Source organism: Streptomyces sp. NPDC038135 (assembly GCF_055601245.1).
On the sequence record NZ_JBVJXS010000009.1, the window covers coordinates 224,186 to 279,268 of the forward strand.

54 protein-coding genes (1 of these 54 running past the window's edge) are annotated in these 55,083 nt (G+C 74.4%); 16 read left to right on the forward strand and 38 right to left on the reverse strand.

Going from position 1 to position 55,083, the window contains the following annotated elements:
- Positions 1-171 precede the first annotated feature (171 nt).
- Both ACZ7JA_RS26140 and ACZ7JA_RS26145 read left to right on the forward strand, forming a co-directional pair.
- On the forward strand, positions 172-594 hold the full coding sequence (locus ACZ7JA_RS26140) for a carboxymuconolactone decarboxylase family protein (protein ID WP_351664026.1): 423 nt from the start codon (positions 172-174) through the stop codon (positions 592-594).
- A gap of 69 nt (positions 595-663) precedes the next feature.
- Entirely contained in the window at positions 664-1,107 is a 444-nt protein-coding gene (locus tag ACZ7JA_RS26145) for a DUF6314 family protein (RefSeq protein ID WP_389304820.1), read from the forward strand.
- Here the strand turns inward: ACZ7JA_RS26145 and ACZ7JA_RS26150 are convergent.
- From ACZ7JA_RS26150 to ACZ7JA_RS26160, 3 genes are all read right to left on the reverse strand, one after another.
- A complete protein-coding gene (locus ACZ7JA_RS26150; RefSeq protein ID WP_470810688.1) occupies positions 1,089-1,682 on the reverse strand; it encodes a histidine phosphatase family protein in 594 nt (197 codons plus the stop codon). The genes ACZ7JA_RS26145 and ACZ7JA_RS26150 overlap by 19 nt on opposite strands.
- Before the next feature lie 73 nt (positions 1,683-1,755).
- Complete coding sequence (locus ACZ7JA_RS26155) at positions 1,756-2,193, reverse strand: GNAT family N-acetyltransferase (protein ID WP_470810690.1); 438 nt, start codon at positions 2,191-2,193, stop codon at positions 1,756-1,758.
- Positions 2,194-2,275: 82 nt separating this feature from the next.
- Positions 2,276-3,751, reverse strand: coding sequence for an aminotransferase-like domain-containing protein (locus tag ACZ7JA_RS26160; protein ID WP_389448478.1), 1,476 nt, complete (start codon positions 3,749-3,751; stop codon positions 2,276-2,278).
- On the opposite strand from ACZ7JA_RS26160, the gene ACZ7JA_RS26165 reads away from it, so the two are divergent.
- Both ACZ7JA_RS26165 and ACZ7JA_RS26170 read left to right on the forward strand, forming a co-directional pair.
- Positions 3,750-4,664: a DMT family transporter gene (locus ACZ7JA_RS26165; RefSeq protein ID WP_351664030.1), complete on the forward strand. Its 915-nt coding sequence runs from the start codon at positions 3,750-3,752 to the stop codon at positions 4,662-4,664. The two genes, ACZ7JA_RS26160 and ACZ7JA_RS26165, sit on opposite strands and share 2 nt — an antisense overlap.
- Positions 4,665-4,682: 18 nt before the next feature.
- A complete protein-coding gene (locus ACZ7JA_RS26170; protein WP_351664031.1) occupies positions 4,683-4,883 on the forward strand; it encodes a DUF1918 domain-containing protein in 201 nt (66 codons plus the stop codon).
- A gap of 1 nt (position 4,884) precedes the next feature.
- Here the strand turns inward: ACZ7JA_RS26170 and ACZ7JA_RS26175 are convergent, their stop codons facing one another.
- The gene (locus ACZ7JA_RS26175) at positions 4,885-6,159 is read right to left on the reverse strand and encodes a glycoside hydrolase family 10-like protein (protein WP_351664032.1); all 1,275 of its coding nucleotides are present in this window, start codon (positions 6,157-6,159) and stop codon (positions 4,885-4,887) included.
- 179 nt (positions 6,160-6,338) lie between these two features.
- Between ACZ7JA_RS26175 and ACZ7JA_RS26180 the strand changes: the two genes are divergently transcribed.
- Together ACZ7JA_RS26180 and ACZ7JA_RS26185 are read left to right on the forward strand one after the other, a co-directional pair.
- Positions 6,339-7,196: a 3-hydroxybutyryl-CoA dehydrogenase gene (locus ACZ7JA_RS26180; protein ID WP_351664033.1), complete on the forward strand. Its 858-nt coding sequence runs from the start codon at positions 6,339-6,341 to the stop codon at positions 7,194-7,196.
- Between the two features lie 194 nt (positions 7,197-7,390).
- Positions 7,391-7,648 (forward strand): hypothetical protein, encoded by a 258-nt coding sequence (locus ACZ7JA_RS26185; RefSeq protein WP_351664034.1) that lies wholly within the window; start codon positions 7,391-7,393, stop codon positions 7,646-7,648.
- Here the strand turns inward: ACZ7JA_RS26185 and ACZ7JA_RS26190 are convergent.
- From ACZ7JA_RS26190 to infC, 9 genes are all read right to left on the reverse strand, one after another.
- The gene (locus ACZ7JA_RS26190) at positions 7,645-8,190 is read right to left on the reverse strand and encodes an NUDIX hydrolase (protein ID WP_351664035.1); all 546 of its coding nucleotides are present in this window, start codon (positions 8,188-8,190) and stop codon (positions 7,645-7,647) included. The two genes, ACZ7JA_RS26185 and ACZ7JA_RS26190, sit on opposite strands and share 4 nt — an antisense overlap.
- 65 nt (positions 8,191-8,255) lie before the next feature.
- Complete coding sequence (locus tag ACZ7JA_RS26195) at positions 8,256-9,596, reverse strand: transcriptional regulator (RefSeq protein WP_351664036.1); 1,341 nt, start codon at positions 9,594-9,596, stop codon at positions 8,256-8,258.
- Between the two features lie 294 nt (positions 9,597-9,890).
- Positions 9,891-12,413, reverse strand: coding sequence for a phenylalanine--tRNA ligase subunit beta (gene pheT, locus ACZ7JA_RS26200; RefSeq protein ID WP_351664037.1), 2,523 nt, complete (start codon positions 12,411-12,413; stop codon positions 9,891-9,893).
- A complete protein-coding gene (gene pheS / locus ACZ7JA_RS26205) occupies positions 12,413-13,534 on the reverse strand; it encodes a phenylalanine--tRNA ligase subunit alpha (RefSeq protein ID WP_351664038.1) in 1,122 nt (373 codons plus the stop codon). Before pheS ends, pheT begins: the two co-directional genes overlap by 1 nt.
- Before the next feature lie 146 nt (positions 13,535-13,680).
- Positions 13,681-14,826, reverse strand: a complete 1,146-nt coding sequence (locus ACZ7JA_RS26210) for a sensor histidine kinase (RefSeq protein WP_351664039.1) — start codon at positions 14,824-14,826, stop codon at positions 13,681-13,683.
- Positions 14,827-14,876: 50 nt separating this feature from the next.
- Complete coding sequence (locus tag ACZ7JA_RS26215; RefSeq protein ID WP_351664040.1) at positions 14,877-15,737, reverse strand: TrmH family RNA methyltransferase; 861 nt, start codon at positions 15,735-15,737, stop codon at positions 14,877-14,879.
- A gap of 204 nt (positions 15,738-15,941) precedes the next feature.
- Positions 15,942-16,325 carry a 50S ribosomal protein L20 gene (gene rplT, locus ACZ7JA_RS26220; protein WP_030381833.1) on the reverse strand — a complete coding sequence of 128 codons (384 nt, stop codon included), beginning with the start codon at positions 16,323-16,325 and terminating at the stop codon, positions 15,942-15,944.
- A gap of 100 nt (positions 16,326-16,425) precedes the next feature.
- Positions 16,426-16,620: a 50S ribosomal protein L35 gene (rpmI, locus tag ACZ7JA_RS26225; RefSeq protein ID WP_003977225.1), complete on the reverse strand. Its 195-nt coding sequence runs from the start codon at positions 16,618-16,620 to the stop codon at positions 16,426-16,428.
- Positions 16,621-16,732: 112 nt separating this feature from the next.
- Positions 16,733-17,383, reverse strand: coding sequence for a translation initiation factor IF-3 (infC, locus tag ACZ7JA_RS26230; protein ID WP_351664179.1), 651 nt, complete (start codon positions 17,381-17,383; stop codon positions 16,733-16,735).
- Positions 17,384-17,746: 363 nt separating this feature from the next.
- On the opposite strand from infC, the gene ACZ7JA_RS26235 reads away from it, so the two are divergent.
- Positions 17,747-18,103 (forward strand): DUF1844 domain-containing protein, encoded by a 357-nt coding sequence (locus tag ACZ7JA_RS26235; protein WP_351664041.1) that lies wholly within the window; start codon positions 17,747-17,749, stop codon positions 18,101-18,103.
- Positions 18,104-18,134: 31 nt separating this feature from the next.
- Here ACZ7JA_RS26235 and ACZ7JA_RS26240 read toward each other — a convergent pair whose 3' ends face one another.
- On the reverse strand, positions 18,135-18,914 hold the full coding sequence (locus tag ACZ7JA_RS26240) for an SseB family protein (protein WP_470810702.1): 780 nt from the start codon (positions 18,912-18,914) through the stop codon (positions 18,135-18,137).
- Between the two features lie 139 nt (positions 18,915-19,053).
- Between ACZ7JA_RS26240 and ACZ7JA_RS26245 the strand changes: the two genes are divergently transcribed.
- Positions 19,054-19,323, forward strand: a complete 270-nt coding sequence (locus tag ACZ7JA_RS26245; RefSeq protein WP_470810704.1) for a hypothetical protein — start codon at positions 19,054-19,056, stop codon at positions 19,321-19,323.
- A 6-nt stretch (positions 19,324-19,329) separates the two neighbouring features.
- Here ACZ7JA_RS26245 and ACZ7JA_RS26250 read toward each other — a convergent pair whose 3' ends face one another.
- From ACZ7JA_RS26250 to ACZ7JA_RS26280, 7 genes are read right to left on the reverse strand one after another with little or no spacing between them, the layout of a single operon-like run.
- Complete coding sequence (locus ACZ7JA_RS26250; protein ID WP_351664044.1) at positions 19,330-20,211, reverse strand: hypothetical protein; 882 nt, start codon at positions 20,209-20,211, stop codon at positions 19,330-19,332.
- Positions 20,205-21,473, reverse strand: a complete 1,269-nt coding sequence (locus ACZ7JA_RS26255) for a cytochrome P450 (protein ID WP_470810706.1) — start codon at positions 21,471-21,473, stop codon at positions 20,205-20,207. Before ACZ7JA_RS26255 ends, ACZ7JA_RS26250 begins: the two co-directional genes overlap by 7 nt.
- The gene (locus tag ACZ7JA_RS26260) at positions 21,470-21,907 is read right to left on the reverse strand and encodes a nuclear transport factor 2 family protein (RefSeq protein WP_389304727.1); all 438 of its coding nucleotides are present in this window, start codon (positions 21,905-21,907) and stop codon (positions 21,470-21,472) included. Before ACZ7JA_RS26260 ends, ACZ7JA_RS26255 begins: the two co-directional genes overlap by 4 nt.
- Positions 21,904-22,989 carry a ketoacyl-ACP synthase III family protein gene (locus tag ACZ7JA_RS26265; RefSeq protein ID WP_351664047.1) on the reverse strand — a complete coding sequence of 362 codons (1,086 nt, stop codon included), beginning with the start codon at positions 22,987-22,989 and terminating at the stop codon, positions 21,904-21,906. The genes ACZ7JA_RS26260 and ACZ7JA_RS26265 overlap by 4 nt, the downstream gene beginning before the upstream one ends.
- The gene (locus ACZ7JA_RS26270) at positions 22,980-25,751 is read right to left on the reverse strand and encodes a PEP/pyruvate-binding domain-containing protein (protein ID WP_470810708.1); all 2,772 of its coding nucleotides are present in this window, start codon (positions 25,749-25,751) and stop codon (positions 22,980-22,982) included. Before ACZ7JA_RS26270 ends, ACZ7JA_RS26265 begins: the two co-directional genes overlap by 10 nt.
- 3 nt (positions 25,752-25,754) lie before the next feature.
- On the reverse strand, positions 25,755-26,396 hold the full coding sequence (locus ACZ7JA_RS26275) for a methyltransferase family protein (protein ID WP_470810711.1): 642 nt from the start codon (positions 26,394-26,396) through the stop codon (positions 25,755-25,757).
- Entirely contained in the window at positions 26,393-27,289 is an 897-nt protein-coding gene (locus ACZ7JA_RS26280; protein WP_470810713.1) for an AfsA-related hotdog domain-containing protein, read from the reverse strand. Before ACZ7JA_RS26280 ends, ACZ7JA_RS26275 begins: the two co-directional genes overlap by 4 nt.
- 374 nt (positions 27,290-27,663) lie before the next feature.
- Between ACZ7JA_RS26280 and ACZ7JA_RS26285 the strand changes: the two genes are divergently transcribed.
- Positions 27,664-28,542 carry an SDR family oxidoreductase gene (locus ACZ7JA_RS26285; protein ID WP_470810715.1) on the forward strand — a complete coding sequence of 293 codons (879 nt, stop codon included), beginning with the start codon at positions 27,664-27,666 and terminating at the stop codon, positions 28,540-28,542.
- Here the strand turns inward: ACZ7JA_RS26285 and mycP are convergent.
- Complete coding sequence (gene mycP / locus ACZ7JA_RS26290) at positions 28,539-29,738, reverse strand: type VII secretion-associated serine protease mycosin (protein WP_389304722.1); 1,200 nt, start codon at positions 29,736-29,738, stop codon at positions 28,539-28,541. The genes ACZ7JA_RS26285 and mycP overlap by 4 nt on opposite strands.
- On the reverse strand, positions 29,735-32,284 hold the full coding sequence (locus ACZ7JA_RS26295; protein WP_470810717.1) for a hypothetical protein: 2,550 nt from the start codon (positions 32,282-32,284) through the stop codon (positions 29,735-29,737). The genes mycP and ACZ7JA_RS26295 overlap by 4 nt, the downstream gene beginning before the upstream one ends.
- A 270-nt stretch (positions 32,285-32,554) precedes the next feature.
- Here ACZ7JA_RS26295 and ACZ7JA_RS26300 point away from each other — a divergent pair, with 270 nt between their 5' ends.
- Entirely contained in the window at positions 32,555-33,757 is a 1,203-nt protein-coding gene (locus ACZ7JA_RS26300) for an amino acid deaminase/aldolase (protein WP_470810719.1), read from the forward strand.
- Positions 33,758-33,796: 39 nt separating this feature from the next.
- Here ACZ7JA_RS26300 and ACZ7JA_RS26305 read toward each other — a convergent pair whose 3' ends face one another.
- Genes ACZ7JA_RS26305 through ACZ7JA_RS26320 form a run of 4 tightly spaced genes read right to left on the reverse strand, consistent with a single transcriptional unit; the run spans position 33,797 to position 38,590 of the window.
- Positions 33,797-35,026, reverse strand: coding sequence for an HAD family hydrolase (locus tag ACZ7JA_RS26305; protein ID WP_470810721.1), 1,230 nt, complete (start codon positions 35,024-35,026; stop codon positions 33,797-33,799).
- Positions 35,027-35,052: 26 nt separating this feature from the next.
- Positions 35,053-35,835: a 3-oxoacyl-ACP reductase gene (locus ACZ7JA_RS26310; RefSeq protein ID WP_450746868.1), complete on the reverse strand. Its 783-nt coding sequence runs from the start codon at positions 35,833-35,835 to the stop codon at positions 35,053-35,055.
- A complete protein-coding gene (locus tag ACZ7JA_RS26315) occupies positions 35,832-37,205 on the reverse strand; it encodes an aldehyde dehydrogenase family protein (RefSeq protein ID WP_470810723.1) in 1,374 nt (457 codons plus the stop codon). Before ACZ7JA_RS26315 ends, ACZ7JA_RS26310 begins: the two co-directional genes overlap by 4 nt.
- A 26-nt stretch (positions 37,206-37,231) precedes the next feature.
- Complete coding sequence (locus tag ACZ7JA_RS26320) at positions 37,232-38,590, reverse strand: glutamine synthetase family protein (protein WP_470810725.1); 1,359 nt, start codon at positions 38,588-38,590, stop codon at positions 37,232-37,234.
- Positions 38,591-38,687: 97 nt separating this feature from the next.
- Here ACZ7JA_RS26320 and ACZ7JA_RS26325 point away from each other — a divergent pair, with 97 nt between their 5' ends.
- On the forward strand, positions 38,688-39,440 hold the full coding sequence (locus tag ACZ7JA_RS26325) for a FadR/GntR family transcriptional regulator (protein ID WP_470810727.1): 753 nt from the start codon (positions 38,688-38,690) through the stop codon (positions 39,438-39,440).
- A gap of 67 nt (positions 39,441-39,507) precedes the next feature.
- Positions 39,508-40,200: a gamma-glutamyl-gamma-aminobutyrate hydrolase family protein gene (locus ACZ7JA_RS26330; RefSeq protein ID WP_389304819.1), complete on the forward strand. Its 693-nt coding sequence runs from the start codon at positions 39,508-39,510 to the stop codon at positions 40,198-40,200.
- A 200-nt stretch (positions 40,201-40,400) separates the two neighbouring features.
- Here ACZ7JA_RS26330 and ACZ7JA_RS26335 read toward each other — a convergent pair whose 3' ends face one another.
- Positions 40,401-41,330: a LysR family transcriptional regulator gene (locus tag ACZ7JA_RS26335; RefSeq protein WP_351664068.1), complete on the reverse strand. Its 930-nt coding sequence runs from the start codon at positions 41,328-41,330 to the stop codon at positions 40,401-40,403.
- Between the two features lie 70 nt (positions 41,331-41,400).
- Between ACZ7JA_RS26335 and ACZ7JA_RS26340 the strand changes: the two genes are divergently transcribed.
- Positions 41,401-42,558, forward strand: a complete 1,158-nt coding sequence (locus tag ACZ7JA_RS26340) for a TDT family transporter (protein WP_470810729.1) — start codon at positions 41,401-41,403, stop codon at positions 42,556-42,558.
- Here ACZ7JA_RS26340 and ACZ7JA_RS26345 read toward each other — a convergent pair.
- The 4 genes from ACZ7JA_RS26345 to ACZ7JA_RS26360 all read right to left on the reverse strand — a co-directional run bounded on the left by ACZ7JA_RS26345 (position 42,470) and on the right by ACZ7JA_RS26360 (position 47,065).
- A complete protein-coding gene (locus ACZ7JA_RS26345) occupies positions 42,470-43,189 on the reverse strand; it encodes a helical backbone metal receptor (RefSeq protein WP_470810887.1) in 720 nt (239 codons plus the stop codon). The two genes, ACZ7JA_RS26340 and ACZ7JA_RS26345, sit on opposite strands and share 89 nt — an antisense overlap.
- Positions 43,190-43,197: 8 nt before the next feature.
- A complete protein-coding gene (locus ACZ7JA_RS26350; RefSeq protein WP_143635319.1) occupies positions 43,198-43,770 on the reverse strand; it encodes a helix-turn-helix domain-containing protein in 573 nt (190 codons plus the stop codon).
- A gap of 411 nt (positions 43,771-44,181) precedes the next feature.
- A complete protein-coding gene (locus ACZ7JA_RS26355) occupies positions 44,182-45,993 on the reverse strand; it encodes an ABC transporter permease/substrate binding protein (protein ID WP_389304715.1) in 1,812 nt (603 codons plus the stop codon).
- Positions 45,986-47,065 carry a quaternary amine ABC transporter ATP-binding protein gene (locus tag ACZ7JA_RS26360; RefSeq protein WP_470810733.1) on the reverse strand — a complete coding sequence of 360 codons (1,080 nt, stop codon included), beginning with the start codon at positions 47,063-47,065 and terminating at the stop codon, positions 45,986-45,988. The genes ACZ7JA_RS26355 and ACZ7JA_RS26360 overlap by 8 nt, the downstream gene beginning before the upstream one ends.
- Before the next feature lie 123 nt (positions 47,066-47,188).
- Here ACZ7JA_RS26360 and ACZ7JA_RS26365 point away from each other — a divergent pair, with 123 nt between their 5' ends.
- From ACZ7JA_RS26365 to ACZ7JA_RS26375, 3 genes are all read left to right on the forward strand, one after another.
- Positions 47,189-48,109: a 5'-3' exonuclease gene (locus tag ACZ7JA_RS26365; protein ID WP_389304711.1), complete on the forward strand. Its 921-nt coding sequence runs from the start codon at positions 47,189-47,191 to the stop codon at positions 48,107-48,109.
- A gap of 42 nt (positions 48,110-48,151) precedes the next feature.
- Positions 48,152-49,000: a siderophore-interacting protein gene (locus ACZ7JA_RS26370; RefSeq protein ID WP_351664078.1), complete on the forward strand. Its 849-nt coding sequence runs from the start codon at positions 48,152-48,154 to the stop codon at positions 48,998-49,000.
- 94 nt (positions 49,001-49,094) lie between these two features.
- A complete protein-coding gene (locus ACZ7JA_RS26375; protein WP_470810736.1) occupies positions 49,095-50,048 on the forward strand; it encodes an RluA family pseudouridine synthase in 954 nt (317 codons plus the stop codon).
- 32 nt (positions 50,049-50,080) lie between these two features.
- Here ACZ7JA_RS26375 and ACZ7JA_RS26380 read toward each other — a convergent pair whose 3' ends face one another.
- From ACZ7JA_RS26380 to ACZ7JA_RS26405, 6 genes are all read right to left on the reverse strand, one after another.
- The gene (locus tag ACZ7JA_RS26380) at positions 50,081-51,577 is read right to left on the reverse strand and encodes a cytochrome P450 (RefSeq protein ID WP_450751435.1); all 1,497 of its coding nucleotides are present in this window, start codon (positions 51,575-51,577) and stop codon (positions 50,081-50,083) included.
- A 45-nt stretch (positions 51,578-51,622) separates the two neighbouring features.
- On the reverse strand, positions 51,623-52,243 hold the full coding sequence (locus tag ACZ7JA_RS26385) for a GTP-binding protein (protein ID WP_351664084.1): 621 nt from the start codon (positions 52,241-52,243) through the stop codon (positions 51,623-51,625).
- Positions 52,224-52,652, reverse strand: coding sequence for a DUF742 domain-containing protein (locus ACZ7JA_RS26390; protein ID WP_450745895.1), 429 nt, complete (start codon positions 52,650-52,652; stop codon positions 52,224-52,226). The genes ACZ7JA_RS26385 and ACZ7JA_RS26390 overlap by 20 nt, the downstream gene beginning before the upstream one ends.
- A complete protein-coding gene (locus ACZ7JA_RS26395; protein WP_351664088.1) occupies positions 52,649-53,053 on the reverse strand; it encodes a roadblock/LC7 domain-containing protein in 405 nt (134 codons plus the stop codon). Before ACZ7JA_RS26395 ends, ACZ7JA_RS26390 begins: the two co-directional genes overlap by 4 nt.
- Positions 53,050-54,708, reverse strand: coding sequence for a sensor histidine kinase (locus tag ACZ7JA_RS26400; RefSeq protein WP_470810740.1), 1,659 nt, complete (start codon positions 54,706-54,708; stop codon positions 53,050-53,052). Before ACZ7JA_RS26400 ends, ACZ7JA_RS26395 begins: the two co-directional genes overlap by 4 nt.
- A gap of 356 nt (positions 54,709-55,064) precedes the next feature.
- On the reverse strand, positions 55,065-55,083 hold the 3' portion of the coding sequence (locus tag ACZ7JA_RS26405; RefSeq protein ID WP_351664092.1) for a DEAD/DEAH box helicase. 2,834 nt of this gene lie beyond the right edge of the window; the window shows 19 of its 2,853 coding nt (coding positions 2,835-2,853); its start codon lies off the right edge, out of view — the gene reads right to left on this strand; it ends in the stop codon at positions 55,065-55,067.

Genomic DNA, 55,083 nt, shown 5'->3' on the forward strand with positions numbered 1-55,083 from the left:
GAAAGGTGTTTTCAAGGTGAATCGATCTCGTGGAAGGCGCGGGCGGAGCGCACTGCGGTCCGGCCTGGCCCCGGAGTGCCCCGCTTGACCTGGAGTGCGCTCCAACTCCTAGCGTTCCGGCAACGGCGGACGGCGGCCGCGTCGAGCGGCGGCCCGGAAGGGATGTACGACATGAGCGAGAGCACCACCCGTGACGAGCGTTTCGCCCACGGCCTGGAGGTCCTGCGGAAGGTCGACGGCGAGGCCGGGCAGCGGGTCGTCGACTCGCTCGCGGACGTCAGCCCCGAGCTGGGCCACCAGGTCGTCGCCTGGGCCTTCGGGGAGATCTACGACCGGCCCGGACTGGCGCCGCGCGACCGCCAGCTGGTCACGCTGGGCGTGCTCGCGGCGCTCGGCGGCTGCGAGGCCCAGCTCGACGTGCACGTGGGCGCGGCGCTGAACGTGGGCCTCACTCCGGAGGAGATCACCGAGGCGCTGCTGCACTCCGCCGTCTACTGCGGGATGCCGAGGGCGCTGAACGCCACGTTCGCCGCGAAGAAGGTGTTCGCCGAACGCGGGCTGCTGCCGGTGGGACGGCCCGGGGCCGGCTCGTAGACTCGGGGCATGCATGCGCTGACGCCGTATCCGGTCGCGGCGCCGGCCGCGTACGAGGAGGGGGCGGCGATGAGCGGGTTCCGGCCCGTGCCCGACGTGCTGGCCCATCTGGCCGGACGCTGGCGGGTGGAGCGGAGCGTGCGGGACCTGGCGGGCGGGGACGAGGGGCACTTCACCGGGGTCACCGTCTTCGGCCCGCTCGACGGCGGCGGGCTGCTGCACGAGGAGTCCGGGGAGTTCACCTGGCGGGGCGTGACACGGCCGGCCACGCGGACCCTGCGGTTCCTGCCGGGGCGGCGGCCGGGCACGGCGGACGTGCGGTTCGCGGACGGCCGGCCCTTCCACGAGCTGGACCTGACCTCGGGGCGGTACGTCGCCGGCCATCCCTGCGCGGCCGACTTCTACCGGGGCGAGTTCACCGTGACCGACGACGATCGCTGGCGCACGGTGTGGCTGGTGGGCGGGCCGGCCAAGGACCTGTTGCTCACCACGGACTACGTGCGCGAGGGCTGAGCGAGGACGCCGTCCAGACGGAGGTTCCAGCGGCCGGAGCGGCCCGTCACGGTGGTCACCGACAGCGGCCGGACGTCGATGTTCCAGTACGCGGCGGGCGGCGCCTTCAGGGCGTACACCAGGGCCGCGCGGATCACGGAGGGCTCCGCGACCGCGACGATCCGGCCGCCGTCGTCGGCGGGCCGCGTGTCGAGCCAGCCGCCGACCCGGGAGATGAAGGCGAGCAGCGACTCGCCGCCGTGCGGGGTGGAGCGCGGGTCGGCGAGCCAGGCGTCCACCGCCTCCGGCTCACGGGCCATCGCCTCGCCCAGCGTCAGTCCGCGCCAGCGGCCCATGTCGCAGTCGCGCAGGGCGAGCTGGACCAGCGGCGCGTAGCCGAGGGCGTCGCCGGTGGCACGGCTGCGCGGGGTCGGTGAGCAGTAGCGCAGTTCGGCCGCCGCCAGCGGCAGCAGGTCCCCGGCGGCGCGCTGCACCTCGTCCCAGCCGGCCTGGTCCAGCGGCCGGTCGTCCTCGAAGCGCTCCGCGAGCAGCGGGGAACTGCGCGCGGCGGCGACGAACGTCACCCTAAGTGGCATGCGGTGATGGTGGGCCTCGGGGGTACGGAGGTCAAGAGGCGCCGTCCGGCTGTTACCGACGGTAAGATCACGCTCACTCGAAGGTGTGCACCATCCACCGTTCCGGGTGGTCGACCGTCCGGAAGCCGAGCCTGGCGTACACCTCCTGCGCGTCCTCGGTGGCCAGCAGGACGCGGCGCAGCCCGTACGGCCGCAGGTACTCGCGGATCCGGCCGACGAACGCCGTGCCCACCCCCTTGCCGCGCACGGCGGGGTCGACGTACACGTCGGCGAGCCAGGCGAACAGCGCCCGGTCGGTCACCACGCGCGCGTACGCCACCTGCTCCCCCGAGGCCGCGTCGTACACCCCGAAGTTGACCGACTCCGTCATCGCGCGCTCATGCTTCTCGCGGGGCCGGCCGATCGCCCAGTAGGCGTCGGACGACAGCCAGCCGTGCACGCGGTCCACGTCCACACGGCCGGTGTCGGCGGAGAACTCGAAGCCTTCGGGGAGTTCGGGTGCGTCGCTCATGCCGGCATCCTCACAGTCCGCCGAGGCGGGCGTCGACTCCGTTTCACCGGCGGACGGCGCGTCGCGGGCCGCGGCGGGCCGGTCAGCGGCCTCCACCGCGGAACACCTCGTCGCAGGCGGCCCGGAGCCGGCGCACCCCCTCCGTGATCTCCCCCGTGCCCGCGACCGCCGCGAAGGTCAGGCGGAGGTGGCCGCCGGGGGGTTCGGCGCTGAAGTAGGGGCGGCCGGGGGCGACGGCCACGCCCGCGCGCAGGGCGGCGGCGGTGAGAGCGGACTCCGCCCCGGGGCCCGGGCCGCCGGCGGCCGCCGTGCCGTCGGGGAGGCGGACCCAGAGGTGATAGCCGCCGGACGGGATGTGGGGCAGGGCGAGTTCGGGCAGACGGCGGGCGAGCTCGGCGGTCATGGCGTCGCGGCGGGCCTTCAGCTCGGCCGACAGGGTCCGCAGATGGCGGGGCCAGGCCGGGGAGCCGACGAGTTCCAGGGCGGCCTCCTGCAGCGGCCGGGGCACGAAGAAGCTGTCCACCACCTGGATGGCGCGCAGGCGTTCCAGCACCGGCCCCCGGGCGGCCAGCGCGCTCACCCGGAAGCTGGGCGAGGTCGCCTTGGTCAGCGAGCCGACGTGGACGACGACGCCGTCGGGGTCGTCGGCGGCCAGCGGACGGGGCAGCGGTCCGGCGTCCGCGTGCACCAGGCGGCGCACGAAGTCGTCCTCGACCACGAACGCGCCCGCCGCCCGGGCGATGCCCAGCACCTCGGCGCGGCGGCCCGGGGCGAGGACGGCGCCGGTGGGGTTCTGGAAGAGCGGCTGGCAGACGAAGACCCGGGCGCCGGTGGCCCGGAAGGCGTCGGCGAGCAGGCCCGGGCGGACCCCGTCGGGGTCGACCGGCACCGGGACCGGGCGCAGTCCGGCGGCGCGGGCCAGGGCGAGCATGCCCGGGTAGGTCGGGGACTCGACGAGCACCGGAGCGCCGGGCGGGGCGAGCGCCCGCAGGGCGGTGGCGAGCGCGGACTGGCCGCCGGCGGCGACGAGCACCTCGGCGGCGGTGACGGCGCCGCCGATGCCGCGCGCGAACCACTCCCGCAGCTCCGGCAGCCCCTCGAGCGGCGGCCTGCCCCAGGCGCCCGGCCGCCGCCCGGCCCGGGCCAGGGCGGCGGCCATCGCCCGCTCGGGCTGCAGGGAGGGGTGCGGATAGCCGCCGTTGAACTCCAGGACGCCCGGCGGCGGCGCGGCGAGCGAGACGGTGACGCCGGAGGCGTCCACGGTGCGCGGGACCAGCTCGGCGCCGTCGGCGCTGAGCGCGACCTCCTGCCAGGAGGTGTCCCCGGCGGGCGCGGCCGCGGCGCGCGGCGGTCCGGCCCGGAACGCGCCGGCGCCGGGCCGGGTCACCACCAGGCCCTCGGCGGCGAGCTGCGCGAGGGCCCGGGAGACGGTCACCGGGCTCACCCGGAACCGCTCGACCAGGGCCCGGCTGGACGGCAGCTTCCCACCGTACGAGTAGCGGTCCAGCTCGCGGCGCAACCGTTCCGCCAGTTCAGCCACACTGCTACTCTGATCCATGAGAGCACAGAGTAGCGCTACTGCCGCCACCCCGATAGCAGTCACCGCCCCCGCCGCCGAGCGCCGGGGCTTCGGCACCGCGCAGGCCGCGCTCGGCGTCCTCGCCTTCTCCCTCACCTTCCCGGCCACCGCCTGGGGCCTTGAGGGCTTCGGGCCGTGGTCGCTGGTGGCCGTGCGCAGCGTGCTCGCGGCGGTCGTGGCCGGCGGCTGCCTGCTGGTCCTGCGCGTACCGCTGCCCGAGCGCCGGCACCTGGCGGGTCTCGCGGTCGTCGCCGCCGGGGTGGTGTTCGGCTTCCCGCTGCTGACCACGCTGGCCCTGCAGACCTCCACCACCGCGCACGCCGCCGTGGTCGTCGGCCTGCTGCCGCTGACCACCGCCGTCTGCTCGGCACTGCGCACGGGCCACCGCCCGGCACGGCGGTTCTGGGCCGCGGCGCTCGCGGGCGCGGCGGCCGTGGTCGCCTTCACCGTCGGCCAGAGCGGCGGCGCGCTCACGCTCGCCGACGGCTATCTGTTCGGGGCGCTGCTGGTGTGCGCGGCCGGGTACACCGAGGGCGGCAGGCTGGCCCGGGTGATGCCCGGCTGGCAGGTCATCGGCTGGGCGCTGGTGCTGTGCCTGCCGCTCAGCGTCCCGGCCACCGCGCTGGCCCTGTCGTACGAGCCGGTGCGGCTGACCGCGCACGGGGTGGCGGGTCTGCTGTGGGTGGCGCTGGGCTCGCAGTTCCTCGGACTGGTGGTCTGGTACCGGGGCATGGCGGCCATCGGCATCCCGAAGGCCAGCCAGTTGCAGTTGGCCCAGCCGCTGCTCACACTGGTGTGGTCGGCGCTGCTGCTGGGCGAGAACCTCACGGCGGCCGCTCCCCTGACCGCCGTCGCCGTGCTCGTGTGCATCGCCGTCACCCAGCGGTCGTGACGTGAGGAGGGCCTGCCGATGCATGCATCCGTGGGAGACCAGCTTGTCCAGCACGGCCGGGTTGTCGGCCAGCACGACCACGTGTCGGTAGTCGTCGAGGTGATGGGCTCGGAGGGCAGCCCGCCCTACCGCGTCCGCTTCCCGGACGGACACGAGGCCGTGATGTCCCCCGGCCCGGACTGCCAGATCAAGCACAAGGAGAAGGAACAGCAGATCTGATTCAGCGCGGGGTTCTCGCCGGCTGCCGGTAGTGGTCGGCGACCACCCGTGCCATCGCGCCGATCGGGTCCGCCGCCACCTCCTTGGCCGCGAAGAAGACGTGCCCGCGCACCTGCGGGTAGCGGGCGGCGAGCGTGAGGTGCCGGGACAGCTCGACGGGGTCCTGCCACTGCGAGGGCTGCCCCGCCGCCCCCGCCTTGTAGAGCGCCTCCCCGACGTACAGCCGGGTGCCGGTGCCGCGGGCCACCTCCGCCCACCAGTCCACCAGGGTCGCGTAGTCGGCGGCGGCGAAGCCGATGTTCCAGTAGAGCTGCGGGACGATGTAGTCGATCCAGTGGTTCCGCACCCAGGCGCGGGTGTCCGCGTGCAGGTCGTCGTACGTCTGCACGCCCGCCCGGGTGTCCGAGCCGAGCGGGTCGGTCGTGGCGTTGCGCCACACCCCGAAGGGGCTGATCCCGAACCGGGTGCCGGGCCGCACCCGCCGGATGCCGGCCGCCGTCTCCCGCACCAGCCGGTCGATGTTGTCCCGGCGCCAGTCCGCCCGGGCGGCGAAGTCGCCGCCGTACCGGTCGTAGGAGGCGTCGTCGTCGAAAGTCTGGCCGGCGACCGGGTAGGGATAGAAGTAGTCGTCGAAGTGGACGGCGTCGACCGGGTACCTGGCCACCGCGTCCAGCATGGCCCGCTGCACGAAGGCGCGGACCTCGGGCAGGCCCGGGTCGTAGTAGAGCTTGCCGCCGTACGGCACCACCCAGTCCGGGTGCAGCCGGGCCGGGTGCGACGCGGCCAGCCGGCCGAGGTCGGTGTGGTTGGCGACACGGTACGGGTTGAACCAGGCGTGCAGTTCCAGGCCGCGGGCGTGGGCCTCGCGCACGGCGGTGCCCAGCGGGTCCCAGCCGGGGTCCTGGCCCTGGGTGCCGGTGAGGTACTGGGCCCACGGCTCGTACGGCGAGGGCCACAGGGCGTCCGCCGTCGGGCGGACCTGGAGGATCACCGTGTTGAGCCGGTCCCGGACCGCCCGGTCCAGATGGGCGATCAGCTCCGCGCGCTGCTCGGCGGCGGTGAGGCCCGGCTTCGAGGGCCAGTCGCGGTTCGCCACCGTGGCGATCCACACTCCCCGCATCTCGGCGGCCGCGCCGTGTCCGCCCGCCGCGCCGCGCCCGGCGTCCGCGCCCGGCCGACCGGGCGCCGCCGACGCGCCCTGGGCCCCGGCCGTCTGGGCCGCCGCAAGCGTCGTCAGCGCCGCCGCGGCGAACGCCCGGCGTGAGATCCGCCCCATGTCCCGCACCCCCACACGCTCCGGATCCGCGCCTTCACGGATCGTTCCGCGCCCCAGGATGCCCCCACCCGCGCGATCGATCATCGATACTTGACGGTAACGTGCACGATCGGAGCAGGCCGCCGACCCGGAGTCCTGCCACACCCGGACAAAGCCGGAGAACCAGCGAAGGGGACGATGTGACCGACATCGAGCGCGTCGGAGTCGTGGGCTGCGGCCAGATGGGCGCGGGCATCGCCGAGGTGTGCGCCCGCGCGGGACTGGACGTGAAGGTCGCCGAGACCACCGGCGAGGCCCTGGAGATCGGCCGTACCCGGCTGCTCAACTCTCTGGCCAAGGCCGCCGAGCGCGGCAAGATCTCCGAGGAGGAGCGGGACGCCACGCAGGCGCGGCTGAGCTTCACCACGGACCTCGGCGAGTTCGCCGACCGCGACCTGGTGATCGAGGCCGTGGTGGAGAACGAGCAGGTGAAGACCGAGATCTTCCAGGTGCTCGACCAGGTGGTGACCCGCCCGGACGCGATCCTCGCCTCCAACACCTCCTCCATCCCGCTGGTGAAGCTGGCGGTGTCCACCTCGCGGCCCGACCACGTCGTCGGCGTCCACTTCTTCAACCCGGCCCCGGTGCAGAAGCTGGTGGAGCTGATCCCGGCGCTCACCACCTCCGAGGGCACCCTCAGCCGGGCCCAAGCCTTCGCCGAGAAGCTGCTCGGCAAGCACGCGATCCGCGCCCAGGACCGCTCGGGCTTCGTGGTCAACGCGCTGCTGGTGCCCTACCTGCTGTCCGCGATCCGGATGTTCGAGTCCGGCATCGCCAGCCGCGAGGACATCGACAACGGCATGGAGATGGGCTGCGCCCACCCGATGGGCCCGCTGAAGCTGTCGGACCTGATCGGCCTGGACACCATCGTCTCCATCGCCAACTCCATGTACGCCGAGTACAAGGAGCCGCTGTACGCCGCTCCCCCGCTGCTCCAGCGCATGGTCGAGGCGGGCCGGCTCGGCCGGAAGACGGGATCGGGCTTCTACAGCTACTGATTACCCTCCGCGACGCACGTGGGCCCGGCACCGGTCATCGGTGCCGGGCCCGTCTGTTTCACACGCCGTGTGCGCGCCGGGCCCGCATATGCCCTTCGCACACGCTCCCCACGCGCTCACCAGCCGAGTTGACTCTGCATGCGCATGCAAGAGGTGCGGAACCACCTCGTCCGACTACGGAAAGGAGTGGACCCGTGAGCGCCGAACCGGAGCATCCCGTGGTCCATGGTGAACTCGCAGAGTTACGGCGCCGCCTCGACGTGGCGTACGCCCGCGTCGAGGGAGGCCTGGCCCTGCTCAGCCATCGCGCCGAGGAGACCGCCAAGGAGGTGGACGACCTGCACACGCGCATGACCTCGCTGGAGCACGCGCGCTGGCCCCTGCCGTCGCTGGCCGTCCTCACCGCCCTCGGGGCGCTCGTCGTGACGGTCTGGCAGGCGCTGGCCCGTTAGCCGGCCCGGTCGTCGGCGAGCCTCATGTGGTGCAGCAGGAGTAACGCGGCCGCCATGTTGGCGGCCGGGACCTCCCCCCGGGCGATGAGGTCGGGGACGACCTTGAGCGGGACCCACTCCCGGCGGTCCGACTCGAAGTCGTCGACGGGGTGTCCGACGTACTCGCCTCGGTCGGACCAGTAGATGTGGTGCCGGGCGTCGGTGAGGCCGTTGGACGGCTCCACGCTCATCAGGTGGTGCAGCGGTCCCGGCCGCCAGCCGGTCTCCTCCTCCAGTTCCCTGGCGGCCGCGCTCGCGATGTCCTCGCCGTCCTCCACCACCCCGGCGGCCAGTTCCCAGCCCCAGCTGTCGGTGATGAAGCGGTGCCGCCACAGCAGCAGGACCTCGTTGGCCTCGTTGACGACCGTGGCGACGGCGACCGGCCGCAGCCGGATCAGGAAGTGGTCGAGATGCCGGCCGTCCGGCAGCTCCACATCTGCGAGGTTGACGCTGAACCAGCGGTTCTCATACACAGTTTGTTCGTTCTGTTTCGTCCACTGCACGGTTCTGCCACCTTCCACCGAGTAAGGGGCAATATCGCAGCAGGGGCTGTGCAACTGCAGTGCGCCTACAGCGGTACGCGCAGTGCTCCGTCGATGAGTTCGGCTGCCTCGGCGGTCCCGGCCGAGCCGCAGCGCGCCAGGTGCTCGCGCACCGCACGGAGTCTGTCGCGCAGTCGCTGGGACTCCATTCCGCGCGCCTGCTCGGCCATCTGCACCGCCGTGGCCACCGCCTTGTCGGCGTTGCCCTGGCGCAGCTCGATGGTGCTGAGCATGGCGAGCCGGTGCACCCGGCCGCGGTCGTGCGCGGGGTTGTCCACCGCGGCCGCCGCGTGCTCCCGGGCGGCGGCCAGTTCACCGAGGCTCAACAGCGCCTCGGCCACCTGGACGTTGACCAGGCCGGGCTGCACGTAACCGGTCTCGTCGGGCTCGTACCCGCGCCGGATGCGGTCGGCGGCCGTCTCGGCCCGGCGGATGCAGGACAGGGCGCTGCCGGAGTCGCCGAGGTGGGCGTAGGCCTTGGCCTGCATCGCGTACAGGTCGGAGGCGAGCGCCGGGGTGATGTGCTTGCCGGCAGCGCGCAGGGCGGCCTCGGCGAACGCCACCGCCTGCCGGTACTCCCGCATGAACAGCGCCTGGTTGACCAGCAGCGCGATCACGTAGGCGCCGAGTCCGCGGTCCCCGCTGGCCTTCGCGAGGCGCAGCGCCTGGTGGAAGTAGCGCTGGGCCAGGCCGTGCGCGTCGGAGTCGTAGGCGCAGATGCCGGCGATCGCCACCAACCCGCCGGTGGCCCGGTGCAGTTGGCGTCCGGTGGCGTCCGTGTAGCCGCCGCGCAGCAGCGGGGCCGCCTCGGCGTTGAGGAAGCCGACGATCCGCGCCCGGGTCGCGACGCCGCCCGCCTTCCGGTACATCTGCTCGTAGTGGGTGCGGGCCGCGCGCAGCAGTTCGAGGTCGGCCGCGGTGACCCGGTGGCGGCCGCCCCGCGAGACGTCCACGTCCTCGGGCGGGTTCTCCCACTCCCACACCGGCATGACGGCGGGGGTGCCGGTGACGGCGGGCGCGCCGAGCACGTGCGGGCGCTGCTGTTCGTCCGAGCGCCACAGCGCGGTGGCCCGCTCCACGAAGCCGGACAGCGAGCCGGTGTGCGGGGTGCTGGGCTCGCCGGGCACGCCCAGGCCGATGTCGTCCAGGGTGACCGGCCGGTGCAGCCGGCCGGCGAGCACCTCGCAGATCAGGTCGGGCACCTGGCCGCGCGGCCGCTGGCCCTTCAACCACCGTGCCACGGCGGTGTGTTCGTAACGCAGCGCGAGGCCCCGTCCACGGCCGGCCTGGTTCACATGGGCGGCGAGACCGGCGTGCGAGATCCCCGCCTCGTCCAGGATCGCGTCGAGCAGAGTGTTGGGCTGCATGGGTGCCCCCCGAATGGCCTGTGTCCGTCAGCGTAGTGGTCCGGACTTCACACGGGGTGTGAACCGAGTGCGCGCACCCGGGCTGTGCGCGCACTGTCGCGGAGCGTGGTGCTGCCGGTTGACTGGACGTCCGGCCAAGCCGCCGGCTCCCCCTCAAAAAGCGGTGGCTTGGCCGGGTCGCCCTCCGGCGGTTCGGGGCGGTGGGCGAAGCGAACGGACCGGCCCCCCGAGGGGGCCGGTCCGTTGCCCGCCGGCCGGCGGACGAGCCGGGTCGGCGGGCCGAGTCGAGGCGGATCAGCCGCGCAGCACGGCTCCGGTCCGCTCGCCCGCGAGGGCGACCGCCGCGTCGCGGGCCGCGGACGCCTCGTCCACGGTCAGCGTCCGGTCACCCGCGCGGAAACGCAGCGCGTAGGCCAGGGACTTGCGGCCCTCGCCGAGCTGGTCCTCGTTCTCGTACACGTCGAACAGCCGGATGGACTCGAGCAGTTCGCCCGCGCCCTCGCGCAGCGCGGCCTCCACCTCGGCGGCGGGGACCGGCCTGTCGACCACGAGGGCGACGTCCTGCGTGGCCACCGGGAACGTGGAGATGCTCGGCGCCTGCGGAACGCCGTCGCCGACCGCCTCCAGGGCGTCCAGGTCCAGCTCCATGGCGCAGGTGCGCTCGGGCAGGCCGAGCGCCTTGAGGACCCGCGGGTGCAGTTCGCCCGCGTGGCCCACGACCCGCTCCGTGCCGTCGGCGACGACGGCCAGCTCGGCGCAGCGGCCCGGGTGCCAGGGGCCGTACTGCCCCTTGCGCACGATCAGGTCCGCACCGGCCTCCCGGGCGACGGCGCGGCCGGCCTCGATCGCGTCGGCCCAGTCGGCCGGGCGGCCCTTGCCCCACCAGCCGGCCTGCTCGCGGGCGCCCGCGAGCACCACGGCGACGTGCCGGGGCTGCTCGGGCAGCGCGCCGTCGAGCGACGCGATCTCCTCGTCGGTCGGGCGGCGGTCCACGGACAGGTGCACGCCGGCGTGCTGCTCCTCGCGCGGCTGGAACACCAGCCCCGTCTCGAACAGGGCCAGGTCGTGCGAGCCGCGGCCGTCGTTGCGCCGCAGGGCGCCCAGCAGGCCGGGCAGGAGCGTCGTGCGGAGCGCGGGCTCCTCGTCGTTGAGCGGGTTGGCCAGCTTCACCACGCGGCGGGCCGGGTCACCGGAGTCCAGGCCGAGCTGGTCGAAGACCTGCTCGCCGACGAACGGGTAGTTCGGCGCCTCGACGTAGCCGGCGCCGGCCAGCGCGCGGCCGACCCGGCGGTGCAGCCGCTGGCGGTGGGTCAGGCCGCGGCCGGAGGGCGGCTTCGGCAGCGTGGAGGGCAGGTTCTCGTAGCCCTCGAGGCGGATGACCTCCTCGGCCAGGTCGTTGGCCTCGGTGAGGTCGGGCCGCCAGGACGGGACCGTGACGACCAGCTCGTCCTGGCCCTCGACGGCGCAGCCGATCTCCTGCAGCCGGCGCACCACGGTCTCGCGGCCGTAGTCCACGCCCGCGACCCGGTCCGGGTGGCCGGCGGGCATCGTGACGGTCCGCGGGGCGGTGGGCGCGACGACCTCGGTGACGCCGGCCTCGGCCGTGCCGCCCGCGAGCAGCACCAGCAGGTCCACGGTGCGCTGCGCGGCGGCCGCGGCGGCCTGCGGGTCGACGCCCCGCTCGAAGCGGCGGGAGGCCTCGGAGGACAGCTTGTGGCGGCGGGCCGTACGGGCGATCGAGACGGCGTCGAAGTGGGCGGCCTCGATGACCACGTCGGTCGAGGCGTTCACCCCGTTCTCGGTGTCCTCGTGGTCGGCGATCTCCGTGTTGGCGCCGCCCATGACGCCGGCCAGGCCGATCGGGCCGCGCTCGTCGGTGATGACCAGGTCCTCGGAGTGAAGCGTGCGCTCGACGCCGTCGAGGGTGACGAGCTTCTCGCCCTCCTCGGCCCGGCGCACGCCGATCGTGCCCTGGACCAGGCTGCGGTCGTAGGCGTGCAGCGGCTGGCCCAGCTCCATCATCACGTAGTTCGTGACGTCGACGGCGAGCGAGATCGGGCGCATGCCGACCTTCTGCAGCCGGCGCCGCAGCCAGATCGGGGAGCGCGCCTCCGGGCTCAGGCCGGTGACGGTGCGGGCGGTGAAGCGGTCGCAGCCGACCGGCTCCGCGACCTGCACCGGGTAGCCGAAGGCGTTCGGGGCGGGCACGTCGAGCAGGGCCGGGTCGCTGAGCGGCAGGCCGTAGGCGATGGCGGTCTCGCGGGCGACGCCGCGGATGGACAGGCAGTCGCCGCGGTTGGCGGTGACGGCGATGTCCAGCACCTCGTCGACGAGCTGGAGCAGCTCGATGGCGTCCTTGCCGACCTCGGTCTCCGGCGGCAGCACGATGATGCCGTGGGTGCCGTCGTCGCCCATGCCCAGCTCGTCGCTGGAGCAGATCATGCCGTGGGACGTCTTGCCGTACGTCTTGCGGGCGGCGATGGAGAAGCCGCCGGGCAGCGTCGCGCCGGGCAGGACCACGACGACCTTGTCGCCGACGGCGAAGTTCCGAGCGCCGCAGACGATCTCCTGGGGCTCGCCGGTGCCGTTGGCGGTGCCGACGTCGACGGTGCAGAAGCGGATCGGCTTCTTGAAGCCCTCCAGCTCCTCGATGGTCAGCACCTGGCCGACGACGAGCGGCCCCTTGAGGTCGGCGCCGAGCTGCTCGACGGTCTCCACCTCGAGGCCGGCCGAAATGAGCTTGGCCTGGACGTCACGGCCGGTTTCGGTCGCCGGCAGGTCGACGTACTCCCGCAGCCAAGAAAGCGGGACCCGCATCAGATCTCCATCCCGAACGGCCGGGTGAACCGGACGTCACCCTCGACCATGTCTCGCATGTCTTCGACGTTGTGGCGGAACATCAGCATCCGCTCGATGCCGAACCCGAAGGCGAACCCGCTGTACTTCTCCGGGTCGACGCCGCAGGCGGCCAGCACCTTGGGGTTGACCATGCCGCAGCCGCCGAGCTCGATCCATCCCTCGCTGGAACAGGTGCGGCAGGGCCGGTCGGGGTTGCCGACGGACTCGCCGCGGCAGACGTAGCACACCATGTCCATCTCGGCGGACGGCTCGGTGAACGGGAAGAAGTTCGGCCGCAGCCGGGTCTTCATGCCCTCGCCGAACAGCGACTGGACCATGTGGTCCAGGGTGCCCTTGAGGTCGGCCATGGTCAGGCCCTCGTCGACGGCGAGCAGCTCGACCTGGTGGAACACCGGGGTGTGGGTGGCGTCCAGCTCGTCGGTGCGGTACACGCGGCCGGGGCAGATCACGTAGACCGGCAGCTCACGGCTGAGCAGCGAGCGGATCTGCACGGGCGAGGTGTGGGTGCGCAGCACGACGCCGGAGTCGGCGGTGCCGTCCGGGCCGGTCACGAAGAACGTGTCCGCCTCGCCGCGGGCCGGGTGGTCCGGGCCGATGTTGAGGGCGTCGAAGTTGAACCACTCGGCCTCGACCTCGGGGCCCTCGGCGACCTCGTAGCCCATGGCGACGAAGACGTCCTCGATGCGCTCCGAGAGCGTGGTCAGCGGGTGCCGGGCGCCCGCCGGGACGCGGTCGTAGGGCAGCGTGACGTCGACGTCCTCCTCGACGAGCACGCGGGCGTCCCGCTCGGCCTCGAGCTCGGCCTGGCGGGCGGCGAGCGCCTTGTTCACGGCGCCGCGGGCCATGCCGACGCGCTTGCCCGCGTCGGCCTTGGCGTGCGGGGGCAGGGCGCCGATCTCGCGGTTGGCGAGGGCCAGCGGGGAGGCGGGGCCGGTGTGGGCGACCTTGGCCTCGTGGAGCGCGTCGAGGGAGTCCGCGGCGGCGAAGGCGGCGAGCGCCTCGTCCCGCATGCGCTCGATCTCTTCCGGTTTCAACGCCTCGACCTCGACAGGGTCGTACGACTTATTCGGTGCCGACATCTCTTCCCGTGCTTCCGATTGGCTGGCGGACGGTCCCCGTCACCGGCGTCGAGCCGGCTGTGGCTCTCTGCGGGCCGTGTGCAGGACACAAAGGTGCCAAAGGCCGATTCTAACGGGGTGGGGCTGGACGAATGGCCCGTGGGCCGCTAGGCGAGATACGCCGGCGTGCACACGGGCAACGTAAATCGGAACTCGGCGCCGCCGCCGGGGGCGCGGCCGACCGTGATGGTGCCCCCGTGGGCCTCGACGATACCCTTGACGATGTACAGCCCGAGGCCCGTGCCGCCGCGCTTGCTGCCCCGCCAGAAGCGGGTGAAGACGCGGTTCATGGACTCCTCCGGGATGCCGGGCCCCTCGTCGCTCACGGTGACCGACGTGGCCGTTTCCTCGCCCTCGCGCGGGGACGGCGCGGACGTGATGTCAATGGTGACGGTTCCCTCGCCGTGCCGCACCGCATTTTCCAGCAGGTTGCTCAGCACCTGGTCGACCTTGTCGGGGTCGGCCCACAGGGCGGGCAGCGGCTGCTCGACGCGGAGCAGGAAGCGGTCGGCCCGCTGGCCGGCGGCGACGTAGGCCTGGATGTGCCGCCCGACGGCAGCGCCGATGTCGACGGGCTGCCGGCGCACCTCGAGCCGCCCGCTGTCGATCCGGGAGATGTCCAGCAGCTCGGCGATGAGGCGGGTGACGCGGTCGGCGTCGGCGTCGACGGTCTCCAGCATCAGCCGCTTCTGGTCGTCGGTGAAGCGTTCCCACTTGGCGAGGAGCGTGGCGGTGAAGCCCTTCACGGAGGTGAGCGGGGAGCGCAGCTCATGGGCGACCGTCGCTATCAGCTCGGCGTGGCTGCGCTCGGTGCGGTGCCGGGCCTCGGTGTCCCGCAGGGAGACGACCACTGCGCGCACCGGTCCGAGGGGTTCGTCGCGCACGTACCGCGCGGAGACCAGCACCTCCCGTCCGCCGGGCAGCAGCAGGTTGCGCTCGGGCTGCCGGACCCGGATGGCGAGGCCCCCGTAGGGGTCGGTGAGCTGCCACCAGCGCCGCCCCTCCAGGTCTTCCAGGGGCAGCGCCTTCTCCAGACGGCGGCCGAGCGCGTCCTCGGCGCGCAGCGCGGTGATGCGCTCGGCGGCGGCGTTGAAACAGGTCACGCGGCCGTTCTCGTCCGCGGTCACCAGGCCGTCGGGCAGCTCGTCGGGGTCGATGCCGGGGCCGGTTCCGGCGCGGCCGGCGTGCCGGGGCGCGGAGCCGCGGCGCACGTCGCGCCCGTCCGGCGCGGTGCCGCTGCCGACCACCCTCATCCGCGTACCCCACCTCTCAGCCGGCGCAGGGCCCCGAACTGGCCACCCTACTAGCTCTGGGTGACGGAGCGGCACCCTGCGGAGGCGCGCTGGGCGCGCGCCGACGCGTAGAGACATACGGCGGCGGCGGTGGCGAGGTTCAGGCTCTCGGCCTTCCCGTGGATGGGGACGCGGACGACGGCGTCGGCCAGCGCGCGGGTCTCCTCCGGGAGCCCCCAGGCCTCGTTGCCGAACACCCAGGCGGTGGGGCCGCCCATGGTGCCCTTGTCCAGTTCCTCGTCCAGGTCGCGGTCGCCCGCTCCGTCGGCGGCGAGGATGCGCACCCCGGCGTCCTTCAGTCCCCCGACGGCCCGCTCGACGGGCACGCCGACGGCGACGGGCAGGTGGAACAGGGAGCCGACGGAGGCGCGGACGGCCTTGGGGTTGTACAGGTCGACGGAGGCGTCGGTGAGGACGACGGCCTCGGCGCCGGCGGCGTCGGCGCAGCGCAGCACGGTGCCGGCGTTGCCCGGGTCGCGCACGTGGGCGAGCACGGCGACCAGCCGGGGCCGGGCGGCCAGGACGTCCTCGAAGGGGGTGTCCAGGAAGCGGCAGACGCCGACCAGGCCCTGCGGGGTGACGGTGGTGGAGATGTCGGCGATGACGTCCTCGGAGGCGAGGTGCACCCGGGCGCCGGCCTCGCGCGCCGCCCCGACGATGTCGGCGTACCGCTCCGCGGCCTCGACGGTGGCGAACAGCTCGACGAGCGTGGGCGTCCCGTCCACCCGGTGCCCGGCGGCCTCCCGCACGGCCTGCGGCCCCTCCGCGAGGAACAGCCGGTCCTTCCCCCGGAAGTTCCGCTTGCCGAGCCGCCGGGCGGCGGCGACACGAGCGGACCGGGGCGAGATCAGCTCGGGGCTGACGGGGGGCATCTTCTTCTTCACCTTCAGGAGAACCTCGACGCACGGTTCCATCCACCGCGCCGGCAGGGAACAGCGCCCCCCAAGGGGCGCGGGGAACTGCGCGACCAGCCACGACGGGCCCGCAGTCGAACGAATCGCTCCGCCGGGCAACAGCAGGACCCGCAGGCCGTCACGGCCTGCGGGTCCATGAGCCGGCCTAGAGCCAGCGCGGCGTCACGCGGCCTTCGGCGCGTTGACGTCGCTCGGCAGAGCCTTCTGGGCGACCTCGACCAGCGCGGCGAACGCGTTGGCGTCGTTGACGGCCAGCTCGGCGAGGATCTTGCGGTCCACCTCGACGTTGGCGGCCTTCAGACCCTGGATGAAGCGGTTGTAGGTCATGCCGTTGGCGCGGGCAGCGGCGTTGATGCGCTGGATCCACAGCTGACGGAAGTCGCCCTTGCGCTTCTTGCGGTCGTTGTAGTTGTAGACCAGCGAGTGGGTGACCTGCTCCTTGGCCTTGCGGTACAGGCGCGAACGCTGACCGCGGTAGCCGGAGGCCTGCTCGAGGATCGCCCGGCGCTTCTTGTGGGCGTTGACTGCCCGCTTGACGCGTGCCACTTCTTAACTCCTTGTAGCGGGGCCGCGGGGGGTGCTCACGCGGCCCGGAAACGAATGGGTCCCGGTCCAGACGTACGGCGTCGCTGGGCGACGCCGGGCGTCACTTGCCGAGAAGCTTCTTGATCTTCGCGGCGTCGCCCGGGGCCATCTCGGCGTTGCCGGTGAGGCGACGCGTCACACGGGACGACTTGTGCTCGAGCAGGTGGCGCTTGCCGGCGCGCTCACGGAGCACCTTGCCGGAGCCGGTGATCTTGAAGCGCTTGCTGGCACCGCTGTGCGACTTGTTCTTCGGCATAGCGCCGTTCTCTCCTCGTCGGTGGCGCTCCGGTGCCCGGTCGTGAAAACCGGGCACGGTGGAGCGTCGCTCTTGTTTCGGTTACATCCTCGGGGACTCGCGTCCCCCGGGATCACGCCTCGGCAGGTTCCTCGGACGGCGCCTCGGCCTCGAGACCGGCCTCGGCGGCGTTCTGCGACTTGCCGGGGTTGGCCTTCGCGTCGGCCTTGCGGGCTTCCTGCGCCTGGCGAGCCTCGGCCATCGCCTCGGTCTTCTTCTTGTGCGGACCGAGGACCATGATCATGTTTCGGCCGTCCTGCTTCGGGTTCGACTCCACGAAACCGAGGTCCTGGACGTCTTCCGCGAGACGCTGCAGCAGTCGGTAGCCCAGCTCGGGGCGGGACTGCTCGCGGCCACGGAACATGATCGTGATCTTGACCTTGTCGCCCTGCTTGAGGAACCGGACGACGTGACCCTTCTTGGTGTCATAGTCGTGCGGGTCGATCTTCGGCCGGAGCTTCATCTCCTTGATGACCGTGTGCGCCTGGTTCTTGCGCGCCTCACGGGCCTTCATGGCCGACTCGTACTTGAACTTCCCGTAGTCCATGAGCTTGCACACGGGCGGACGGGCGTTCGCCGCGACCTCGACCAGGTCCAGGTCGTACTCCTGCGCAAGCTCCAGTGCCTTGGCCAGCGGGACGATGCCCACCTGCTCGCCACTGGGACCGACGAGTCGCACCTCGGGAACGCGAATCCGGTCGTTGATGCGGGGCTCGGCGCTGATGGATCCTCCTCGGTAGCACCACGCGACCGCCTGGCGGACAGCCGCGTATGTCTGTTTCGACAGACCTAACCGCTCCGAGGCACAAAAAATGCCCCGGCCGATCACAGGCGGGGCTCCATGGCTACCGGAGCACCGCCGCGGGGACCGCGGGGCGCGATTTCGGACGGCTCCATCGTCCGTACGGAACGATGGGGGCCGTCTGACCGGGTGACCCGCCGTCCCGGAGGGCGGTCGGGTGGGAAGTCGGAGCCTCCACTTGTGGGCCGGGCACAGCGTGTCCGGCCGGTCGACATCAAGGTTAGCAGGATCGCTTGACAAGGGCTAATTGAGGAGGCGTGCCGGGGAACGCCTATCGTGTGGGGCATGAGTGACACCCCTCCTGAGTCCCCCGACTTCGACGCGATGACCCGGGACATCGCCGAGGTCCCCGCCGTCGAGGTGATCGTGACGGTCGCCGTCAACCTGATGAGCGCCGCCGCCGTGAAGCTCGGGCTGAGCGAGGAGGGCGAGAAGTACAAGGACCTGGACGAGGCCCGGAAGCTGATCGGCGCGCTCGCCGGCCTGCTGGACGCGAGCGCCACCGAGGTCAGCTCCTTCCACGCCGCCCCGCTGCGGGACGGCCTGAAGTCGCTGCAGCTCGCGTTCCGCGAGGCCTCGATCGTGCCGGACGAGCCGGGCCAGGGCCCCGGCGAGAAGTACACCGGCCCGGTCTACGGCTGACCCTGGCCCGTCCGGTACGCGGTCCGCGTACTCAATCCCGTACGAACAAGGGCTCGCCCGGAGGCGTGGTCCCGGCCGGCAGCAGTGCCAGGTCGAGGCCGCGCACCAGGCGGGCCCTCAGCGTCTCGTCGGCGGCCAGCCGCGCGGCGACCGCGCGGGCGGCCTCGGCGGGCGGAGCGGCCGGGTCGAGGACGAGGACCAGGGTGCCGTCGGCCTGACCGGGACCGAGGTGGGCGCGCAGGACCGCCGGCTCGGCGGCCACCGCCCCGCGCACGGCGCCGAGGACGGCCGGGTCGGTGAGCGGGTCGGTGCTGGTGCGGCCCTCGGCCAGGGCCAGCAGCGCCGGGCCGGTCAGTTCGAACGGCACCGGTCCGGCCAGGTCGAGCACGACCGTGTCCGCCTTCTCGTGCGCGGCGGCCTCGAGCGCCTGGTGCAGGGGCACGGCGACGGGCCGGGCCGCCGGGTCCCAGCGGGCCAGGGACTCGGTGGAGGTGAAGGCGGGCAGCGCGGTGCGGTCGCCCGCCTTCAGCGTCGGCACCGCCATGTCGCTGGTCTTCTCGCGGCGCAGGCCGGCCTCCCGTCTCCCGCCACCACCCTTCCGAGGAGCTTCGCGCCCCTCTTGACTGTCCTCCTCGACCTCCCCGAGCACGGCGACCACGGGCACCAGCAGCCGGGCGCCCTTCAGCGCCGCGAGGACCGGGCCCACGGCCGTACGGTCTCCCGCCCAGGCGGCGAGCGCGGCGCTCAGCCGGGGGTCGGCGGAACCGTCGTCGTCGGAGTAGCCGGAGTCGGGAATGTTCTTCTTCGCCACGGTCCCGACCCTATCGGCAGGCAGGCTGCGTGCCCGTCCCGGCCCGGGAGCCGGATCCACAGGGGATCCGTTGGTTCGCTGACGTGGTTCTCAGGTGCGTCCGACGGAGCGCACAGCGGCCGCCCCGAGCATCGCGGGCATGAAGTCCTCCCCGTCCGGCCGCCGTGGCCGCCGTTCTCGCCGCCCGCTGCTGTTCGCCGTCCTGGCCGTGGTGGCGACGGGCGGGATGACGGCGGGCGGCACGGTCTGCGTGACGACCCGGGCGCACTCCGGTGCCAGGACCGGGCCGTCGGCCGCCACGCAGGCCGAGGGGATCGCGCTGGTGGAGGCGGCCGCCGAGGCGGCGGTGTCGGCCTTCGCGGCCGCCTCCCCGGGGACCGGCCCGGAGACCGCGTCCGCCGGGTCGTGAGCCGGGTCAGCCGTACGCCAGGCTCAGCGCCAGGTAGCAGGCGAAAGTGGACAGGACGTAGTAGGCGGCGGAGGCGGCCGGCCAGCGCGGGGCGCGCGCCCGGAAGAAGCGCCAGCCGGCCCGGGCGGGCAACAGCAGCGGCAGCAGGGCCAGCGGCGCCAGCAGTGCCTCCGGGCGGGCCTGCGTGACCAGCAGCAGCACCGACAGCACCGGGGCGGCGAGCGCCACGGCGACCGTGCCGCCGAGGCCGAGGGTGCTGACGTAGCTGCGCTCGCCCGGCCTGAGCCGGCGGGTGATCTTCTTGGCGAACTCCAGGTGGACGGTGACCAGCACGGTGATCACGATGGCCAGCACTCCCCCGCGGCCGGCGCCCTGCCCGGTGTCGCCGAGGTAGCGGGTGTACAGGTAGACGTGCAGCAGCAGTTGGGCGGGGAAGCTGATCAGGAGGCTGAGCAGCAGCCGGTCGCCCGGGGGCCAGGCCAGCGCCCGGTCCACGGCCAGCACCAGGGCGCAGTAGAGGAGTTGCCCGGCGAGCACCGCGAGGGCGGCCGGGCGGCCCGCGTTCAGGGCGAGGACCACGGCCGCGCCCGCGGCGCACAGCACGAGCAGGTCGCGCTCGCGCACGGCGCCGGAGGCCAGCGGCCGCCGGGGGTTGAACGCGCGGTCGTAGGCGAGGTCCCGGATGTCGTCCACGGCGCGCATCAGCAGCAGCGTGACGGTGAGTGTGAGCGCCGCGGTGAGGGTGCCGAGGCCGGGCCGCCAGGCGGGGTGCGCGGGCTGGACGACCGCGAACAGGCCGGAGACGCCGTAGGCCCACAGGAACGCGAACGCCGCGGACGGCAGCGGCGGGTAGCTGCCCGCCACGAAGCGGGCCCAGCGGCTCAGCACGGCCGTGTCCGATCCGACGCGCGGACGCGCACGGGCAGTTCCCACACGCCCCGCATGAACATCCGGTCGCGCCAGCTCAGTTCGGCCGGGTCGACGGCGAGTTCCAGTCCGTCGAGCCGTTCGAGCACGGCGGTGAGTCCCACCTGGAGCTCCACGCGCGCGTGGGCCGCGCCGAGGCACAGGTGGCGGCCGTGTCCGAAGCCGATGTGCGGGTTCGGCGAGCGGTCGGCGCGGAAGACGTCCGGGTCGGGGAAGACGTCCGGGTCGCGGTTGGCCGCGTCGGTGAGCGGGACGACCACCTGGCCGGCGGGCAGCACGCGGCCGGCCAGGCGCACCTCCTCGGTGGTGACGTGCGGCTGGCCGCCGGTGCCGGCGAACCAGACCCAGCGCACCAGTTCCTCCACGGCGGCCGGGACCGCCGAGGGGTCGCGGCGCAGCCGGTCGGCGAGGCCGGGCGTGGTGAGGACGTGCAGCACGCACATGGCGAGGTGGGAGGCGGTGGTCTCGCCGCCCGCCATCATCAGGCCGAAGCCGAAGACGGCGATCTCCTCGTCGCTGAGCCTGGTGTCCGGCGGCGCGGTCAGGAGCTGGGTGAGCAGGTCGTCGCCGGGCCGGCCGGCCTCGACGGCCGCGCGGCGCTCGGCGAGCTGCCCGAAGAAGTAGTCGTACATGACGGAGTGGGCCCGGGCGCCCTCCTCCGGAGTGAAGCGCCCGGCCGACATCATGACGGTGACCTCGGGCAGCAGCCGGTCCAGGTCGGCCACCGGCACGCCGAGCATCTCGCAGATCACCCGGTACGGGAACGGGGTGGTGAACTCGACGATCAGGTCGACGGGGCCGTCGGCGGCGCGCAGCCGGTCCAGGAGCCCGGCGGCGATCTCGGCGATGCGGGGGCGGTCCTCCTCGGCCCTGCGGTGGGTGAAGCGGGCCTGGACCCGGCTGCGGCGCCGGGTGTGGGTGGGCGCGTCGCTGGTGACCAGGGCGAGGGCGCTGGACCTGCGGGCGAACAGGGTGCCGCCGGCCCAGGCCTCGCGGCTGAAGCGGTCGTCGGACAGGACGGTCCTGACGTCCTCGTGGCGGGTCACGAGCAGCGCGTCCCGGCCGTTGCCGAGCCGTACCGGCACCAGCGGTTCCTCGCGGAACCGGGCGAGCCGGCCGGGGTCGAGGCAGATGCCGGGCAGGTCGGGGAAGGGGTAGGCGGGAGGCCGCGGGTCCGGTCCCGCCCCGGTGACGGGGCACCGCAGGGTGGGCGCACCGGTCATCGCAGCCACCCCTCGGCGGGTTCGAGCTCCTGGTCCGGGGCGCCGTGCCAGTACTCGTGGAGGGAGGCGCAGCGGCCGTCGGCGGCGAAGCGGAGCACCAGGCAGCCGGCCGCGTTGCGGGGTGCGCCGGTGGCGGGGTCGTACAGGACGCACCACCACTCCACCGCGGCCCGGCCGCCGGAGACGACGGGCTCGCCGAACCACATACGGGCGTCCCGCTGCCGGGACAGGGTGTTCCGCCAGTGCGCGGCGACGGCCTCGCGGCCGGTGTGCGGGGCGCCGTAGGGGCCCTGGTGGTAGACGGCGTCGTCGGTGAAGAGGGCGGCGACGGCGTCCGCGTCGCGGGCCCGCCAGCCCTCCTTCAGGGCGTCGATCCACCGTTCCACGGCGGTGGTGGCCCCGGGCGCCGGGGCGGCGGTCTGCGGCTGGGTCATGTCCGTTCCTTGTACGGGGAGGGCGTCCCGGTGGCCCAGGACGGGGTGGCGGTGATCTCGACGACGGCGGCGAACAGGGAGACGCCGAAGCTGTTGTTGAGCATCAGCACCCGGTCGCCGGGGCCGACTTCGCGGGTCTCCACGAGGTGGTGGAGGGCGGCGAAGTGGTCGCTGGTGGTCATGTGGCCGAGGGCGCGTCCGAAGTCGAGGACGCCGCGGGCCGGGTCGATGCCGAGGGGTTCGAGGACGGCGCGGATGTACTCGGGGCCGCCGGACAGGACGTGGGTGACGCGGGTGATGTCGCCGGGGGTGAGCCCGGCGTCCTGGATGGCGCGCAGTCCGGTCTCGGTGCGGGCCGCGTCCACGGCCTTGCGGGCCAGGGTGGCGGCGCCGGGGTCGCTGCGGGCGTAGTCGATCATCCGGGCGACCAGGTCGATGCGGCCGGTGCGGGTGCGCCGGGGCGGGAAGAGAGGGCCGCGCGGCCGGTTCATCTCCTCCAGCTCGGGCAGCGAGCCGGAGACGAGGGACAGGACGCGGGCGAAGCCGCCGCGGGTCGACAGCACCACGGCGGTGGCCGCGTCGCCGAGGACGGAGGGGCGTTTCATCCGGGCGCCGCTCTGGTAGCGCCAGCGGTCGACGCGTTCGGTGCCGAAGTTCTCGGCGGCGGTCACCAGGGCGGCCGTGCGGGACGGGTCCGCGCTCAGGTGGCCGTGGGCCAGTTCCATGGCGCCGAGGGCCGCGTTGCAGCCCTGCCGCACCTCCATCGCCGGGACCCGGGTGCCGACCGCGTGCCGGAGCACGTACTGGTGCGGGGTCCACAGTTCGGGTCCCTGTTCGTGCAGCGAGGCGTGCAGCACGAGGGCGATGTCGGCGGCCGGGTGCGCGGAGCGTTCCAGCGCGGTGCGGGCGGCCGCCACCGCCATCTCCGGCGGCGAGACGTTCCCGGCGACGGCGGCGCCGGTCCAGCCGCCGGCCCGCCACTCGGCCTCGGCGTACCGGCCCTCGGCGACCGCCCGTTCGGCCGGGTAGGGCTCGGGCAGGTGGCAGCCGAGGCCGTCGATGAACAGGTTCGTCACGCGCACGGTCCGTCCTCCCCCGGCTCGGTGCCGTCGCCGGGCAGCAGGCGTACGGTGCCGGCGGCGCCGTCGATCTCGATCCAGGCGCCGTCCTCGATGGCCGTCATGGCCTCGCGGACCGCGACGACCGTGGGGACGCCGAGCAGCCGGCCGCTGATGGCGGTGTGCGAGACGAGGCTGCCGCGCTCGACGACGATGCCCTTGGCGGCCATCATCAGGGCGAGCCAGCCGGGGTCGGTCTCCTTGGCGACGAGTATCCGGCCCACGCACGCCTCGGGCGGCACAGCGGTGTCCCGGACGACGAGGGCGCGGCCGCGTGCCGTGCCGCTGCTGGAGGCGATGCCGCGCAGCACGCCGTCCGCGTCGGGTCCGCCGGCCGCGGCGGTGTCCCGGCGGGAGGCCAGCGCGACCGGCACGGGCAGGCCGCCGGGGACGGTGAAGTAGGCGGGCGGGTCGGCGGCGGCCGCGCTCTCGGCGAACCGGGCGGCGCGCCGGCGCACCAGCGCGCGCAGGTCGGTGTCGGGCAGGGTGCCGTCGAAGGCGCCGAGCACCTCCTCGGTCTGGAGGTGGACGACGTCCTCGGCCCGGTCCAGCAGTCCCGCCTCGACGAGCCGCCGGGCGAGCCCGCGCATGACCTCGCGGGAGACGCCGTAGAGCTGGCTGCGGCAGAACCGCGTGTCCTCGCGGGCCTTGACGCTGAACCGCAGGGAGGCCAGCACGGCGCCGAGCGCGGCCCGCTTGAGCGGAGCGGGGCAGGCCTCGCGCAGGGCGTCCCGGGCGGCGTCGCGGGCGGCGGCCTCGTCGGCCTCGTTGGCGGCGACGGTCAGGCCCTGGCCGATGTAGGGGCGCAGCGCGGTGACGATCTGCCAGGGTTCCTGGCGCGGGGTGAGGACCTCCAGTTTCAGGTCGTGCAGCGCGCGGTCGCCGTAGGTCCGCAGGTGCCGGGCGAAGGCGTCGGCTGTACCGCTGCCGTACTTCCCGCCGGTGATCTCCCGCCAGACCTCGGGCGCGGGGCGTTCCAGGACGGCGGCGCGCAGGGCCGGGTGGGCGGCGGCGCGTTCGGCGAGGGCGAGCGCCGAACGGACCGAGGCGAGCGTCCGGTTGGGGCGGCCGCCGCCCATCAGCCGGGGCAGCAGCGCGCGGCCGTCCGGCACCCAGCGCTCCAGCAGGGCGTCGGCGCAGGTAAGGGAGACCAGGGCGAAGTAGCTGGCGACCATGGTGACGCCCCAGCGGTGCTCGGCCTCGGTCCACATGGTGCGGTAGCGGGCGACGAGTTCGTCGGCGGTGCAGTCCTCGAAGGAGGGCCAGCGCGCCATCAGGTCGTCCCACCAGCGCAGGAACTCGCGCAGCCGGCGCGGCTGGGCGGCGTAGGCGCGGGCGAGGCGGGGCGCCGCGCGCAGCACCTGCTTCCAGGCGCGGCGGCGGGCCGCCCGGTCCGGGGCCGTGTCCTGGTCGCGTTCGGTGAGGCCGAGGGAGCGCTGCCACATGGGGCGGATGAGGTCGAAGCCGGGGATCTGACCGTGCAGCGCGAACCAGGCGTCGAGCCGGTAGTAGACCCGCCCGTCGAGGTGCCCGACCATCCGGCTGAGGTGGTGCTGGTTGCGGCGCAGGGAGTCCTCGGGCACGCCGAGCCGCCGGTAGAAGTCGGCGAAGCCGGTCCGGTAGAAGACGCGGGCCTGGGAGTAGGTCAGCGTGGAGGTGACGCCGGGGAAGGACTCGGTGAGGTTGTGGTTGGTCCACGGCACCGGCGGCGCGCTCTCCCCGTGCGGGGTCGCGGCCCGCACCACGGGCCGGGCCTGGACGAGGTGGATCCGGCCGTCGGCGGTGAGGGCGCCCTCGACGTCCTGGGGGCCGCCGAAGAGTTCCTCGGCGCGGGCGGCCAGTTCGCCGATGGCGCGCACCTCGTCGTCGGACAGCACGGGCGGTCCGCCGAGCGCTTCCGGGACGGGCAGCGGCACCGGGCCGGCGTCCGGCCGGGCCGGGTCGAGGCCCACCATCACGGACTTGACGGCGAGTTCGGCGCGTACGGCGCCGGTGGCTCGGTCCACGAAGAAGTGGTCGATGTCGGCCCTCTCCTGCACGATGCCCTCGCCGATGCCGTGCGCCGCGGCCACCACCGCCTGGTCGGTGCCGCCGCGCGGATCGCTGGTGAACATCACGAAGGACCGCACGCCGGGCACCATCCGCTGGACGCCGACCGCGACCCGGACGGCGGTGGCGTCTACGCCGCGCCGCACGCGGTAGAGCACGGCCTCGGGGTTGTAGGCGGAGGCCCAGCAGTCGGCGACGCGGTCCAGGAGGGCGTCCCGGCGGACGTACAGATAGCTGTCGGAGAGGCCGGCGAACGGGTCGTCGGCGCCGTCCTCGCCGCTGCCGTCCGCCTCGGCGGCGACGCAGCCGCGCACGGCCACCAGCCCTTCGGGGCCGGCGAGTTCGTCGAAGCCGGCGAGCACCTGCCGGGCCAGGGCGGGCGGCAGCGGGGTGGCGCGGACCTCGTCGCGGGCCGCGCGCGCCCAGTCGGTCAGCTCCGCCGTACTCGCCCCGGCGCCGGGGAAACCGGCGGGGACCGGCACGCAGGCGGCGTACGCCTCGGCGGTCAGCGCGAAGAATTCGGGGACGGGCAGTCCGGCGTCGCGCATCTCGTGCTGCCGGGAGAACTTGTGGCCCACCAGGGCCGGGTCGGCGAGGGCGGCGTCGTGGGCGCCGGCGAGCAGCGGGCCGCGTCCGGTGGCCGGGCCGGTGCGGGCGAGCGGGGTGGTGGAGGCCATCGTCTACCACACCCCCGGCAGCAGCCGCGCCCGGCCGCCCGCGTATCCCGGGTATCCGGGGACGGCCCACAGCACGCGCTCCTCGACCCGGATCCGCCACACGATGACCGCGGCCAGGGCGAGCAGGAACAGCACGCTGAGCGGGTTGCAGAAGAACGCCACGAACGCGGCGTTGGCCAGCAGCATCCCGGTGTACGCGGGGTGCCGGACGTGCCGGTAGGGGCCGCTGGTGACGATGGTGTGGTCGGAGTAGCGCACCACGTGGTGGGAGTAGAACCGGCCGAGGGTGCGGATGGCGGTCAGGCGCAGCGCGACGGAGGCGGCGAACACCACGGCCGGCACGCTCAGCCACACCGACCAGGCGTGCCAGGGCAGCGGCCACAGCACCGCGGAGACACCGGTGCCGGCCCGGGTCAGGGCGTACGGCAGCAGGGTGCCGTTCTCGGCGGCGGACTGCTTGGGGTGGCGCACGGTGATGCCGGTCTCGGCGAGGATCCACAGCAGGTAGAGGCCCGCGAACAGGGCGGCCTCGGGGTGCGGGCCGGCGGTGTCCGAGGTGAGCAGCAGTGTGATGGCGAGGACGAACAGGGCGCAGGTCAGCGGCAGCAGGGCGCGCAGGACGAGGACGACGAGGCGCTGGTTCATGCCGCCGCCCCGGCGGCGGCGCGGAAGGCCCGGTAGGCCTCGGGGGTCAGGCCCTTGCTGACGTAGACGAGGCTGCCGATCCGGGTGCCCGGTCCGTCGCCCGCGATCAGCTCGAAGGTGAGCCGGGCCTTGTCGTCGGACATGCGGGTCCGCCGCCAGCGCAGCGCCAGCGGGAGCGTGGCGGGCAGGTCGGCCGGCAGGTCGGCGGTGAGCCGCAGCCACAGCATCTGCACTTCCTCCGGCCAGCCGCCGGCCCGGTGCGAGAGCCAGGTGGCGAACTGGCGGCCGGCCTCGACGACCGACTTCACCGAGCGCCGGCCGGGGCGGCGGCTCGCCAGGGTGTGCCCGGCCTCCGGCAGCAGCACCGGAGCGGTGAACACGTCGTCGTCGCACACGGGTTCGCCGAGCATGACGTTCTCCGGGCGGGTGCGGTGCACCAGGAACGCGCGGGCGGGCTCGGCGGCGGGGGCGGCCGGTAAGGCCTCCGGTCCGGGCCGGCCGCCCTCGGGGCCGGCGGTGAGGGTGAACCAGCTGTCCGAGACGACGGTCGGGCCCTGGGTGACGCGCAGGGTGTGGCGGCCGTTCTCGGGCGGTGCCGCGTAGAGCACGAGGCCTGGGGCCAGCTCGGGCATCACCCGGAAGTTGACGACCCATTTCACCCGGGAGCCCGCCGGGACGTCGACGCGGTCGCTGACGGCGTCCGCCATGGCGCACACCAGGAGCATGCCGGGGACGTGGTCCAGCGGGTGGTCGTAGAAGAACGGGTCGCTCTGGTCGACGGTGAGGTCGGTGAGCCAGGGGTCGGCGTCGTGGCCCCGGGCCGCCGGGTGCGGTGCTCCGGCCGGGCCGGTCCGCTGAACGCGTGTCTGGGCTCGGGTCGTTGGCGTGGTCATCCGTCTTCCTCGATTCCTGACTGTGCTTGCCGCTCGGCCCGGCCCGCGGCGCCGGTGCCCGCGCTCGCGGTGGCGGCGCGCCGCCCGGCGCCCGGTCCACCGCGTGGGGCGCGTCCGCGGCGCCGGGCCCGGTGGCCGGCCGCATCGGTGCGGGCCGTCGTCGGCCCGGTGTTCGCGGAAGTCTTGACGAGCCGCCTGACATGCCGCTGACCTCTGCCGATGGCAGTGGCGTCCGGCATGACAGCGTTGTCCGCGCGTCAGCGGCGGGTCAGCGGCCGGGACCACGATCGGTCAACCGTTCACTCTTCGAGGGACCGGACGCCGGCGGCGGCCGGCCGGGACCGGTTCCGTGATCCGGCTGGGGAGGCCTTCGCATGATTCTGGTGACGGGCGCGACCGGTGTGGTGGGCGGCCAGGTGGCGCGGACGCTGTCGGCGGCCGGCCCGGTGCGGGTGTTCTGCCGTGACCCGGCCCGGCTGCCGGCGCTCGGTCCGGGCGGCGAGGTGGCCGTCGGCTCCTACCAGGACCACGGCTCCCTGCGGCGCGCGCTCGCGGGGGTGGACCGGGCGTTCCTGGTCACCCGTGATCCCGGCGGCGACAGCGACGCGCGTTTCCTGCGAGCCGCGGAGGCGGCCGGGGTGCGGCACGTCGTGAAGCTGTCCGCCTACGCGGCCGGCGAGGACGACGCCGACGACCTGATCACGCGCTGGCAGCGGGACTGCGAGGACCTGCTGCGCTCCTGCGGCCTGGAGTGGACGCTGCTGCGCCCGCGCGCGTTCATGTCGAACACGCTGGCGTGGGCGGGCTCGATCCGTACCGAGGGCGTGGTGCACGCCCTGCACCCGGGGGCGCCGAGCGCCTGCGTCGATCCCCGTGACATCGCCGACGTCGCGGTGGCCGCGCTGACCTCGTCCGGACACGAGGGCCGGATCCACCCGCTCACCGGTCCGGAGGCGATCTCGGCCGCGGACCAGACCCGCGAGCTGTCCCGGGTGCTCGGCCGCCCGCTGGTGTGCCGGGAACTGACGACGGAGCAGGCCGCGGCCCGCTGGTCGCGCCGTCATCCGCCGCATGTGGTCGAGGCCCTGCTGCGCGGCGCCGAACGGCGGTCGCGGGGCCGCAAGGCGACGGTGGACGGGTCCGTGTCCCGCCTCACCGGCCGTGCGGCCCGGTCGTACGCGCGGTGGGCGGCGGACCACCGGGAGGCGTTCGGACCGGCGCCCGCCGCGCTTTCCGTGCCCGCCCGGGTCTAGAACCCCCCGTCGCGCCGCCGTCCCGTGTTCCGGCCCCGCCACAGGACGACACCGGCCACCAGCAGCACCGCGCCGGTGCCGCCCGCGAGCGGGCCCGCCCAGCCGGACGTGGCGGCGGCCGCCCTGGCGGTGTCCGGGCCGGGGCCGAAGTACTTCTCCCCGTACGACGCCGGACGCAGACCGCGGGGTTCCAGACGGGCCGCGGCCTTCAGCGCCGCCGCGGGGTCGATCATGCCGAAGCCGCGGGAGTCGTCCCGGCCGCCCACCGGGGCGTCGCGGGCGGTGTCCTCCAGGAGCTTCTTCACCTGGGCCGGGCTCAGCTTCGGATGGGCGGCCTTGATCAGCGCCGCCGCGCCCGAGACGTACGCGGCGGCGGCGGAGGTGCCCCAGCCCTCGTAGTACTTGTGGTCGGGGTCGGCGATCACGACGTTCACGCCGGGCGCGCTGACCGCGGCGTACCAGCGGCGGGTGGAGAAGGAGGCGCGGGTGCCGTAGCGGTCGACGGCGGTGGCGGCGATGACGCCCGGGTACGCGGCCGGGTAGGAGACGTGGTCGCCCTTGGCGCCGCCGTTGCCCGCGGAGGCCACCACCACCACGCCCTTCTTCAGGGCGTACTGCACGGCCTCGTCCTCGCTCGGCTCGGGGTGGGCGGAGTCGGAGTCGTCGCCGAGCGAGAGGTTGATGACGTCGGCGCCGTGGTCGGCGGCCCAGCGGATGCCGTCGGCGAGGGCGTTGCCCCGGGTGGTACGGGCCTTGCCGCGGGCGGAGTCGCCGTCCTCGAGGATGACCCGCACGGGCAGGATCTTCGCCTCGGGGGCGACGCCCATGACGCCGTCGGCGCGTCCGGCGCCGTGACCGTGTCCGGCGATGATGCCGGCCATGGCGGTGCCGTGCCGGGCCCAGTCGCGGTCGCCGGGGCCCGCGCCGAAACCGATCATGTCCTTGGCGTCCAGGACGTTGCCGGCCAGGTCCGGATGGTCGGCCTCGACCCCGGTGTCCAGCACGGCGACGGTGACGCCCCGGCCCTTGGTGGTCTGCCAGGCCTCGGACAGGCGCAGGGCGGACAGGCTCCACTGCTGGGCGCGGATGCCGTCGGCGTGGGCGGCGGCGGACGGCAGCAGGACGAGGGAGCCGGCGAGCAGCAGGCTCACCGCGCTGCCGCGCAGGCGTCGGCCGCGCCGTGCCGGCCGCCTCATGAGGGGCTCTTCGTGGCCGGTCCGGCGGTCTGGCGCAGCCGGCGTTCGACGCGGTCGGCCAGACCCTGCGCCTCCTGGCCGAGGCCGGCCTGGGCGGCTGCCGAGCCGGCGCCGGACCGCACGGCGTCCGCGGCGGGCTGCGGCGAGTCGACCGTACGGCCGTCGGTCCAGCCGGACACCGCGTAGGCGACGACGGGGGCGTCGGTCAGGACGGCGACGGTCCAGGTGGCGCGCTGCTCGTCGCCGAACCGGGCCGCCGCGGTGCCCTTGGCCGCGTACGGCCGGGGCATCAGGTCGGCGCGCCGGTCCAGGTGCTCGTCGCGGAAGCGGGCCGCGAGGGCGGACATGGCGGCGGGGTCGCCCTTGGTGAACAGCAGGCCCACGGTGGTGACATGGCTCTGGGTGGCGTCGGTGTAGGTGGCGCGCAGCAGCCGTCGGCAGCCGACCGGGGCGAGGACCTTGCGCAGCAGCGGGTCGAAGGCGTCGGCGCAGCCGGTGTCGGGGGCGACGGCGATCCGCGTCCAGGTCCGGTCGGCGCCGCCGGGGCCCGCGCCGGTGCCCTGGACGGTGGGCGGGAACAGCCCGTCCACGGGCACGCTGTGCCACAGGGTGCCGGCCGCGCTGAACCCGGTGCCCGCCCTGCCGCCGGAACCGTCGCCGGTGAGCCAGCTCCCGGTCACCGCGCCGCCGATGAGGCCCAGTCCGAGGACCAGGCAGGCGGCGGCAGCGGCGGTGCGGGGCCGCAGCCACGCCGAGGGCCGGGTCCGCTCGCCGTACTCGGGTTCCCCGAACGACACCACGGGCCGGGCCGGGCCGCCCGCGCTCCAGGACAGGACGGGGTCCGGCGACACCGGCGCGGGGCTCGCGGGGTGGGCGGGGCCGCCCGGACGCCACGCGGGCCGGCCGTCACGCGCGCCGGGCCCGGACGACGGCGCCGGGGCCGGCGGGGCCGCGGCGCCCGGGGTCGGGGTGGGCGGTTGCGCGGGAGCGGGCGGCGGCTGGGAGGCCGGGCGGGCGGGAGACGGGGCGGAGGCCGTACGGGAGGCGGCGGGCTGCCCCACGGGGGCCGGGCGGTCCGAGCCGGACGCCGGGACCGGGCCTCCCCGGCCCGGGGCCGTTCCGGAACGGCGCTGCTCCGGCGCCGACGGGACCGGCCGCAGCCGCGTCGTCGTCTCCGGCCCCGACTCAGCGGAGGCTCCCGCCGCCACGCCCGCGGTCCCGGCGCGCGCGGAGGCTCCCGCCGCCGGGCCCGCGGTCCCGGAACGGCGCTGCTCCGGTGCGGGCGGGACGGGCCGCAGCCGGGTCGTCGTCTCCGACGCGGACTCCGCGGGAGCGCCCGGCCGGCGTGACGGGGCCGCCGTGCGCGAAGCGTGCGGCGGGGCGTCGGGGAAGCGGGCGGAGGCGGGCGGCGGAGGCGGACCCGACGGGTCGGTGCCGGCGGGCCCGGCGGCGGAGGGGAAGGCGGGGAAGCGGGGCCCGTCGGCCGCGCTCGCGGCGCCGGACCGCTCACCGCCCTGCCGCGTCTCCTCCGGAGCGCGTCCGACCGGGTGCCGCGCGGCGCGCGGCGCGAAGACCGAGGGCTCCTCGTCGTCGGCGTCGTCCGGCGGGCAGACGGGCGCGGGGGCCACCCCGGGACGACGCCCGCCAGGCCGGCCGGCGGGCTCCCCCGGGCCACCGGCCCGGCCGGTGGCCGCAGGCGCGGACGCGGCCGCGTCGGCGTGGACGCTCCGGCCCAGGCCGGCGCCCGGCGCACCGGCACCCCCGGACGCGGTGCCGCCCCGGCCCGTGGACCCGCTCGCAGTCCAGGACTCGCCGCCCCGGTCACCCGGTCGGGCGGCGGGCGCGGTGCGGACGGGGTCCGCCCCCTGGGCGGCGGTCCCCCGCGGGTCGCCGGTTCGGCCGGTCGCCGCAGGAGCGGACGCGGCCGCGTCGGCGTGGGCGCTCCGGCCCAGGCCGGCGCCCGGCGCACCGGCACCCCCGGACGCGGTGCCGCCCCGGCCCGTGGACCCGCTCGCGGCCCAGGACTCGCCGACGCGGTCACCCGGTCGGGCGGCGGGCGCGGTGCGGACGGGGTCCGCCCCCTGGACGGCGGTCCCCCGCGGGTCGCCGGTTCGGCCGGTCGTCGCAGGCGCGTCGGTGCGGGCGATCCCGCCCAGGGACCCGCTCCCGCTCCAGGACTCGCCGCCCCGGTCACCCGGCCCGGCGGCAGGCGCGGTGCGGACGGGGTCCGCCCCCTGGACGGCGGTCCCCCGCGGGTCGCCGGTTCGGCCGGTCGTCGCAGGGGCGGGCGGGGTCGCTTCGGTGTGGGCGATCCCGCCCATGGACCCGCTCCCGCTCCAGGACTCGCCGCCGCGGCCGCCAGGCCCGGCGGCGGCCTCGCGCGGGGCGGTCGTGCGGGGTTGCGGTGTGTCGGCCGCGGGGGCGCCCGCGCGCGTGCCCTGGGGCGTCGCGGCGGTGTCCGGGGTGTAATCCTGGGGCGCGGTGGCGGGGCGGGGCGGGGTGGCGGGGCGCGGTGGGATCGGGGCGCGGCGCGCTTCCGTGCTCATGCACCCCCCGTTTCCTCGTGCCCGGGCCGTCTTCCGCGAGCGGGCCGCCGCGCTTCTCGGCCGTGCCCGGTGCGAAGCTCCGTCCGGGCACGCATACCCGTACGGCTGGACCGGCATCCCGGTTCAGGCGATGGGGCCGGGAGCGTTCCGCCGTCGTGCGCGTCACTCTACGGGTTGTCCGGGAGAGAACGAGAACCAGTCCACGAGCCCGTGGCATCTGCCCGTATCGTCCCCCTACCCTGCGGTAATCCTGTCTGGCACGCTTCCGTCATGACTGCGCGCGCCGCCGACCGGGCCCGTTACGACCGGGCCACCGCCCATATCGACGCCCCTCTCGCGATCGTGGATCTGGAGGCGTTCGACGCGAACGCGGACGACCTCCTGCGCCGGGCCGGCGGCAAGCCGGTCCGGGTCGCCAGCAAGTCCGTGCGCTGCCGGGCGCTGCTGGAGCGGGTGCTGGCCAGGGACGGTTTCCAGGGCGTCATGTCGTTCACCCTCGCCGAGTCCCTGTGGCTGGCGCGCTCGGGGTTCGACGACGTCCTCCTCGCCTATCCGTCCGCCGACCGGTCGGGTTTCGCGGAGCTGGCCGCCGACCCCAAGCTCGCCGGCGCGGTCACCGTGATGGTGGACGACGTGGCCCAGCTCGACCTGATCGACGCGGCCCGTGAGGGCGGACGTGAAGTGGTGCGCGTCTGCCTGGAGTTGGACACCTCGCTGCGGCTGCTGGGCGGCCGGATGCGGGTCGGGGCCCGGCGCTCGCCGCTGCATTCCCCCGCCCAACTCGCCGAGATGGCAAGGGCGGTGGCCCGGCGGCCGGGCTTCCGGCTGGTGGGGATCATGGCGTACGAGGGCCATGTCGCCGGGGTCGGGGACGCGGTGGCCGGGCGGCCGCTGCGCTCGCGGGCGATCCGGCTGATGCAGGCCGCCGCACGGCGGGAGCTGGCCGAGCGCCGCGCGGCGGTGGTGCGGGCGGTCCGCGCCGTGGCGCCCGGTCTGGAGTTCGTCAACGGCGGCGGGACCGGCAGTGTGCAGCACACCGCCGCCGAGGACGCGGTCACCGAGATCGCGGCCGGTTCGGGGCTCTACCTGCCGCGGCTCTTCGACAACTACACGTCCTTCACCGGGCGTCCGGCGGCGCTGTTCGCACAGCCCGTCGTGCGGCGGCCGGGCGTGGGTGTCGTCACCGTGCTGGGCGGCGGCTATCCGGCCTCGGGCGCCGCAGGCCCGGACCGGCTGCCCGTGCCGTACCTGCCGGAGGGTCTGGCGTACGACCCGCAGGAGGGTCCGGGCGAGGTGCAGACCCCGCTGCTCGGCACGCCCGCCGACGACCTGCTGATCGGCGACAAGGTGTGGTTCCGGCACGCCAAGGCGGGTGAGCTGTGCGAGCGGTTCGACGTGCTGCACCTGGTCGAGGGCGACAGGGTCACGGCCGCCGTGCCCACGTACCGCGGTGAGGGCCACACCTTCCTGTGAGCCGGTGCGCCGCACCCCCGAGCCGGGCCGGCGGGACGCTCAGGGGACGCGGTCGGCCTGGTCCGGCACCACGGAGCCGTCGGCGCGGCGCACCGGTCCGGGCGTGCCGTCGGGCGCGGTCCAGGCGGTGGTCGAGCACGGGTACGGCTCGGTCCGGCGCGGCAGCGGGTCGATGAACATGGGGTTCACCAGCCAGCGCCGGTCGGCGTCGTCGTAGGCCCGGCACATCAGTTCCGGCTTGTCGCGGTCGATGACGAGGTGGGCGCCGGTGGCGTCGCCGACGAAGGTGACGTCGGTGTCGGCGTCGCCGGCCGCGAGGGCGGGCCGGCGCTCCCAGGGCTGCCGCTGCCAGGCGGCGGCGCCCCGCACGCCGTAGATCTCCTGGTTGATCCAGCAGCGCTTGCCGTCGATGTAGGGGATCACCGCTCCCCGGGTCGCGGGGACGCCGCCGCAGCCCTCGGTCCGGGTGGTGATCCGGCCCCGGCGGTCCAGGACCGGGCGGATGGCGAGGGTGTGCGCCGCGTCCACGCCGACGCCCCGTGACCAGACCTCGGTGACGGGTTCGACGCCCGCCGAGACGACGTAGACCCGGAATCCGGCGCGGTGCAGGGTGCGGATGAGATCGCGCATCTGGGCGTAGGGGCGGACGTAGGCGGGGACGGTGTGGGTGCCGAGGACGCGGGTCGCGCCGACCGGGGCGGCCAGGGCCTCGCGGCGGGCGGCGCGGGCGTAGGAGGCGAGTTCGGCGGGGGTACGGCCGGCGAAGAGCTGCGGGACCCAGGCGTACTGCGGGACCGTGCGCCGGTGGTTCCAGCGGCCCGCGAAGGCCGGGGCGCCGCTCATGGTGGTGGCGTGCTCGCGGATCTCGAGGATCTCGTCCGTGCAGCGCGGCCGGTCCGAGGTCCGCAGGGACGTGCCCGCCCCGGTGCCGCAGGCGGCGGCCAGTGCCCGGTCGGCGGCCTCGGTCAGCCAGGCGCTGGTGTCCTTCCAGCGGGCGGGGCGGGGCAGGCGGTCGTGGCGCAGGGCCCAGGAGAGGGTGGCGTCGGTGACGTCGTTCTTGGTGACGGTGTTGTCCCAGTCGAACGCGGCGATCGCGCCGGTGCGGCCGGAGCAGGTGCCGCGGGCGTCGACGACGCGTTGCAGGCGGGCGCGGTTGTCGCCGTGCCAGGAGGTGGTCAGCCGGGGGCAGTCGGGGCGCGCCGTCGGCGCGGTGGGCGCGGCCGCCAGGGCGGCGGCCGCTGCCAGGGTCCACGCGAGAAGTTGTCGCATATGCGCGGAACCTACACCTCTGCCCCTTACAGGGGGGTGACGTACGCGCCCGAGATCCCGCCGTCCACCAGGAAGTCGGTGGCGTTGACGAAGGAGGAGTCGTCGCTGGCCAGGAAGGCGACGGCGGCGGCGATCTCCTCGGCCCGGGCGAACCGCCCGACGGGGATGTGCACCAGGCGGCGCGCGGCGCGCTCCGGGTCCTTCGCGAACAGCTCCCGCAGCAGCGGGGTGTCGACCGGGCCCGGGCACAGGGCGTTGACCCTGACCCCCTCCCGGGCGAACTGCACGCCCAGTTCCCGGGACATCGCGAGCACGCCGCCCTTGGAGGCGGTGTACGAGATCTGCGAGGTGGCCGCCCCCATCCGGGCCACGAAGGAGGCGGTGTTGATGACGGAGCCCCGGCCCTGGCGCCGCATGTACGGGATGGCGGCCTTGCAGCACAGGTAGACGGAGGTGAGGTTGACCTCCTGGACGCGCCTCCAGGCCTCCAGGCCGGTGTCCAGGATGGAGTCGTCGTCGGGCGGGGAGATGCCGGCGTTGTTGAAGGCGACGTCGACGCTGCCGTAGGTGTCGTGGGCGGCGGCGAACAGCGCCTCGACCTGTCCGGGGTCGGTGACGTCGGTCCGGACGAAGAGTCCGCCGGTCTCGTCGGCGGCGGCCTTGCCGGTGACCTCGTCGACGTCGGCGCAGACGACGTGCGCGCCCTCGGAGGCGAGCCGGCGGGCGCTGGCGAGGCCGATGCCGCTGCCCGCCCCGGTGACGACGGCGGTGCGGCCGGCGAGGCGGCGGCAGACGTGTTCTGCGTTCACTGTGCGGAGCCCTCCGTGCTGATGAAGACGTTCTTGGTCTCGGTGAAGGCGGTCAGTGCGCCGGGGCCGAGTTCGCGGCCGAGTCCGGACTGCTTGAAGCCGCCGAACGGGGTCCAGTAGCGGACGCTGGAGTGGGAGTTGACGGACAGGTTGCCCGCCTGGACGGCCCGTGAGACGCGCAGGGCGCGGCCGACGTCCCGGGTCCAGACGGAGCCGGACAGGCCGTAGGGGGTGTCGTTGGCGAGGCGGACCGCGTCCTGCTCGTCGGTGAAGGGCAGCAGGACGGCGACCGGGCCGAAGATCTCCTCGCGGACGGCCGGGGAGCCGGGCCGTTCCCCGGTGAGCACGGTCGGCGGGAACCAGAAGCCGGGGCCGTCGGGCGCGGCGCCGCGCAGGGCCTCGGCGTCCTCGGGGACGTACGACCGTACGCGGTCCAGTTGCCGGCGGGAGATCAGCGGGCCCATCTGCGTCTTCTCGTCGGCCGGGTCGCCCACGACGACGGAGGCCAGCGCGCCGGCGAGGAACTCGCGGGCGCGCTCGTACACCGGTTCCTGGACCAGGATCCGGGTGCGGGCGCAGCAGTCCTGGCCGGCGTTGTCCAGGAAGGAGAAGGGGTCGAGGGCGGCCTCCAGGTCGGCGTCGGCGAAGACGACGTTGGGGCTCTTGCCGCCGAGTTCCAGGGTGACCGGCTTGACCAGCCGGGCGCAGCGCTCCATGACCTCGCGGCCGGTGGCGGTGGAGCCGGTGAACACGATCTTGGCGACGTCCGGGTGGTCCACCAGCGCGCGTCCGGCGGTGTGGCCGTGGCCGGGCAGCACCTGGAACAGGTGCTCGGGAAGGCCCGCCTCCACGGCGAGTTCGGCGAGGCGGAGGGCGGTCAGCGGGGTCGTCTCGGCGGGTTTGAGGACGACGGCGTTGCCCGCGGCGAGCGCCGGGAAGGAGCCCCAGGCCGCGATGGGCATGGGGAAGTTCCAGGGGGCGATCACCCCGACGACGCCGAGGGGTTCGTGGAAGGTGACGTTCCAGCCCCCGGGCGCCGGGATCTGGCTGCCGAGGACGCGTTCGGCGCCGCCCGCCGCGTACAGCAGCAGGTCGCGGGCGTTGCCCGCCTCCCAGCGGGCGTTGCCGAGGGTGTGCCCGGCCTCGCGGACCTCCAGCCGGGCGAGTTCCTCGATGCGGCCGTCGACGGTGTCGGCGAACCGGCGCAGCAGCCGGGCCCGGTCGGCGGGCGGGAGCGCGGCCCACTTCTGCTGGACGCGCGCGGCGCGTGCGACGGCGGCGTCCACGTCCGGCGCGCCGGCGGCGGGGACGGTGGCGACGACCTCTTCGGTGGCGGGGTTGAGGACCTGCAGTTCGTGCGGCTCGGACACGTGAGGACCTTTCACGGGCGTTCGCTTCACAGGCGTTCGAAGGAGCGGCGCAGTTCCCAGTCGGTGACGGCGGCGTCGAAGGCGGCCAGTTCGACCCGGGCCATGTTCCGGTAGTGGGCCACGACCTCGTCGCCGAAGGCGGCCTTGGCCACGGGGCTGTTCTCCCAGAGCTCGGCGGCCTCGCGCAGGGTGGTGGGCACGTGCTCGTAGTCCGCGGTGTAGGCGTTGCCCGGGCAGGGCTCGGGCAGTTGGAGCCGCTGCTCGACGCCGTGCAGACCGGCCGCGACCAGGCCGGCGACGGCGAGGTAGGGGTTCACGTCGCCGCCGGGGAGGCGGTTCTCGAAGCGCAGGGAGCGGCCGTGGCCGACCACGCGCAGCGCGCAGGTGCGGTTGTCGTGGCCCCAGGCGACGGCGGTGGGCGCGAAGGAGCCGGGCTGGAACCGCTTGTAGGAGTTGATGTTGGGGGCGTACAGGAGGGAGAAGTCGCGCAGGGCGGCGAGCTGCCCGGCGAGGAAGTGCCGCATGACGTCGGACATGCCGTCGGGCCCGGCCATGGCGTTGTTCCCCTCGGCGTCGGCGAGCGAGAGGTGGATGTGGCAGGAGTTGCCCTCGCGCTCGTCGTACTTGGCCATGAAGGTGATCGAGACGCCCTCCTGCGCGGCGATCTCCTTGGCGCCGGTCTTGTACAGGGCGTGCTGGTCGCAGGTGACCAGGGCCTCGTCGTAGCGGAAGGCGATCTCGTGCTGCCCGGGGTTGCACTCGCCCTTGGCGGACTCCACGGTCAGGCCGGCGCCCGCCATGTCGTTGCGCAGCCGGCGCAGCAGGGGCTCGACGCGGCCGGTGCCGAGGATGGAGTAGTCGACGTTGTACTGGTTGGCCGGGGTCAGGCCCTGGTAGTTGGCGTCCCAGGCCTGCTCGTAGCTGTCCTTGAAGACGATGAACTCCAGCTCGGTGCCGACCCGCGCGGTGTAGCCCAGCTCGGCGAGCCGGTCGAGCTGGCGGCGCAGGACCTGGCGGGGCGCGGCGACGACCGGGGCGCCGTCGTTCCAGGCGAGGTCGGCGACGAGCAGGGCGGTGCCGGGGTGCCAGGGGACGCGGCGCAGGGTGGCGGGGTCGGGGTGCATGGCGAAGTCGCCGTAGCCGCGGTCCCAGGAGGACATCGCGTAGCCGTCGACCGTGTTCATCTCGGTGTCCACGGCGAGGAGGTAGTTGCAGCCCTCGGTGCCGTGGTGCAGGACCTCGTCGAGGAAGAAGCGGGCGGCGAACCGCTTGCCCTGCAACCGCCCCTGCATGTCGGGGAAGGCCAGGACGACCGTGTCGATCTCACCGCCGGCGACGAGGGCGCGCAGCTCCTCGACGCTCAGTGGGGGTGTGCGGTCTGCCACGGGAGATCCTCCTTCGGCTGTACGGCACTTTTTCGGCCGGACCGGGAGCCATAAGGTATTGCCGGGAACCATTTCCTGGGAAGGGGGCACGACCGGGATGCCTCGGGAGACGGACGCGCGGGGGGCGCGGGAGCGGGCCGCGCGGGACCGGCTCGCCCCGGTGCTGCGTCCGGTGCGGGCGGGCAATGGCTTCGAGGAGGCGCTGGAGCAGATCCTCCAGGTGGTACGGCTCGGCCTGGTGCCGGACGGCGGGCGGCTGCCCGCCGAACGGGAGCTGGCGGAGCGGCTCGGCATCAGCCGGGTGACGCTGCGTGAGGTGCTGAAGGTGCTGCAGGACCAGGGCCTCGTGGAGTCGCGGCGCGGACGCTACGGCGGCACCTTCGTGCTGCCGCGCGCGGACGCCGGCGGCGAGGACGAGCTGCGGCGGCGGATCGCCGAGGTGGACATCGAGGACGTGCTGCGCTTCCGCGAGGTGCTGGAGGTGGGCGCGGCGGGGCTGTGCGCGGCGCACGGGCTGACCCCGGATCAGGCAGGGCGGCTGCGCGAGGCCCTGCACCGCACCCACGAGGCCCCGCTCGCCGAGTACCGGCGGCGGGACACGCTGCTGCATCTGACGCTGGCCGAGCTGTGCGGTTCGCCGTCGCTGGCCGCCCGGTACGCGGCGGTGCGGGCGAGCGTCAACGACCTGCTGGACTGCATCCCGCTGCTCGTGCGCAACCTGGAGCACTCGCAGCGGCAGCACACCGCGCTGGTCGAGGCGGTGCTGGACGGGGACGCGGACGGGGCGCGGGAGATGATGCGCGAGCACTGCGCGGGCACGGCGGCGCTGCTGCGGGGGTTCCTGGCATGACCGGCCTCCGCAAAGGTGCTCTGGGGGACCTTTGCGTCCCGGGAAGGGCGGTGGGCCGGTGCGGCCGCTGATCGGTGTGAGCACGTATCTGGAGCAGGGCGCGCGGTGGGGGGTGTGGGAGCTGGCGGCCGCGCTGCTGCCGGCCGCGTATCCGCGGCTGGTGCAGCGGGCCGGCGGGCTGGCCGCCATGCTGCCGCCGGACGAGCCCGCGCGGGCCGCCGCCCTGGTGGCCCGGCTGGACGGGCTGGTCGTCGCGGGCGGCCCGGACGTCGACCCGGCGTGCTACGGCGCCGAGCGGTCCCCCCGGACGGGTCCGCCCGCGCCGGAGCGGGACGCCTGGGAACTGGCCCTGATCGGGGCGGCGTTGGCCGCCCGGGTGCCGCTGCTGGGGATCTGCCGGGGCATGCAGCTGCTCAACGTCGCCCGCGGCGGCACGCTGGTGCAGCACCTGGACGGGCACGCGGAGCTGGTCGGCGTCTTCGGCGGGCATCCGGTGAAGCCCGTGCCGGGGACCCTCTACGCCGGGATCGTGCCCGAGGAGGTGACCGTGCCGACGTACCACCACCAGGCGGTGGAGCGGCTCGGCGCGGGGTTGACGCCCTCCGCGCACGCGGCGGACGGGACGGTGGAGGCGGTCGAGCTGCCGCCGCGGGAGGGGTGGGTGCTCGGGGTCCAGTGGCACCCGGAGATGGGGGACGACACCCGGGTCATGCGGGCGCTGGTGCGGGCCGCCGCGTCCGGAGCCGGCCCGGCCCGCTAGGCCGTGTCCGCAAAGTCGCGTCTGCGTCACGACGCCCGGCACGCACTCTCGCCGCACCGGCCGAAAGCCCGAGTACACCCAGTACGAGGGCATATCCGGCCGGCACTCCCCCAGCCTTCGGCCGGGGGGACCCCCAGAGCACGCACCGGACGCCGCGACGCCCGCCCTGCGGGCGAACGACGCGACTTTGCGGACACGACCTAGCCCCGCGTCAGCGACAGCAGTTCGCGTGCCGGTCCGGTGGGCCGGTGGCCCGTCGGCCACACCGCGCGCAGTTCGCGGCGCAGGGCGACGCCCTCGACCGGGATGCGCACCAGGCGCCGCATCGCCAGCTCCTCCCCCACCGCCAGCTCGCTCAGCACCGACGGGCCGGCGCCGCTCACCGCCGAGGCCTTCACCGCCGTGGTGGAGGACAGCTCGATCAGCGGCCGGGCCAGACCGCCGAGCGCCGTGTCCAGCACCTGGCGGGTGCCGGAGCCGCGTTCGCGCAGGATCAGCGGGGTGGCCGCCAGTTCGGACGGGGTGAGCGGGCGCCGCCGGCGGGCCCAGGGGTGGCCGGGCGCCGTGACGACGATCAGGCGGTCCCGGGCGATCACCGCCGAGTCCAGGCCCGGCGGCACCGTCAGGCCCTCCACGAACCCCAGGTCCGCCTCGCCGTCCAGGAGCAGTTCCGCGACCTTCGCGGAGTTGCCCGCGAGCAGGGACACCGCGGTGTCGGGCCGTTCGGCGTGCAGGGCGAGCAGCCAGCCCGGCAGCAGGTACTCGGCGATGGTCATGCTCGCCGCGACCCTGAGCCGGGAGTCCCGCCGGTCGCGCAGCGCCCGCGCGCCCGCGTCGAAGGCGGCCGCCGCCTCCACCACCCGGCGGGCCCAGTCCGTCACCAGGGCGCCCGCGTCCGTGAGGCGGGAACCGCGCGGCGAGCGGTCGACCAGGGCCACGCCGAGCTGCCGCTCCATCGAGCGCAGCCGGCTGCTGGCGGCCGGCTGGGTGATGCCCACCTCCCGGGCGGCCGCGCCGAGGCTGCCCAGCCGCGCCACGGCGAGCAGGAGTTCCAGCGCGCCGAGGTCGGGCACCCGGTGCGCCAGCGAGCCGCCGGGCAGGCCGTCGTCCGTCGTGTTCCGCTCGCTCATAAGACCAGCTTATGCCCCCATACACGGGGACTCCCTGGTCGGAGGGGGCCGGCGGCGGGATCGTACGGTCATGGTCATCGCAGCCCACTCCCTGCCCACCGCGCGTGCCGTCCGGGTCCGGCACCTCGGCCCCCACTGGTACGCCTCCGTCATGGGAACCTCGGTCGTCGGCACGGCGGGCACCGCGCTCCCCGTGCACGTCCCCGGGCTGCGCACGGTGTGCACCGCGCTGTGGGCGCTGTCCCTCGTCGCGCTGGCGGCCCTGCTGGCCGCTCGCGCCCTGCACTGGACGCACCACCGGGACCGGGCCCGCGCCCACCTCCTGGATCCGGCCGTGGCGCCCTTCTACGGCTGCCTGGCCATGGCCCTGCTGGCGGTGGGCGGCGGTGCGGCGGCGGCCGGCCGGGACTGGATCGGCACCGGCCCCGCGCTGGCGCTCGACGCGGTTCTGTTCACCGCCGGCACGGCGGTGGGGCTCGCGGCCGCCGTCGCCGTGCCGTATCTGATGGCGGCGCACCACCGGGGCGAGCCCCGCGAGGCCGGCCCGGTCTGGCTGCTGCCGCTCGTGGCGCCGATGGTGTCCGCCGCGGCCGGCCCGCGCCTGGTGCCGCTGCTGCCGCCGGGGCAGCCGCGGGAGACGCTGCTGCTGGGGTGCTTCGCGATGTTCGGGCTGAGCCTGCTGGCGACGCTGGCGACGCTGCCGCTGGTCTTCGCCCGGCCGCTGGTCTCCGGTCCGCTGCCGCTCGCGCTGACCCCGGGCCTGTTCCTGGTCCTCGGCCCGCTCGGGCAGTCCACCACCGCCGTCGGCGTGATCGCGGACGCGGCCCCCGGGGTGGTACCGGCGCCCTACGACCGCGGGCTGGGCGTGTTCGCGGTGCTGTACGGGGTGCCGGTCATGGGCTTCGCGCTGCTGTGGCTGGCGCTCGCCTCGGCGCACGTGGTGCGGGCCCGGCGGCGCGGCATGGGCTTCTCGATGACCTGGTGGGCGTTCACCTTCCCGGTGGGCACCTGCGTCACCGGCGCCGCCTCCCTGGCCGGGCGCACCGGGCTCGCGGCGTACGACGCGCTGGCCACCGCTCTGTACGGGCTGCTGGTCGCCGCCTGGCTGGCGGCCGCGTCGGGTACGGTGCGCGGGCTGCTCAGCGGAGAGCTGCCCGAAGCGCCCCGCCCAGCACCCGCGGCGCCTCGGCCAGCGAGGGTCCGTACCAGGTCAGGTGGCGTCCGCTGACGAGTGCGCAGCGCAGGCCCGGGAAGGCCTCGGGGCCGTCCCCGGCGCCGAAGCGGTAGGGCTCGTCCGGCAGGACGACGAGGTCCGGGCCGGCCGCCACCAGTTCCGCGAGGGGCACCCTGGGGTAGCGGTCGGGGTGGCCGGCGTACAGGTGACGCACGCCGAGCCGGTCCAGCACGTCGCCCGCGAAGGTGTCCCGGCCGAGCACCATCCAGGGGCGCCGCCAGACGGGCACGACCGCCGTCGTCCGTGCCGGGGGGCCGGGCGGGTCCGCCCAGGCCGCCTCCGCCTCGTCCAGCCAGCGGGGCCGGGACGGGGCGCCGCACGCCGTGAGCACCCGGTCCAGCTCGCGGAAGGCCTGGGGCACCGTGCGCACCTCGGTGACCAGCACCTCCAGACCCGCGGCCCGCAGGGCGTCGAGGTCGGGGGCGCGGTTCTCCTCCTCGTTGGCGACCACCAGATCGGGGGCGAGGGCGATGATCCGGTCGACGGCGGGGTTCTTCGTGCCGCCGATCCGGGCGGCTCCGGTGTCCGACGGGTGGGTGCACCAGTCGGTGACCCCGGCGAGCACGCCGGGCAGCGTGCGGGCCACCGCCTCGGTCAGCGAGGGCACCAGCGAGACGACGCGCACCACGGCGGCTAGCGCGCCCGGTCCTGCACGGCCTCGATGTGCTCGGCGACGGCCACCACGATCACCCGGGTGTCCGGGACCGTCGCGCGCCAGCGGTGGCGGACCCCGCCGGTCAGGTACAGGGTGTCGCCGCGGCCCAGCCGGTAGGCGCGGCCCTCGGCCTCGATCTCGACGGCGCCGTCGGCGACGTACATCAGCTCGTCGTTGCGGTGCTGGAACTCGCGGCCCGCGTCGTGGTCGCCGGTGAACTCCGAGGCGTGCAACTGGTGGTGGCCGCGCACCAGGGAGCGGGTGCGGGGCAGGAAGTCCGACTCGGTGACGGGCTCGGCGCGCACGACGTCCACGCTGGCGGCCGGGTCGGCGGCGGCGAGGAGTTCCACGGCCGTGGTGCGCAGGGCGTCGGCCAGCTTCTCCAGGGAACCGCGGCTCGGGCGGGCCTTGTCGTTCTCGACCTGGCTGAGGAAGGGCACCGAGAGGCCGGTGCGCTCGGCCACGACGGCGAGAGTCAGCTCCAGCGCGCGACGCCGCCGCCGTACGGCCGCGCCCACCCGCACGGGCTGCTGCTCTTTGTGGTCGCCCATCGCTCCGGCTCCCTCCTTCACTCGTCGTGCCGCCTGCCGGACGTCCGTCGCCGGACGGTTCCCTGAGGAGTTGTCTGCACCCTACGCATGTTCGGCAAACCGTTTCACGCGCCTGTCACATCCCCGACACGCCGGTGGGCCCGCACCCCCACGGTTCACGCCACTGCGGCGCCGCGGTGCGGGACGGGTCTTGCTTGTTCCAAGGCCCGGACGGCCCCCGATGTTCCGCCGCGGCGGGGGTCATGACCCTCCGTGGTTGGCCGGATCCTTACCGTGGAGGGACCTGGGGGCGTCGGTGCGGCCACGAAGCGGTGCCGGGGCCCGGGGAAACCGCGAGGGGTGGGCGCCGGGGGCACGTCCACGGACGTGCGCGCGGCGCCCACCCCTCGGGCGGCGGTCGGAAGGGTCAGGTCACCCGGCCGCCTGGCTCGAGACGCCCTTGCGGTCGATCGGGGCCCACTTGTCGGCCTGGCCCGGATGCCGCTTCAGCCAGGCGCGGACGGCGTCCTGCTCCTTGCCCTTGCCCGCCTTCTGGATCTGCGCCTCCAGCCCGGTGAGCTGCTCCTCGGTCATCGAGAAGTTCTTCAGCCAGGCGCCGACCTCGGGGTTGTCCTCGGCGAAGCCCTTGCGGGCGAGGGTGTGCACCCCGTCGCCCTTGCCCCAGGCGCCCTCGGGGTCCTTCAGCTTCTTCAGGTCGTAGTCGCTGTACGCCCAGTGCGGCGACCACAGGGTGACGACGACCGGCTGCTTCTTGCCGTAGGCGCGCTTCAGCTCGGCGAGCATCGCGGGCGTGGAGCCGTCGACGACCTGGTACTCGCCCTTCAGGCCGTACCGACCCAGGACCTTGTCCTTGAGCAGGCCCATCATGCCGGCGCTGGGCTCGATGCCGACGATCCTGCCGCCGAACTCGGAGGCGTGGCCCTTCAGGTCCGCCAGGGAGTTCACGTCCTTCACGTACGACGGGACGGTCAGCTCCAGCGAGGTGGGGCCGTACCACTTGCCGAGGTCGTCCAGCTTGTCGCCGTACTTCTTCCAGTACTCGGCGTGCGTGGTGGGCAGCCAGGAGTCGGTCTCGAAGTCGATCTGTCCGGTGGCGAGGCCGGTGTAGAGGGGGCCGGCCGCGTACTGGGTGGTGTTCACCTTGAAGCCGCGCTGCTCCAGGAGCTCCTTCCACAGGAACGTGGAGGCGATGCCCTCGTCCCAGGGGATGTAGCCGAGGTTGATCTCCTTGCCCTGGCCGATGTCGGTGCCGGAGGCCTCGGAGGTGCCGGAGGACCCGAAGACGCCCAGACCGCCCGCGACGAGCGCGAGGGCGACCACACCGGCGACGGCGACCACCGGGCGCGGCCGGTACGACCAGGCGGTCGTCCGGGTCTTGGCGGCGGCCCTGCGGCCGAGCGGGGAGAGCTGGGTGCCGAGGGCGCTGGTGACCCGGTCCAGGTAGATGGCGAGGACGACGATGCCGACGCCCGCCTCGAAGCCGTAGCCGATGTCGACCCGGCCGATGGCCTCGTTGACCGCGCCGCCGAGGCCGCCGGTGCCGACCATGCCCGCGATGACGACCATGGACAGGCCCAGCATGATCACCTGGTTGACGCCGGCCATGATGGTCGGCAGGGCCAGCGGAAGCTGCACGCGCCACAGGGTGTCGCGCGGCGTGGTGCCGAACGCCTCGGCCGCCTCGACCAGTTCGGCGTCGACCTGCCGGATGCCCAGCTCGGTCATGCGGACGCCGGGGGCGAGCGCGAAGATCAGGGTGGCGACGACGCCCGCGGCGGTGCCGAGACCGAAGAAGAGCATGGCGGGGATCAGCAGCACCATCGACGGCATCGTCTGGAGCAGGTCCAGGACGGGCCGCACGACCGCGCTGACCGTCTTGGAGCGGGCGGCCCAGATGCCCAGCGGGATGGAGATCACCAGGGCGATCACCGTGGCCACCAGGACCAGGGCCAGCGTGGACATCGCCCGGTCCCACAGGTCCAGCGAGTCGACCAGCGCGAACCCGGCGAAGGCGAGGACGCCGCCGAGCAGACCGCGCAGCCACCAGGCGATCACCCCGAGGATGCCGGCCATGAGCAGCGGCTCGGGCGCGGCGAGGACGGCGTCGATGCCGTCGTACATGCCCTCCATGACCGCGCGGATCGCGTCGAAGAGCCAGGACAGGTGGTCGACGAGCCAGTTGACACCGGAGTCGACCCAGTCGCCGAGAGGGATCCTAGGCACGGGCGATCACCTTTCCGCCGTTGTCGTTGTCGCAGGCGGTGGGGTCGCCCTGTTCGTCGCCGAGGAGGCCGACCAGGCGCCGGCGCGGCACGACGCCGACCAGCTCGCGGCCGGCGTCCAGGACGGCGACCGGGTGGCTGAGGCGGGCGCTGATGGCGCACAGCTCGGTGAAGGGCGTGTCCGGGGCGGCCGTCTCGCAGCCGCAGTCGGCCTCGTCGCCGCGGACGTCGGTGTCCATCACCGACGCGGCGGTCAGCACCCGGGAGCGGTCGACGTCCTGGATGAAGGAGGCGACGTAGTCGTCCGCCGGGCGCAGCAGGATGTCCTCGGCGGTGCCGGTCTGGACGATCCGGCCGTCGCGCATGACGGCGATGCGGTCGCCGAGGCGCATGGCCTCGTTGAGGTCGTGGGTGATGAAGACGATGGTCTTCTTCAGGGTCTTCTGCAGCTCCAGCAGCTGGTCCTGCATGTCGCGGCGGATCAGCGGGTCGAGGGCGCTGAAGGACTCGTCCATCAGCAGCAGGTCCGCGTCGGTGGCCAGGGCGCGGGCGAGGCCGACGCGTTGCTGCATGCCGCCCGACAGCTCGTCGGGCCAGGAGTCCTCCCAGCCGGCCAGACCGCACAGGGCGAGCGCCTCGTCGGCGCGGCGTTCGCGCTCGGCGCGGGGCACGCCCTGCACGGACAGGCCGTAGGCGGCGTTGTCGCGGACGCTGCGGTGCGGGAAGAGCGCGAAGTGCTGGAAGACCATGCTGATCTTCTTCGAACGCAGTTCGCGCAGTTCGCGGTCGCCGAGCCCGGTGAGCTCCTGGCCGTCGAAGCGGACGCGGCCGGCGGTCGGCTCGAGCAGACCGTTGAGCATCCGCAGCAGGGTGGACTTGCCGGAGCCCGACAGACCCATGACGACGAATATCTCACCCGCCTCGACCTGGAAGGAGGCGTCGATCACGGCGGCGGTGGTGCCGTCGGCGCGCAGCTCCTCGCGGTCGGTGCTCCCGCGCAGTTTCTCCACTGCCTGGTCCGGTCGTCTGCCGAACACCTTGAACAGGTGCTCGGCCTCAAGCCTTGGTTGCACGCGTGCCTCTCGTCTCGGCCGTACATGACAGAAGCCGCGCCTCCCCAGATCCTCATTGGTCAAACTTTTAAGTGTCTTAGGTCACAACGGGGCCGTGTCAGTGCCGTACGGCATGATGCGAGCGTGACCGGACGACTCATGCTCCTCGACACCGCCTCGCTCTACTTCCGCGCCTACTTCGGCGTGCCCGACTCCGTCAGGGCGCCGGACGGCACCCCGGTGAACGCGGTGCGCGGACTGCTGGACTTCATCGACCGGCTGGTGAAGGACCACCGGCCGCAGCGGCTGGTGGCCTGCATGGACGCCGACTGGCGGCCGCAGTGGCGGGTGGACCTGATCCCGACGTACAAGGCGCACCGGGTCGCCGAGGAGCACGAGGGCGCGCCGGACGAGGAGGAGGTGCCGGACACCCTCTCCCCGCAGGTGCCGGTCATCGAGGCGGTGCTGGACGCGGTCGGCATCGCCCGGGTGGGGGTCGCGGGGTACGAGGCGGACGACGTCATCGGCACGTTCACCGCGCGGGCCGACGGCCCCGTCGACATCGTCACCGGTGACCGCGACCTGTACCAGCTCGTCGACGACGAGCGCGGCGTCCGGGTGCTCTACCCGCTGAAGGGCGTCGGCACCCTGCAGCTCACCGACGAGGCGGTGCTGCGCGAGAAGTATGGGGTCGACGGGCGCGGGTACGCGGACCTGGCGCTGCTGCGCGGCGACCCGAGCGACGGCCTGCCGGGCGTGCCCGGGATCGGCGAGAAGACGGCCGCCAAGCTGCTCGCCGAGTTCGGCGACCTGGCGGGGATCATGGCGGCGGTCGACGACCCGCGGGCGAGGCTCACGCCGTCGCAGCGCAAGCGGCTGACCGAGGCCCGGCCGTACGTGGCCGTGGCGCCGGAGGTGGTGCGGGTGGCCGGTGACGTCCCGCTGCCGGACGTGGACACCGCCCTGCCGCGCGCCCCGCGCGACCCGGCGGCCCTGGAGGCGCTGGCGGCGCGCTGGGGGCTGGGCGGCTCCCTCGGGAGACTGCTGACGACGCTCGGTTCGTGATGCTAACTTAGGTAAACCTAACCAATGCAGCAGGAGGCCGTGATGGCAGAGCGTCCGGGACGAAAGCCGCGCAAGCCCTATACCGCCCAGGTGGTGCGGACCGAGCGGCTGACCCCGCACATGCAGCGCGTGGTGCTCGGCGGCGAGGGCCTCGCCGACTTCGCCGCGGACACCTGCACCGACCACTACGTGAAGCTGCTGTTCGGCCCCGAGGGCGTCACCTATCCCGAGCCCTTCGACCTGGAGCGCGTTCGGGCGGAGTTCCCGCGCGAGCAGTGGCCGGTGACCCGGACGTACACCGTGCGCGCCTGGGATCCCGAGCACCTCGAGCTGACACTGGACTTCGTGATCCACGGCGACGAGGGCCTGGCCGGGCCCTGGGCCCTGCGGGCGCGCCCCGGCGAGACCGTGCGCTTCATCGGCCCCGGCGGCGCCTACGCCCCGGACGCCGGTGCGGACTGGCATCTGCTCGCCGGCGACGAGAGCGCGCTGCCCGCGATCGCCCGCGCCCTGGAGACGCTGCCGGCCGGCGCTCGCGCGCACGCCTTCGTGGAGGTGGCCGGGCCCGAGGAGGAGCAGAAGATCGACTCCGACGTGGAGGTCGTCTGGCTGCACCGCGGGGACCGGCCGGTGGGTCAGGCCCTGGTCGAGGCCGTACGGGCGCTGCGGTTCCCCGAGGGCCGGCCGCACGCCTTCGTGCACGGCGAGGCGGCGTTCGTGAAGGAGCTGCGCCGGATGCTCCGGGTCGAGCTGCAGATCCCGCGCGAGGACCTGTCGATCTCCGGCTACTGGCGCCTCGGCCACAACGAGGACGGCTGGCAGGCCTCCAAGCGGGAGTGGAACGCCCGGATCGAGGCCGAGCAGGAGGGCGGCGCCGCGGCTGCCGCCTGAGCCGGTCCCCGCCGGCGACCGGCCGCCGCCCCCGGCCGCCAGGCGCGCGACCGGAGGTGACCGGCCCTCCCGCCGCGCTCGTACGCTTGACCTCGTGAGACGCCGCACCCCGCCCCCGCCCGCCCCGCTCCCCCAGCGCCACGGCGTCGACCCGGTACGGCTGCGGCTGCCGCACGGCGGGGAGTGGGCGACCGTGCGAGAGCACCTCGTGGCGCGGCTGACGGGCGCCGGGCCCGGCACCGTCGAGGCCATGCTCGACGCGGGGCTCTTCGTCGGCGCCGACGGGAGGCCGGTCGAACCGGAAGCGCCCTACCGGGCGGGGACGTTCGTGTGGTTCCACCGCGAACTGCCCGCCGAGGTTCCGGTGCCCTTCCCGCTGGAGGTGGTGCACCGGGACGAGCACATCGTCGTGGCCGACAAACCGCACTTCCTCGCCACCACACCGCGCGGTTCGCACGTCGCCCAGACCGCTCTCGCCCGGCTCCGCGACGAGCTCGGCCTGCCGTCGCTGACCGCCGCTCACCGGCTGGACCGGCTCACCGCCGGTCTGGTGCTGTTCACGGTGCGGCCCGAGGAGCGCGGCGCCTACCAGACGCTGTTCCGGGACCGGCGGGTGCGCAAGGAGTACGAGGCCGTGGCCCCGTACGATCCGGCGCTCGTGCTGCCCCGCACCGTGCGCAGCCGGATCGTCAAGGAGCGCGGGGTGCAGGCGGCGCGGGAGGTCGAGGGCGAGCCGAACGCGGTGACCCGGGTGGAGCTGGCCGAGCACCGGGACGGTCTGGGCCGGTACCGGCTGCTGCCCGAGACCGGGCAGACCCACCAGCTCCGGGTCCATCTGAACGCGCTGGGCGTGCCCATCCTCGGCGACCCGCTGTACCCGGAGGTGACCGGCCCGGTGCCGCCAGGCGACTTCCGCCGCCCGCTGCAACTGTTGGCCCGCCGCCTGGAGTTCACCGACCCGGTCACCGGAGCGCGGCACGCCTTCGCCAGCGGGCGGACCCTGCGGGCGTGGTCCTGCCCGGCCGGGTGGGCCGGGCAGGAGCCGTAGCGGTCCCGTTCACCGTCCGCGGGACCCGCCGCTCACTCCCCGCGCCACCAGCGCAGCAGCCGCTGCCACACGTTCTCGCGGCGGGACGGGTCCGGCGTCGCGGGGACGGGGGCGGGCACGTGCGGGGCGACCGGGGCCGGGACCGGCGGCCGGGGCCCGGCGGCGGGGGCCGGTGCGATGGGCGCGGTGACGGCCGGCGGGCCCGAGCGCTGCGGCGGCACGGTCGACGGGCGGGGCGGCAGACTCACGTCCTGCTGGGCCTTGGGCTCGAAGCGCACCGGCAGCGACACCAGGTGCCGGGAGGCGATCGACGAGCGCCAGCGCAGCTCCTCCTCGGCGCAGTCGAGCTGGACGTCGGGCAGCCGCATCAGCAGCGCGTCCACCCCGACGTCGGCGATCGCCCGGCCGATGTCCTGGCCGGGGCACTCGTGCGGGCCGCCGCCGAACGCCAGGTGGGACCGGTTGCCCTGCATCCCGGCGGAGAGGTCGGGGCGCACCCGGGGGTCGACGTTCCCCGGGGCCGGCGCGAAGAGCAGCCCGTCGCCCCGGTGGATGCGCCGCCCGCCCAGTTCCGTGTCCTGCTTGGCGAAGTAGCCGAAGACGGTGCTGAACGGCGGCTCGTCCCACAGGGACTGCTCGATGGCCTCCGGCACGGTCATCTGGCCGCCGTTGAGCTGGGCGCGGAAGCCCGGCTCGGTCAGCACCATGCGCAGCGCGTTGGCGAGGAGGTTGGCGGTGGCCTCGTAGGCCGCGAACAGCACCAGCCGCAGGTGCTCGCGGACCTCGTCGTCGGTGAGTCCCGCCGGGTGGGCGATGAGGTGGCTGGTGAAGTCGTCCTCCAGCCGGGCCCGGCGGCGGGCGGTGAGCCGGCCGAGCGCCTCCATGACGTACGTGTGGCTCCGGATGGCGGTCTCGGTGCCCTTGAGCGCGTCGCGGGCGGCCTGCACCAGCCGGTCGCCGTACTCCTCGGGCATGCCGAGGATCTCGCACATCACGGCCATCGGCAGGTGCTCGGCGAACTGCGAGACCAGGTCGGCCCGGCCGCGTTCGCAGAAGTCGTTGACCAGGGTCTGGGTGTAGCGGCCGATGTGACGGCGCAGGCCGCGGTGGTCGATGGGCGCCATGGCGCCGGTGACCGCCGCGCGCAGCCGCTGGTGCTCGTCGCCCTCGGCGTGCGAGCAGATGGGCTGCCAGGCGATGTGCGGCATGAGCGGGTGGTCGGGCTTCACCTGCTCCTGGAGCAGCGGGGACCAGATCCGGCTGTCGCGGGTGTACTGGGAGGGGCTGCGCACCAGTTGCAGGTTCTCGGCGTGGCCGAGCACCACCCACATCGGTACGTCGTCGTGGAGCAGCACGGGCGCCACGGCGCCGTGCAGTTCCCGCAGGTGCTCGTAGAGGCCGTCCAGGTCCTCGGCGCCGGGGCCGTGGATCCGGTGCGCCTCGCCGGGGCCGAGGCCGTGCGCCGGGCAGCCGGGCGGCGGGCCGGGGGTGGGTTCGGTGCCGGTCAGGGACTGGGGTTCAGACGTCACGGTGCAGCTCCGGAACGGATGGGTGGGGGTCGGTCGGACGCGGGATCAGCGGAGGGCGCCGGACAGGGCCAGGGAGTGCAGGAAGCGCATCAGGGTCATCAGCACGTCCTTGCTGGAGGCCCGGCGGCGCACGTCGCAGTCGATGATCGGGATGTCCGGGGACAGGTCCAGCGCGGTGCGCAGTTCCTCGATCGGGTAACGGGGCGCGTCCGGGAAGGTGTTGACGGCGACGACGAAGGGCACGCCGCGTTCCTCGAGCCGTCCCATGACGTCGAAGCTCACCTCCAGGCGCCGGGTGTCGACCAGGACGACCGCGCCGAGCGCGCCTTCGAACAGGCCGTTCCACAGGAACCAGAAGCGCTCCTGGCCGGGGGTGCCGAACAGGTAGAGCACCAGCTTGTCGGTGATGCCGATGCGGCCGAAGTCCATCGCCACGGTGGTGGCCGTCTTGGTGTCGGAGCCGTAGTTGTCGTCGACTCCGATGCCGGCCTGGGTCATGGTCTCCTCGGTGGTCAGCGGCCTGATGTCGCTGACCGAGCCGACCATGGTGGTCTTGCCGACGCCGAACCCGCCCACGATCACGATCTTCACCGCGGCCTGCGCCGTCTGCGGCAGATGGTCCTCGGTGCGCGGGCCGGGGATGGTGTCAGAGCCGTTGAAGTCCATGCATCACCGCTTCGAGGAGTGAACGGTCGGGGAGCGCCTGGCGGACGATCGGGGCGCGCGCCTGCACCAGGTCGGCCGCGATCAGCTCGGTGAGCAGGACGGTCGTCGCGCTGAACGGCAGGTTGAGGTAGGCCGAGAGTTCGGCCACGGACAGCGGCGCGGTGCACAGCCGGAGCACCGCCGCCTGCTCGGGGGAGGCGGAGGGCGACGGCGCGGAGTGCGCCACGATCAGCGTCACCAGGTCGAGTTCGGCCCGGGCGCCGTCGGCGGAACCGGCGATGGTGTACAGCCGCTCGGGGTTGCCGGGCCGCCCGGGGCCGCCCCCGGCTTTCGCGGGGAGCGGGGGTGGGGGCGGCGGGGGTGCCGGCGGGTGCGGTGGCCGGCGGCGCCTGCGCCGCGGCGGAGTCATACGGTCTGCCCGTTCCGCCGGGGCGGACTCGTCAGATGGGTGCCGATGCGGACGACGAGGTCGCGCATCATGCCGCTCATCCGGCCCGGCTCGCAGGTCACGTCGGCGAGCACCGCGAGGAAGGCGTTGGCGCCGGCGTTCATGAGGTAGAAGTAGCCGCCGTCGATCTCGATGACGACGAGCTTCATGTCCCCGCTGCCCACGATCTCCTGGGTGATGGCGCCGGCCAGGCTCTGCAGTCCCGCGCAGGCGGCGGCCACCCGGTCGGCGGCGTCGGGGTCGCCGCCGTGCCGGGCGATGCGCAGTCCGTCGGCGGAGAGGACCACGATCATCTGGATGCCCGGGACGCCGTCGTTGAGCTGCTTGAGCATCCAGTCGATGTTGCCTCGCTGCTGGATCACTTGAGGTCCCCCTCGTCGTCGGCCTGGGTGGGGCCTGCCGAATCGTCGATCAGGTGCAGGTAAGCGGTCGGGTTCCGGGTGAAGTCGGTGAGCTCGGCCGCGGTGGCGCCCTCGGGCATGCCCTTCTTCAGGCCGTCCCAGAAGGCGTCGACCCACATGCCCGGCGGCCGGTCCTTCAGTTTCTGCAGCTCGGGGTCGATCTCGGGCGCGGGTTCCGGCTCGGGCGCCGGCTGGGACCAGACGGTCGGCCTGCCCTCGCGCTCGGCGCGCTCGACGGCGGCCTGTTCGGCGAACCGCTGGCTGAGCGGCGTCTTCACCCGGCTGCGGCGCTGCGGCAGACCGCCCGCCGTCCACTCGGTGACCTCGGGGACGTCGTCCTCCATGGAGATCCCGGCGGGGATGCGGGGGCTGGTGGGCCGGCGCTTCTTCGGCGGGCGCTTGGGGCCCTCCAGGGCGCCCAGTTCGGGCATGGGCACGGCGGTGGCGCCGATGCCGTGGGCGGCGCCCACGCCGGGCTCCGTGGTGGTCATCACGCGCGGCACGACGAGGATCGCGCGGACGCCGCCGTAGGCGGAGGCGCGCAGCGAGACCTGCATGTCGAACGCCTTGCAGAGCCGGCCGACGACGGCGAGGCCGAGGCGGGGGCTCTCGCCGAGGTTGTGGGCGTCGTCGGCGGCCATGGCGTCGGTGATGGCCTTCTCGATGCGGGCCCGGGACTCCTCGCTGAGGCTGACCCCGGCGTCCTCGATCTCGATGGCGAGCCCGGTCTGCACCTCGACGGCGGTGACCCGCACCTTGGTCGACGGCGGCGAGTAGCGGGTGGCGTTGTCGAGCAGTTCGGCGGCGGCGTGGATGATGGGCTCCACCGAGGTGCCCTTGATGTTGATGTTGACGATGGAGTTCAGGTCGATGCGCCGGTACTCCAGGATCCGGGACATCGCGCCGCGCAGGACGCTGTACAGCGACACGGGCAGGGGCCACTGGCGGCCGGGGCGGCCGCCGCCGAGCACGGAGATGGAGTCGGCGAGGCGGCCGATCAGCGCGGTGCCGTGGTCGATGCGCAGCAGGTCGTCGAAGACCTCGGGGTTGCGGCCGTGGTCCTCCTCCATCTCCCGCAGTTCGCTGGCCTGCTGGTGGACGATGGCCTGCACGCGGCGGGCGATGCTGACGAAGGAGCGCTCGGTGGCGTCGCGCATCGAGATCTCGTGGTCGGCGCCGCGCAGTGCCGTGTGCAGCAGCGTGCGCTGCGAGTCGGGCAGGTGCCGCAGTTCGGGGTCGTTGTCGACGACCTTGCGCATCACCTCCCGGAGCGGTTCTCCGCCGCGCAGGTGGCGCAGCGCGGTGGGCAGGACCTGGGTGCCGAGCCGGACGATCTCCGCGTCGTGGGTGGCGAGGCGGTGCTCCAGGTACGCGGCGTGCCGGGCGTGCTCGGCCCGCGTCTCGCGGAGCTCGCGGCCGCGGCGGACGATCTCCGCGGCCAGGGCGAGGAGCAGCAGCAGGGCCACGGTCCCGCACCCGACGACGGCGATCCGGGCGGCGGGCGGGACCAGTGCGGCGGCGGCCCCGGTCACCCCGGCCATCACGACGGCGGGCGGCAACAGCACGCGGGCGAGGGGAAGTTCACGGCCGCCGGGAGGCTTTGGAACACTCACCATGGATGCCTTCCGAGACGAGTCGGCTGGGTGTCGGGGGAGCTTGCGAGGGGAAGATTCACGGAACGACCCGGACCTTCGGGATATTCGGGGGCAGACGCACTAATCGGCTCAACCCGGTGCGTCGCGGGCGAGCTTAGTCCGACCGGATCATCGCCGTGTCATATTCGGCAAGCACCTGAATTCACCCGCGCAACAGGAGTAAGCTCACTCCATTTACACGCTGTGCATTTGTTCGAACACCAACCGTGACGCCGTACGGGCATACGAAACCCCCTCACCGTGACGAGTGAATGAGGGGGTTCGGCGCCGGACGCGACCGGCGGAAGCCGGCCGCGTCCGGGCGGGGCGGGGCGGGCTCAGCCCACCGACGAGTAG

Bases quoted from the DNA above. Each gene is read 5' to 3' on its own strand.
- ACZ7JA_RS26305 (WP_470810721.1), bottom strand. From the start codon at position 35,026: ATGCGACAACTTCTCGCGTGGACCCTGGCAGCGGCCGCCGCCCTGGCG.
- ACZ7JA_RS26150 (WP_470810688.1), bottom strand. From the start codon at position 1,682: ATGCCACTTAGGGTGACGTTCGTCGCCGCCGCGCGCAGTTCCCCGCTG.
- ACZ7JA_RS26210 (WP_351664039.1), bottom strand. From the start codon at position 14,826: ATGAGGGTGGTCGGCAGCGGCACCGCGCCGGACGGGCGCGACGTGCGC.
- ACZ7JA_RS26160 (WP_389448478.1), bottom strand. From the start codon at position 3,751: ATGGATCAGAGTAGCAGTGTGGCTGAACTGGCGGAACGGTTGCGCCGC.
- ACZ7JA_RS26140 (WP_351664026.1), top strand. From the start codon at position 172: ATGAGCGAGAGCACCACCCGTGACGAGCGTTTCGCCCACGGCCTGGAG.
- ACZ7JA_RS26245 (WP_470810704.1), top strand. From the start codon at position 19,054: ATGAAGTCCTCCCCGTCCGGCCGCCGTGGCCGCCGTTCTCGCCGCCCG.
- ACZ7JA_RS26400 (WP_470810740.1), bottom strand. From the start codon at position 54,708: ATGGTGAGTGTTCCAAAGCCTCCCGGCGGCCGTGAACTTCCCCTCGCC.
- ACZ7JA_RS26215 (WP_351664040.1), bottom strand. From the start codon at position 15,737: ATGCCCCCCGTCAGCCCCGAGCTGATCTCGCCCCGGTCCGCTCGTGTC.
- rpmI (WP_003977225.1), bottom strand. From the start codon at position 16,620: ATGCCGAAGAACAAGTCGCACAGCGGTGCCAGCAAGCGCTTCAAGATC.
- ACZ7JA_RS26325 (WP_470810727.1), top strand. From the start codon at position 38,688: ATGCCTCGGGAGACGGACGCGCGGGGGGCGCGGGAGCGGGCCGCGCGG.
- ACZ7JA_RS26390 (WP_450745895.1), bottom strand. From the start codon at position 52,652: ATGACTCCGCCGCGGCGCAGGCGCCGCCGGCCACCGCACCCGCCGGCA.
- ACZ7JA_RS26295 (WP_470810717.1), bottom strand. From the start codon at position 32,284: ATGAGCACGGAAGCGCGCCGCGCCCCGATCCCACCGCGCCCCGCCACC.
- ACZ7JA_RS26235 (WP_351664041.1), top strand. From the start codon at position 17,747: ATGAGTGACACCCCTCCTGAGTCCCCCGACTTCGACGCGATGACCCGG.
- ACZ7JA_RS26350 (WP_143635319.1), bottom strand. From the start codon at position 43,770: ATGGGCGACCACAAAGAGCAGCAGCCCGTGCGGGTGGGCGCGGCCGTA.
- ACZ7JA_RS26175 (WP_351664032.1), bottom strand. From the start codon at position 6,159: ATGGGGCGGATCTCACGCCGGGCGTTCGCCGCGGCGGCGCTGACGACG.
- ACZ7JA_RS26285 (WP_470810715.1), top strand. From the start codon at position 27,664: ATGATTCTGGTGACGGGCGCGACCGGTGTGGTGGGCGGCCAGGTGGCG.
- ACZ7JA_RS26270 (WP_470810708.1), bottom strand. From the start codon at position 25,751: ATGGCCTCCACCACCCCGCTCGCCCGCACCGGCCCGGCCACCGGACGC.
- pheS (WP_351664038.1), bottom strand. From the start codon at position 13,534: ATGTCGGCACCGAATAAGTCGTACGACCCTGTCGAGGTCGAGGCGTTG.
- pheT (WP_351664037.1), bottom strand. From the start codon at position 12,413: ATGCGGGTCCCGCTTTCTTGGCTGCGGGAGTACGTCGACCTGCCGGCG.
- ACZ7JA_RS26280 (WP_470810713.1), bottom strand. From the start codon at position 27,289: ATGACCACGCCAACGACCCGAGCCCAGACACGCGTTCAGCGGACCGGC.
- ACZ7JA_RS26385 (WP_351664084.1), bottom strand. From the start codon at position 52,243: ATGGACTTCAACGGCTCTGACACCATCCCCGGCCCGCGCACCGAGGAC.
- ACZ7JA_RS26195 (WP_351664036.1), bottom strand. From the start codon at position 9,596: ATGCAGCCCAACACTCTGCTCGACGCGATCCTGGACGAGGCGGGGATC.
- ACZ7JA_RS26335 (WP_351664068.1), bottom strand. From the start codon at position 41,330: ATGAGCGAGCGGAACACGACGGACGACGGCCTGCCCGGCGGCTCGCTG.
- ACZ7JA_RS26275 (WP_470810711.1), bottom strand. From the start codon at position 26,396: ATGAACCAGCGCCTCGTCGTCCTCGTCCTGCGCGCCCTGCTGCCGCTG.
- ACZ7JA_RS26155 (WP_470810690.1), bottom strand. From the start codon at position 2,193: ATGAGCGACGCACCCGAACTCCCCGAAGGCTTCGAGTTCTCCGCCGAC.
- ACZ7JA_RS26170 (WP_351664031.1), top strand. From the start codon at position 4,683: ATGCATGCATCCGTGGGAGACCAGCTTGTCCAGCACGGCCGGGTTGTC.
- ACZ7JA_RS26255 (WP_470810706.1), bottom strand. From the start codon at position 21,473: ATGACCGGTGCGCCCACCCTGCGGTGCCCCGTCACCGGGGCGGGACCG.
- ACZ7JA_RS26300 (WP_470810719.1), top strand. From the start codon at position 32,555: ATGACTGCGCGCGCCGCCGACCGGGCCCGTTACGACCGGGCCACCGCC.
- ACZ7JA_RS26145 (WP_389304820.1), top strand. From the start codon at position 664: ATGAGCGGGTTCCGGCCCGTGCCCGACGTGCTGGCCCATCTGGCCGGA.
- ACZ7JA_RS26165 (WP_351664030.1), top strand. From the start codon at position 3,750: ATGAGAGCACAGAGTAGCGCTACTGCCGCCACCCCGATAGCAGTCACC.
- ACZ7JA_RS26370 (WP_351664078.1), top strand. From the start codon at position 48,152: ATGGCAGAGCGTCCGGGACGAAAGCCGCGCAAGCCCTATACCGCCCAG.
- mycP (WP_389304722.1), bottom strand. From the start codon at position 29,738: ATGAGGCGGCCGGCACGGCGCGGCCGACGCCTGCGCGGCAGCGCGGTG.
- ACZ7JA_RS26260 (WP_389304727.1), bottom strand. From the start codon at position 21,907: ATGACCCAGCCGCAGACCGCCGCCCCGGCGCCCGGGGCCACCACCGCC.
- ACZ7JA_RS26340 (WP_470810729.1), top strand. From the start codon at position 41,401: ATGGTCATCGCAGCCCACTCCCTGCCCACCGCGCGTGCCGTCCGGGTC.